This window comes from Paenibacillus humicus NBRC 102415, from assembly GCF_004000905.1.
GTDB classification, from domain to species: Bacteria; Bacillota; Bacilli; order Paenibacillales; family Paenibacillaceae; genus Paenibacillus_O; species Paenibacillus_O humicus.
Genome location: NZ_BIMD01000007.1, coordinates 112,029 through 161,409 on the forward strand (window position 1 = coordinate 112,029; position 49,381 = coordinate 161,409).

Consider the following 49,381-nt stretch of genomic DNA (forward strand, 5'->3'; position numbering starts at 1 on the left):
GACTTTATGATACGTACTGTCGCGCTGTATAATCGGAGGTGAGGGGAAGAAATGCCCAACTATGACAGTCAATTGCTTTCGAAAATTTGCGACGAGAACGACGCCAAGGCGCTGACTCGTTACGGACTGGAGCGCGAAGACTTCGCATCAGAAACGGCCAAGCGCGCCTATGACGCCATCCGTACTTATGCGGAATCGAACGGGGGCCAAGCGCCGTCATACGCGACTCTCGTAGCGGAGGTAGACGGCTTCAATTACGTGCCGGCCGTAACGGATTCGTACGAGTTCTTGGCGCGTAAGATCAAGGATTACTCCGGAAAAGCGCAAGTCGCGCGATTCTTTAACGAAGAACTGCCGGAGTTGTTCGAATCGGGTACCGCCGATTCCGTTATTGACGCTGTACATGACCGGCTCGTTCGTATTAAAATGGGAACAAGCGTTCGTTCCGTTCCCGGTCGTACACTCGACGAAATCGCGCAGGACTTCCGCGCCGAATACGATCGACGTAAAGCCGGCGAATCCTTCCGGCTGTGGAAGACGCCGTTTCCGACGCTCAACGCGGAGATTGGCGGCCTGTACGCGGGCGATATCTACGGCATCATGGCGGAAAGCGGCCGCGGCAAAACGTACCTAGCCGAAGTCATCGTCGACGAACTCCTGCGCCAAGGTGCGAACGTGCTCGTTAAGTCGTACGAGGTCAAGGCGTATCCTTGGGTGGCGCGGCTGCTCAGCGTCATTACGGCGAGGGAAGGCGCGCTAGAAATCGACGATATCGCGGATAAGGTCGGACTGCCGAATAAGGCGATGCTCTCCGGAAGTTTGGAAGGCGACGTCGAAGCGTACTTTTTCGAAATCTGTAGCGCGCTCAGCTCGTACTATCCCGGTCAACTCTACCTGCAGGCGAAGTCGGACGCCGGCCTGACCCGATCCCTTGACGCGCTGGAGCGCGAGCTGGCCGCCAATCCATCGCTCGACTGCGTAGTCATTGACGCGTTCTATAATCTCGAAGATACGTACGGTCGGAACGCGAATAAGACGGCGGGTGGAGCTGCGGAACAGGCTGCGCGGCGACTCGAACGGATTATCGGCGAGAATGACGTGGTCGGCATCTATACGGTGCAGGCGGCGACCGAGCGCCAGGAAACGGACGAGGATACGGGGAGGCGCGAGCTCAAGTTGCCGGACCGCGATCGGATGAAGACGACTAAGGCGCTGCTCGAAATCACAACGAACCTTTTCGCGTTTGATGCGGTTAACGGGCTCGGCCGGATTGGCGTCGAGAAGGGGCGGAATGGCGGCGAGGGGTTTACGCTAGACTTGGTCGCGCTGATGGATTACGGGGTCCTGCGGGAGATGCCGGCGGGGGCGGAGGTGGCGAGTCAGTTCGTTGGAAACTTCTGATTTTCCTCTTAAGATAATTTTCTTTACAAACGATAATTGGTAATGTATAGTAGGATTATCGTAGTAAGAGAATCTTATTTCGGAGTGAAAAAAATCATGAACCAACTAGGCGAGTTTGTTAGGCGTAAACGTAAAGAAATGGGACTTTCACTGCTCGAACTGTCTTCTAGAATGGAGATAAGCGTATCCCAACTCAGTAAAATAGAACGCGGTGATAGCGCTCCTAGAAAAGAAACAATAGAAAAAATAGCTGAAGCGTTGGATACAAAACCGGACGACATTCGAATGCTGGCTGGACTCATGCCAAAAGAGGAAGTAATTTTTACCAAAGAGCAGTACTCAGAAGCGATGAAATTGGTTCGGAAACGCCTTAAAAAGAGAGACGAATTTAGAGAACTCATGTTTTCTTTTCTTTTGAAGGATGACGACCTTTCAGAGGACGAAGCAGTTTTAGTCGCCGAAGAGCTCGCCGCATTTTATGATGTTAGGACAAGTTCAATTACCAACAAGGCTACGAGAGGAGCCATGGATATTGCGCTCTCTATCGATCCAAATCCGCGATGAGCTCGAAGGTTTCGCCTGGCATCGCGCCAAGTGGTACGCTGACCGACTCGTTGCCGCATCGCCATTTCGCTACGACAGCCATCCGTCATTTCGCGTAGAGTTCGAACACGGATACTGGACAGATTCGGGCGCATCAGATCCGGAGTGGCAGCGCGGCGGATTCGTCAAACTACTCGCATACCTCCGGCAAGAGACGATAGGCGAGACGCTCGAATATCTGCGCGAAAAGTATGGCGCCTACGAAACGGACGATGACGAAGCCCCAACGCTGGACATGCCGCTGCTTGGCGTGCCGGCGCCCTACATACCGCTAGAAGACAGCGTCCTCGGACCGTATCAATGGCGTCACCCGTATCTGGCAGGCCGCGGCATTAACGAAGCCGCCCAGCGTTTATGCGGCGTAGGTTACGATCGCGACAGGCAGGCGATTGTGATACCGATAAGAAACGCGAACGGCACGCTCGCTAACGTAAAATTCCGCCGCGTCGATGCTAAGACGTTTTGGTACGCGAAAGGTGGGCGGCCGATCCGCGAATGCCTCTTCGGAATTGACGTAATCCACGCGCGGCAGCTCCGGCGGGTGGCGATCGTAGAGGCGGAAGTAGACGCAATGACGCTCATGTGCGCCGGCATTCCCGCGGTGGCAACGCTGGGAGCGGCGTGGAACGAGATTAAGGCGGAGATGATCCGCAACAGTCCGATAGAAGAACTACTCATTATACGCGACAACGACTCGGCTGGGCGAAAGTGGCAACGCGAAGTAATCCGAACACTGGCGGGCGACGTTAGACTTACGATAGTACCCGTGCCGATCGCGTTTAAGGACGTGAATGAGGCCGGAGCCGAACGTATGACATCGCGCATAGCACGTGGACGGCGGATTCGAACGCTAAAACTATCCGTCAAGGGAGCGTAATGTCGATGTCGTACGTATTGTTTGTGGTGGCGTCAATCGCGGAATATATCGGAACGTTTGCGGTCATGTTTACGCTATTCCGATTCCCATATAACCGAGACTTTCTCGTCAAAATCGCGCTGATTGCGGTCTTGATGAGTCAAGTATCGTACTTCACGCGGCTGGTACCGGAAATCGGCAGCCTCACAACGTTCATTCAGTTTCCGATATTCATCGCGATATTCTGGCTGCTATTCCGCGTTCCGATGTGGCATTCGCTATGGATAAACTTCGCGGGCCTAGCCGTCGCATTCATCGTTCCGATTGCATCAGTGCTCGCGGTCTCTTCTACATCAGGCATTACCCTCACACAGATAAACGAGAGTCCGACCCTCCAGTTCGCCTTCCAGCTACTTTCCGCAGTCCTGCAAATCGCAATTGCAAGAACGATTTACATCCGTAATTGGGGATTCGATTGGGTTCCGAGTGATAGGCGCGTCTATACGCCGTTTACCCGATCAAGCGCAGTAATTACGGCCCTTGTCGCTTTCGGACTCGTGCTGGCGCTCGTGTTAACGGCAATCTTCCGCCATAACTTCGAAGATTACATCGTTCTCGTCGGCTGCGTCTTCTTGGTTACGTTGCCTACGTTCATATTCTTCGCGATACGAAAGGATGAAGAACATGCTGCTGAGAGTAGCGACTAACCTGCACGAGAACATGCGCCGTGCAGGCGTAGACCCGCCGCCGATCGGTGTAATCGCGTACTCGCTCGATATCATCGCAAATACGGTCTCAATAACTGCCGCCACGTTAGCGATCGGATTAATGTCGGGCAATCTCAGCGGTATGATGACGTGCTTAGGCGCGCTGGCTGCTCTGCGCTTCGTTTCGGGCGGCGTTCATCTACCGACAAGTGCCGCATGCATAGCGCTGTCTACCGCTATCATAACGACCATACCGTATCTGCCGCTATCCCCAGGCGTAAATCAAACGATAACCGCGGCCGCGTTTATAATCGTTGCCGTACGCGCTACAACCAACTACGACAAACACGCAAGGATTCCGCGCAAGTATTACCCGTTGATGCGAATCGTGGCGTGTGTAATTGTGGCGTCCAACTTCGTTATCGCGTCGGATATTCTCGCTTTAACATACATAGTCCAGGCGGTAACCTTACTGCCATTTTTGAAGGAGGTGAAAACAAGATGAAAAACAAAGCCTACAAGCTGCTCGCTTTGGTCATGGGTGGAATCGCAGTTATTTTCGCAACGACCGGCTCTTATACGATTTTCTATAAACCAGAGATCCCCGCAGAACTGCGCAAAAAGGAGAACGCCTAATGGAACGAATTAGACCGGTTGTCCGTCGCCAGGGTAAGAAGGATTTCGAGGTCGTCGATATCGTTGCGTCAGATGTTAAATGTACGTTTGTTGAGCGGGGAATCCTCAAATATCGGATGAAAGACGGAGAGGTGCTAAGCCAGATATCGACGGTTGAAGAACAGCTTAAAGACCTTGAGCGTGAAAACTTCAAAAAGTCGGAGCGCGGCTATCTCGTAAATATGGACTTAGCGGAGTGGTTCGATGACGAAATGTCGCAGATACACTTTACTCCGCATCCAGAGCGGGACAAGCATCCAGTACCCGTATCCGAACGCCAGCGATCGACTATACTTCGCGCTGTTACTTACACGAAGAAAGCAATAAGTCAATACGTTTTTAATCGCTAGAGCGCGGAGGAAAACTTTTCCTAATTATGGTTTAATATTCCTATAGTATCTTCCACGCAACTCCCACCGCACCCCGCCATACTCTTGTAATTCACAGAGTGTGACATTCTTAGCCGGGAGGTAAACCGCAGTTTACCATTCACCGCCAGTAACGCTATTCCTCCGTAATCCATTCGAACAGGTCGCGTGGGGAGACATCGAGCGCATCCGCAATAGGTACGGCGATGACGAGCGGCATCTTCTTACGCTTACCTGTTTCGTATTGGGTTAACGTCGTTCTTCCGATCGAGCTACGGTCGGACAAGTCCTTTTGTGTCCAGCCGCGGGCCTTCCGAAGTTCGCGTATCCGGCAGCGCCCGACTAGAATTTTCATCGGCGCAACCTCCGAAAACAATTTTACCATAATTTATCGGAAAGTGTGCGGAAGGGCATGAGGGCGGTGTCATAGTAAGTGTAAGAGACAAAAACAAACGAGGTGAAGCGGTTGAACCTGGTAAAACTTCATAGTCTATATCTTGCTTACCACTATTCGCGATCAAACGGTGATTTTCAATCCTTGTACGACGAGTTGGAGGACGAAAAGCGTAAGCACACATCAATAATGATGCGCAGTGGCCACCGAAATGTATCGGACGCAATCGAGTTATTCGATGAAACCTGTTGGAACGTAGCAAGAGAAGAATGCGGGGATTTCGGACGAGTCTTCACAAAGGCGCTGAAAAACGCCAGGTTGAATTTCTACCGCAAAAGAAAACGAAGTGAAAGATGGTTCGGAGTGTTGGAGCTGGACCAACCGGTCGATCATGGCGAAGATGGGGCGGCAACCCCTACGCTGCTTGACCGAAAAGGGAGCTCCGATAATGTTGCGCAGAAAATGAAAGAAGCCGATCAGCGGCAACTGATCGACTCCTTCGTAAATGACCCGGCTAAGGTCGACCCCGTTACGACGCTAATCGTAACGAAGTTTTCGCAGTATGATTCCGTCACGGCGCTCGCTAAAGCGCTGGGAATCCACCACGAGGTTGTTAAACGGAAGTTAGAGCGCGTTCGTCGCCAATACGACGCTAATCGTTTCGGAGACTACCGCGAATACCTCGCCGTTTAACGTTGGAACGCGTACGATTCTTCAGGCATGAAAAACGTGCGCGCTCCACTTTCATTATAACACGTTACATTATGTATACGCGATATTGGTCTCATTATAACTTTAACCAAATCGAGGATCGATAAACGTCCCGCCCTAATAATAGCACGTTTCCTAAAATCTAACAATCCCCACTGGAGGTATTTAACGCATGCTTAACGCGACTGTAACGAATATACGCGCAACCCGTCCGTCGGTTTCAAATCGCCGCCATCAGGCCGAAAACTACTATCGCGGAGGGTTCGCCGCCTACGAAGATCCGGCCGATTATGTCCGCATTCCAACGCTGAAAGGGGTGCGCCTCGGATGACAACGCTGATCGACCCGAAGGCCGGCGCGCACTTCACGGGCAAGATATTCGTCACTCCGCATGCTTGCGATGAAGCCGCGAAGGACTTCGGTGTCGATCGCAGCAAGGCGCCCATGTACGTAATGGACCAACTCCGCCGCGCATCCTTTATCGCAGACATCGTAAACGAGGACGGCCGCCCATCGCGCCTCTTCGGATATAAGCGCATGGCAATCGTGGTCGCGCCGGACACAGCGACGGTAATCACCGTATATCCGCGTCACCAGGCGAATTCCGGCGTAAGCGAGACGGTCCAGAAGGCGTTGTTGCGCGCTCTCAAATCCGCCAATCGGAAGGAGAAGCTCGCGGAAAAGCGGATTAACGTGGCCATCGCGCAGCTTAACGTAGAACTAGCGAATTGTGAGCTGAAGAAGGCGCGGTCCGAATCGCTTAACGTGATTGGCGCGATGAAGCAGCGGCAGGCGGACGTGAGGCGCGCAATCTCGGAATTGGAACGGGAATTACTCGCCATTAAGCGCGAGAAGACGACGCTTGCGAACGATATCGTCATGTATCTATGAGGTCCGCCGTTCTTGCTCCGGCCTGTGCGCGTTAATCTCCGGATTAATACGTAGAGGCGGGCGCGAGAACAACGCCTATGAAGGAGGTGGACGCCATGTAGCCGCGATACCGTCGTCCTAACGCAAAGTAACGAATCCAATACGAAGGGAACGATCGAATGTCCAGTATGTTCACGAACCGCGGCGCCGCAGCCGTAGCCAACGCGCAAGCCGATAAAGATGCGTCCGATTCCGTCATCCTCCCGTTCACAACCGGCACGACGTATAAGGTGCGCCTGAAATCCGTAGAGGATTCGGTCGAGTATTTTTGCTACGGCATGTACGGAAAGGTGAATAGCTTCGTACCCAAGGCGCCGGCCGAACGTAACGCGAAAGGGTTTATCACTTCGAATCCGACCGTATGGGATAAGGCGGCAACGCTACTTTACGAAGAGGCAAACGCAGCCAAGACGGCCGGCGACGAGGCAGGCGCTGAGGCTTTGCGGAAGGAAGCGTACCTGTTCAAGGGGAAACCGAAGTATCTCGTCGCCTTCGTCAATCTCGAAAATGGCGAATATGGTGTCGTCGACCTGACTCCGAAACAGGCGGCGGGCGTGTTCGCAACAATCCAGAAATACGCGAAGAAACTCGATAAGCTGGCGTTCGAACTCGCCAAGACCGGCAGCTCTACGAATACGGTCGTAAGCCTTTCGCCGCTACTCGACCTCGACGAAGACCTGACGGATGCTGAGCGCGCAAACTTCTCTAAAGCCGGCGAGCTGGAACCGTTCGATTTCGCGCAATTCGAAACGTGCCTCTATGTCGCGGACGAGGCGGAACAAGTCAAAAATCTCGTCATCGCCGGATTTGATATCGCGCGTCTCGGCCTTTCGATCGGAGCCTCCGCGCCTTCTTCCGCCCCAGCCGCGGACGTTACGCCAATCCCCACCGATTCCGACGCGCCTCCGGTTAACTTCTGATGGCGGCGCCAAGCGTAATACCGCGCAAGCTGGCGATTGGGCTGACTGTCGACAATGTGAGCGCTCTGCCGGGCGCGGGTAAAAAGCTCGCGGCCTTCCTGGCGGCCGTTGACCATGCGCACGGAACGTTCGAGCTCGATATCGCGGTCAGTGTCGGAGGGGCGGAGGCGCCGATGGCTCCCGTCATTGTAACGATGATGAAGGCGGCCTCCGGCGGTGATTACGAGGAGGTGACGGAATAATTGGCGCATAGAAGCGAAGTTGTTGGACGCGTATCGGAAATGACCGCAAGACGCGCGCTGCTTAACGCGGGCTATGAAGTCGCGAAGCCGGAGACGGACGAACCGTATGACGTCGTCTTTCGCGATCCGGTAAATGGCGATTGGGCGACCGCGCAAATCAAAACGGTCCGAGTCCGCGAAGACCGCGGCGGGGCTCTCGTAATTTACGCGAAGAAAGGTAACGGGCAGCCGTATACGAAGGCCGACGCTGACTATATCGTTGGCGTCCTGGGAAATCGCGTCTATATTACGGAGAACACGGAGCAGGCCGAGTATTGGTCGAGCTCCGAAACGCGGGCGGCCGAACGTTGGATCGAATTGCCCGCGGAATTGGTCGATGCCGCGCAATGAGACGGTGGATCGACGTCAGGAGAGATCCCGCCGAAGCGCCCGTCGTCGCAACTTGCGCCTGGTGTCGCGCTGAGATATACGCTGGGTCGGAAGTGGCGCGCATCGATGACGGAGGCGGCGTGGTCCATGCGGGATGGCGCGAAAGGTGTGCGGACGAGTACGCGGCGGAACGCGTATATGATGCGGTTGGCGTAATCGACCGAAACGGTAACGTAGAGTAACGCAAATATGACGGGCCAACGCGCCCATAAGGAGACGGTAATTTAATGGCGAAACTTAACGTAACTGTTCCAGCGGTGGATGTAACGATTGACGGCGCGATGTATCGTAAAGTCGACCGTTCGGCGCAAGAAGGCGATGTCGTGCGGATTACGGATGAGGACGCGGGCGGTAGGTTCCTCGTTAATGGCGCGTTTTATACGGTCGATTCCGTGGATGCCAGCGGAGATCCGCACATCACCGACGAGGCCGGCGACGATTTCGACCTCTGCGCGTGGAGTTTCGAAGTTTACGAAAAGGTCGCGGAAGAGGCGAAATACAAAGCCGGAGACATCGTGAAATCGAAACTTCGCGGATTCCAAACAACGCTGAAGGAACGTGTTCCGCATCTGGACGGTGAGCGTCACGGTAAGGCTTGGCGTCATACGCACGATTCCGGATGGCTTGGCGAGAACCAATTCGAAAAGGTCGCGCAGGAAGAGGCGCAGCCCAAACGCCTGACGGTCGGGGACTATGCGCGGGTCGTTAATATGGATGGCGGCGGTCATAACTACAAGATCGGCGAGATTATTAAGCTCACTACGGACGCCGAAGACAGTCATCCGTACAAAGGCGAAAAAGCAAGCGGAGACATCGGTAACTGGTTGTTCGCAAAGGAGATCGAGCCAGCGACCGAAGCCGAATTCCTGGCGCAGAAAGCGCCGAAATACCGCGAGGTCAAACGGCCTGCCGCGGTCGGCGAGCGGATCAGGATCGTTAACAAAAGCGGCGTCGAGACACGTTATAAAAACGGTGACGAAGCGGTCGTTCTTCGCGGATGGGGCGGAAGTGACATCCGGGCTGCCTTCGGTCATACAGGTGCGGAAGACTGCGGAGTTGTCTACGATGAATACGTCGTTCTCGAACCGGTCGATGCCGCCAAGCCTGAGCGCCTGAAAGTCGGCGAATATGCGAAAGTAGTGAACGATAAAACACGCAGCGGCTCCCAGAAAGAAGGCGTCTCCGTCGGTGAGATTCGTAAAATCGTCAAGGATGACCGCAGCTCGCTCCCGTTTTGGGCGGAACTCTTGGACGGCTCCCACTACGAATGGTTCCGCGAGGATGCGCTGGTCCGCGCCACGGACGAAGAAGTCGCGGCAGCACGGCGCTATAAAGTCGGCGATTACGTTCAGGTAACGAAGCCGGGCGGCTCGCATAACTATAAAATCGGCGAATTCGTACAGGTTACGGAAATGTACGGACGCGGTATCGATGCTTTCAAAGGACTGCGTTCGTCCAACGCTACGACCGGAAATTGGCTGCTTCCGAAACAAGTAATCCCCGCGACCGAAGCGCAGTTTACGATGTCGACGCCTAAACCGACATTCAACGTTGGCGATACGGTAAAGCTTACGGTTGCGGACGGAAAAACTCCGCGCTTGGGCTGGGGCGGCGTCAAGAATGGCGAGGTCGGAACGGTAAAACGCGTAGGTTCCAGCACGGTGACGGTTGACTTTCCGTCTCAATCGCGATGGAACGCCGATCCTTCGGAGCTTACGAAGGTGAGCGCGGAAGAGTCGCAGCCGGGGCGCAATCCGAAGTTTGGCGACTTCAGTGACGGCGACTACGCGCTGGTAACGAACGCGAACAGTAGCAATGCGAATACGAGCGCAATTGAAACTAACGGAAAGTACGTCACCGTCGCGCTCGAGCATGCCGGATTCCGCGGACTCAAACTCCGTACGCTCGACGGTAAATTCGCCGGTTTCGCAAACGCGGATGCTCTCCGCAAGGTAACGAAGGAAAAAGCGGAAGCAGGCGAAGTAAAGCGCGCAGAAGAGGCGAAATGGTCCGCGATCGGACGCAAGGTCGGCGAGTATAAAGTCGGCGATATCGTACGCTTCAAAAAGTACGCTGGAATCAACGGACTGAACGAGCACAACGGCGTTATCGTTGAAATCGACGATTTGGACGGCATGAATCCGCATCTCGCGAAACCAGCGTTCGTAAAAACGGGTTACAACACGTACACTCATCCGGACCACTTCGAACTCGTCACGCCGGTAGAGGCGCGCTTTGACCGATAAAGTCCGCCTGGCGTTAAAGGTCCGCACGGAACCAGATGCGTCCGAAAGAGTGGCGGAGGCGGCGAAACGTAAAGCAGCCGCGACAGAAACGATCGACCAGGCGTGGACACGCATTCTAGCGATGAACAATTCGGCGGCCGATCAGGAACGGTTGCTGGCGGTAAGGACGGCAATGGCGGAGGGCGCGACAGGCAGGCGCCCCTCTGACGCGATAGGAACTGGCGGAACGCCCAAGCGGTTTAGCAAGGCGGAGGCATTACGGTTATGGTCGGAGCTCAACGAGCGCAACAGGGCGGCAACCCTGCGCGCTATGGTCGAGAATACGCCGGCACATTACGTACTCGTCCGAGATAGGAAAACGTTAGACTTCGCTAAGTGCGTTATCGCAGCGGCAGATATTATCGCGGTCGACTGCGAGACGTTTGGCAGCGAGGAACATCCGGACGGCGCGCTCGATCCGTGGACCGGACAAATGGCGGGGTTCAGCGTATCAACGCGCAGCCATTCGTTCTATATTCCGCTTAATCACGACGAACAAACGGAATTGACGGAGGAGCAGATTTTCAGCGCGCTAAGACCGGCGCTGGAGTCCGTTCCAAACGTCATGCACAACGCGCCTTTTGACTGCAAATGGTTCTTCGTACGCTACGGAATTAATCTCATCGATACGTTGCGCGCTGATACAAGGATAATGGCGATGGCATTCGATGAGAACCGCAACCACCGCCTCAAGGACTTGTGTACGGATTGGCTGCGGTCGCCTGGCGACAATTTCGACCAATTATTCGGACGGACTCCGTTCAACAAGATTCCGCTAGATGTCGCGCTGGCATATGCGGCCGGCGATACGGAGAAGACGCTGAAACTCTACGACTGGATCCGCGGCTGGTACGATAAGCGCGCTGACCTAGCGGAGATTGAGCGACTCGTATTCCATATCGAAATGCCCGTATGCCGCACGTTCATATGGTCGGATATTCGCGGGATACGGTTTGACTCCGCGATGGCGGCGAAGCTTGACGCTGACTTTGCGCGAGAAGAGGCGGATCTGCAGGCGAAGATATATGCGTTGCTTGGTGAGGAGATCAATCTTAATTCTCCTGCGCAGTTATCGCGCAAGCTTTACGGAGAATTGCGGCTGACTGACGTAGACAATGGATCGACGGGCGTGCGCGCTTTGAAGCGAATCAAGCGGGAACATGCGGTGATTCAGTACATTCTCGACTACCGCGGCGTCGGAAAACTGCGCCAGGCGTTCACGTCAAAACTTCCGAAGAACGTTAAGGCTGACGGAAAGATTCATCCGTGGCACAATTCGTGGGGCGCCGCGACAGGCCGGTTTACGTGTAGCAATCCGAACACGCAGCAGATTCCCGCCAAACGTCCTGAAATACGCCACCTGTTCATGGCGTCCGACTCCGATCGCATCCTCGTTTCAATCGACTACTCGCAAATCGAGCTCCGCGTCCTGGCGCATGTCGCGAATGAAACGGTCCTAATCGAAGCGTTCGAAGCTGGCCGCGATATTCACTCGACGACAGCCGCGCTCATTTCGAAAGGAAAGTATACGTACGAAGACATTGAGCGCTGGAAGGACACGGAGGGCCACGAATGCCAGAAATACCGTAAACAGGCGAAGATCGTTAACTTCGGTATTGTCTACGGCATGGGTGCGGGCAAACTCGCCGACACGCTCGAAATTACGAAGGCCGAAGCGCAGGCGATTATCGACGAATACTTCCGCGGTTATCCGGCCATCAAGCGGTATATGGACGAGCAGCACGCGAAGGTTATGCGTGATGGTTTCGTGACGGATCTGGCCGGACGGAAGCGCCGCTTGCACGAAGAAATTAAGGCGAAGGAAAAGTGGCGGATATTCAGCGCACAGAGGATGGGCGGAAACTTTCCGATTCAGGCCGGTGCCGGCACGATTCTGAAAAAGGCTATCGTCGACCTAGCGGATGTGCTTCCGCTATATGATACGCACATTCTGCTGCAGGTACACGATGAGCTCGTTATGGACTGCCCGCGCGATATAACTCCGCAGGGACTCGACCATATCCGGACGACGATGGAGAACGCGATTAAGTTGCGGTGTCCGGTGCGGTGCGACGTCGAGATCAACCCGGAACGTTGGATGCGGAAGGTTGACGCGGATAAGTGGTTTACGGAGGAGGACGAACAGTGATCGAAGTAGCGACTCTTAAATGCCCGCGATGCGACACAGTGAATCGAATGTTAGCGGACGAAATCGGCGATCATCCGTGCTGGAAATGTGGTCTAGAACCGTGGGGTGAAAACGAAGAGGAGGCGGTTAATTGAGCGCACTATTCCGAAAGGTAGGCGGCATGTCTCGCGGCGACCGCTTGGTTAACGATTTCCTAACGCAGATGGACGCGTATTACGCCTCGCCTGCGTCCGGTTTCTACGACAACGCGATCAGCCGCCGTTACTACGAACAAAAATTGCGCTATCTCAAGTTCACGCCGTACCCGAACGACGGCCTCGTAACATTCGGCGCGTCCGGTACGAACCTCTGCGATCGGCAGCTCGTGTTCAAAAACGATAAGGCTACGCGTCCGGAAAAGTCCGATGACATTCCGTTCAGAGGGCGGCAGCGGCGGCTTGGCACGGCGGTCGTCGATTACATTCAACTCGACATCGTTCATATGCCGAAGCGACTCGGTAAGGGAGCGCTGTTTACGATGGCCGAGCGCAAAAACACGGACATGTTCGGAAACGTGACGTTTGAGTGGGATTTCGAAGAGGCTGCGCAGGAACGCAAGGTATTCGAGTACCCGCATCCAGAAACGGGTGAACTCGTCCAATTCGCAATCACCGCCAAGCCCGACGGTAAGTTCGATTATGCGCCGGACGGCTCGCGCATCATCTTCGAATACAAAACGAAGGCATCCGGCCTACGCGCCATGAACGGTAAGCTCGATTACAAAGGCGCGCAAGACGACCACGTCCGCCAGGTAACGGCCGAAGCGATCATCTTCGGTATCAACGAAGCGCTTATCGTATACGAATCGACGCAAAAGCCGGCGTGGTTTAGCGATGAGGAGCGTACGAGCGTTACGAAGGGACAGAAGACGTGGGCGGACGGCCAACCTCGACCGGATCTGCGCGCTTTCTACGTCGAGATAACGGACGACATGAAGAACGCGCTTCTCTCGGATTTGGCGCGTCAGGCAGCGCTTGTATACGAACAACGGGCAAGCGGCGCGATTCCTGACGTAACGATCGAGATGACCGATAGCTGCGGATTCTGTGCGTTCAGCGGTCATTGCAAGGCGACGTTAACCGCGGAGAACAAGGCGGTGCTCAGACGGCAGGAAAGCGCGATAGCTGCGTCGAGTATGGCGGGCAAGGCGGAACACCGTAATCTTATGACATATCTCGAAGGAGTGAGCGCGTGACGTACGTACTTCATTCCGTAAGAAACCGCGACGGGTCTATCAACGAGCGCGAGTTGCGGCGCAAAGGCCATCGCGTTGAAATCATTAACTGTCGCGAAGGTGAAAAAATGTTGTTTTCTTACCCGGACGATGACGACAAATTCGTACAGACGACTAGGGTTATCGGAACAATGGATTACCCAGATGTACTGAAAGTTTTTACGAATAACAGCATCTATACATTCCGGAAGGAGGCGTCCGAATGAACGCAATTGCCCGTATCATCCGCGGCGCTATCGTAATTGGAGCGTGTATCGCGATCGGCTACGTTTGGTACCTAATCGCGTCGGTCATTCTCGTGGTCAATCCGGTCGCCGCCGGAATCATCGCTGTAGTCGCGGCCGCACTCGTTTGGCTGGCGGGAGGTGGCGGAGACGGCGAAGACGACGAAAAGTAAACCGCAGTTATACGCCGGCCTCGATCTATCGCTTACCTCGCCAGGCTTCGCAATTATATCCGTGGACCAAAATTCCGAAGGACACCGCATCCCCTCGCTAGTCGAAGTCTCCGTCATCAAAACGGATACCTCCGAAACACAACCGCTGCGCTACGAAGTCATCGAAGCACACGCGCTCCTTTTCTTCCGCAAGTATACCGGCCTGACCGCAATCATCCGCGAGGTATGGCCGCCATCCCGTAACTACGCACAGAACGATAAACTCCATGGCGCATGGTCGGCGGTCGATCGCGCGCTATCCCGGCTTGGACTCGCAGTTACCGAAAACTTGACGCCATCGACCGTGAAGAAGACGGTGACCGGAAAGGGAACCGCCGAGAAGCCCGAAGTGGCAGCGGCCGTATCGCGAATACTCCGCCTGGAAGACCGGAAGTGGGCGGCCGGCTACGATGACTCCGATGCGTGTGCGGTTGCCTTGGCGTACCTGATTCGCGAAAAACTAATCGAAGGGGTGAGCGGGATTGAGCGCTAGAAAAACAGTGGAATACCGCACTAATGTGAATGCCGTCGGACTGCTAGGCGTCGTATTCATAACGTTAAAACTGACCGGTGTTATTGACTGGTCTTGGTGGTGGGTAACTCTTCCGTTTTGGGGCGGGCCAGCGATTCTGGCGATTCTGGCTACAATTATCTCGATTGCTTACGTAGCTACCGCCGCCACATCGAAGGCGCGCCGGAGACATCGTTGATCGTCGCCTACCATTCGCTGACCGGTAACGTCCGCCGCTTTGCCGAAAGAACCGCGTTCCCATCCGTCCAGATTACGCCCGGCCTGCGCTTAGACGAACCGTTCGTACTCGTAACGCCGACGATCGGATTCGGACGCGTGCCGGACCAGGTGGCGGCGTTTTTAGCGGGATCGGGCCGCCATATGATCGCGGTCGCGGCGAGTGGCAATCGGAATTTTTCGTCTGCGTACGCGGCGGCGGGCGATCATATTAGCGGCTATTACGGAGTACCGCTACTCCTGCGGTTCGAGCTCGCGGGGACTGACGAAGATGTACGAAAATTTAACGAGGCGGTGACGGCTTTATTCCGAGCTATATCGAATTAAACAACGAAGTTATGAAGCGCGGCGAGGACGGATTCTTCCAACTCGAAAAGGACGCGGAGGCTGTACGCGAGTTTATGGCGGAGGTGGCAGCGAAGACGAAGCGCTTCGATACGCCGATGGAGCGTATTCGATGGCTCGTGGATTACGAGTTCTATTACGGAGAAGTTGAGTCGCAATATGACGTACACCAACTCGTAGGAATCCACGATATATGCGACGCGTACGACTTCCGGTTCGCTTCGTTTATGGCCGCGTCCAAATTCTATAAGGACTACGCGCTGCAGACGAACGATAAGTCGCAGTATCTCGAAACGTATGCGCAACACGTCGCCATAGTCGCGTTATATCTCGGTCAAGGCAATTATGCGCTGGCCGAACGCCTGGCGCGATCGATGATGGAGCAGCGCCTGCAGCCCGCCACTCCAACGTTCCTTAACGCAGGACGAGCGCGCCGCGGCGAGATGGTATCGTGCTTCCTGCTTGAGGCGGACGACTCGCTGAATTCGATCAACTACGTGTTGTCGACGTGTATGCAGTTGTCAAAAATCGGCGGAGGAGTCGCGGTCAACCTTTCGAAGCTGCGCGGTCGGGGCGAGCCGATAAAGGGCGTAGAGGGTGCGGCGAAGGGCATTATGCCGGTGCTAAAGCTGATGGAAGACGCGTTTAGTTACGCGGATCAGATGGGTCAGCGTAAAGGGTCCGGCGCTGCGTACTACAACATCTTCGGATGGGACGTAGTCGAGTTTTTGGACACGAAAAAGATTAACGCCGATGAAAAGGCGCGCCTCAAAACGCTGTCCATCGGCTTGATCGTACCGCGCAAATTCTACGAACTGGCCCGTGATAACCGGCCCCTCCACGTATTCGCACAGCACTCCGTATTTAAGGCGTACGGCGCGCACCTCGACGATATGGACATTACGGAAATGTACGAAGAACTCCTCGCCAATCCAGCGGTCAAGAAGCGCGAGATTATGTCGGCGCGCGACATGCTGACGAAGATTGCGACGACGCAGCTCGAATCCGGCTATCCGTACATTATGAATCGCGATAACGCCAACGAAGGGCATCCGCTGGCTGCAATCGGCACCGTGAAGATGTCAAACCTTTGTACGGAGGTGTATCAGCTACAGGAGTCGTCGACCATCGGTAACTTCGGCGAACCGTCCGTAATCCGCCGCGATATCTCGTGCAATCTCGCGAGTCTAAACATCGTCAACGTAATGGAGTCCGGCAAGGTTCGCGAATCTGTCCACGAAGGTATCGAAGCGCTGACCGTCGTCTCCGATATCTCGCGCATTGAGAACGCGCCTGGCGTGCGTTTGGCGAACGATGAGCTCCATTCCGTAGGACTTGGCGCGATGAACCTGCACGGTTATCTCGCGAAGAATAAGATCGCCTACGATTCCGAAGAGGGACGCGATTTCGCCCGTACATTCTTCGCGATGATGAACTATTACTCGCTGGAGAAATCGGCCGCCATCGCACGCGAGCGCCGGATTACGTTTAAGGACTTCGCCAAGTCTACGTATGCGGATGGAACGTATTTTACGAAATATCTAGCGGAAGACTTCGCTCCACGTACGGACCGAGTCGCGGAGATGTTCGCCGGCATCGATATTCCGTCGCCGAACGATTGGGCAACGCTCAAGGATACCGTAATGGAATACGGACTCTATCACGCGTACCGGCTCGCGATTGCCCCGACGCAGAGTATTTCGTATATCCAGAACGCGACAAGCAGCGTCATGCCGATCGTCGAACTCATCGAGGAGCGTACGTATGCGAATGCGACCACATTCTATCCGATGCCGTTCCTGAGCGCGGAGACGCAATGGTTTTATAAGAGCGCTTATAAGATGGATCAGGCGGCCGTCATCGATATGGTCGCGGAGATCCAGGCGCACGTCGACCAGGGAATCAGCGCGATCCTACACGTCAATAGCGATATCAGTACGCGGGAGTTAGCGCGCCATTACGTATACGCGCAGCATCGTGGCTTGAAGGGGCTGTACTATACGCGGACGAATCTGCTGAGCGTCGAACAATGTACATCTTGCGCGGTCTGATGAAAGGAGAGCGATAGCCAACGATGAAGATTTCGAACTGGAACGCGCATGAAGACGTAACGACGCAGCTATGGGATCAGAACGTTCTCCAATTCTGGACTCCGGACGAATTCCCGATATCCGATGACAAGTCCGTATGGGACGCGCTGACAGAAACGGAGCGCACCGTTTATAAGCGCGTGTTGGCGGGCCTGACCGCGCTCGATACGCTGCAGAATAAAGAGGGGATGCCGCTAATCGCTCGCCATGTCGAAGATCCGCGCGCCGCCGCGGTCCTCTCGTTTATGGGCATGATGGAAGGTATCCACGCGAAATCCTACTCCACGATTTTCACTACGCTCCTCACCGGTGCTGAGGCGGACTATATGCTCGATGTTTGGGCGCCGTCTCAGCCGAACATCCGCTATAAATACGAAACCATCTCCGCCGCCTACCGTGAGGTGCTGCGCGATGAGCCGTCCGATTACGCGCTGTACATGGCGATGGTCGCGTCCGTACTCCTCGAAACGTTCCTGTTTTATTCCGGATTCTACTATCCGCTGTACCTCGCCGGCCAGGGCAAGATGACGGCAAGCGGCGAAGTCATCAGTAAGATTCTGATGGACGAATCCATCCACGGCCTATACGTCGGCTATCTCGCGCAGCAGATTCGCGCCAAGTTGTCCGAGGCCGAACGCGCCAGGGCCGACGCCGAAATGACGCAGCTCCGGGAAGACCTCTACGCGAACGAGGCGGAGTATACCGCACTTATCTACGATGAACTCGGCCTGACCGCCGATGTGCTTCGCTATGTCCGTTATAACGCGAATAAAGCGATGATGAACCTCGGCCTGTCGGCGGTCTACGAAGAGGAAGCGTTCAGCGCGATCGTCCAGAACGGCATAACCGTCAGTACGAAGCAGCACGATTTCTTCTCGAAGAAAGGGAACGGCTATGTGCGAGCGATGAACGTAGAGCCGGTTCGCGACGAAGACTTCATTTTCGAAAAGGGGCGCTAACTATGCCGATGCCGAAAGACACGCTGTTCTTCGGATTCGCACCGAAGCTGACCGGCGAGCAGCGCGTATACGTCGATTCGATATTCGACCGCCAGATTACGTTCGTAAATGCGCGGTCCGGCACCGGTAAGACTACGCTGGCGGTGGCGGCGGCCAAACTGATCGGCAAGCCGCTAGTCTACGTGTTCAGTCCGGTCGAAGAGGGCCGCATGGGATTCCGGCCGGGAACGCAGCGCGAAAAGGAGGCGGCCTACATTACGCCGCTTACCGATGCGCTTTACGAAATCGGCGAGAATCCGGCGAAGGTGATTTACGATCCGGATAACGTAGAGGCGCAAAAACGCGGCGACGTATGGGTGTATCCGATGAGCCACGTATTCGCGCGCGGAATGAATTTGAAGGGTAAAACGGTCATTCTCGATGAGTCGCAGAATATGACGCGCGGTGAACTGAAGAAGATATTGACGCGTATCCATGACGACTGCCGCGTTATTGTAATCGGCCATACGGAGCAATGCGACCTTCCGCAGCCGGGCAAATCCGGATTCGCGCCGTATATCGAACACTTCCGCGGGGAGCCGTACGCATCCGTATGTGAGCTTACGGTCAATTTCCGCGGTCAGCTCGCACAAAAGGCGGACGAATTTGCGTGGTAAGTGTGCGAAACCGGCCGAGCGCGGTGTCATAGTCAGTAGATAGACGTACTACATCCGGTTGGACGGCGTCATAGACGATAAGGAGGCGGTTGGATGACAACGAAAATAATCGCGACGACATCGCGGATGCACTGGGGATACCGGAGGGGTGACGTACTTGTGGTCGACCGCGTTTCTCCAGGCGGTATTGCTTACGTCGCGCAAAACGAATCTCGGCCGGACAATTACGGAAGGGGCTACGCGCTTGTTCACAGAGAAGATTGCCGCTTTGCTGACGAAAAGCCGCGCAAGGTAACGTTCATTAGCGTGCTGGCCGCGTTGCTTGGCGTCTATTGGGCGGCGGTACTCATCGCGTATCTGTGCGGATACGAGCCGCCCGTAACTGCTATCGCTTCCGCATTCGCACTCAGCGCGATCGATATGTTCGTAGTAGCAGCGAAAGGAGCGCGACAATGACCCTCAGCGTTAACATTCGCAAGCTGCATCCGGACGCCGTCGTACCGGTAACCGACAAATTGACACATATTTTCGAAATGCAGAAAACTCTTGACGACCGTATTATTTCGGAACGTGGTGTGGACGGCACGCTCGAAGACTGGGTGATGGGCATTACGATTGCAATGGACTCCGAAATTGATGAAATTCGGCGCGAAGTCAATTGGAAGTGGTGGAAAAATCCGAAGCCAATAGACGTCGATGCGTTAAAGAGCGAAGTAATAGACTTATGGCACTTTCTCGTCAGTCTTTCAGAAAAAGTCGGACTTAGTGCTGAGGAAGTTTACGCGGCTTATTGTACTAAGAACGCCGAAAACCACGCCAGACAAGAAGGACGTAGTGATAAGTCCGGATACGAGGTGGTCAGAAACTGAAAAAACATTTCTTAAACTGCGCTTGGTGTGGTGTTTCATTCGTGGTTAAGCCATCACATGCGGATAAAAGAAAATGCTGTTCACGAAAATGCAGCTCTCGTAGAAAATCGGAGATGTATGCCGGTAACAGGAACCCCAACTACGGAAACAGGCAAGAAAATTGTGCTGTTTGGAAAGGCGGAAGAAAAATATCCAACTATGGGTACGTTCTTCTAAATATGCCCACTCATCCTAACTCCCGGAGAGACGGTTACATCTTAGAACATAGGTTTGTAATGTCTGAACACTTAGGGCGCCCGCTAAAAGACGATGAGCATGTACATCACATTGACGGCAATAAGACGAATAACCACATAACTAACCTTTCAGTTACTACTCGGTCTGACCATACGAGACTCCACAATCTAGATAAAATAATTACGAGGGACTGTGTAGGCAGAATAAACAGAGTGCACGTAAGGAGGACGAGGATTGAACGTTAAACTAATCGCGCATACTGCGTTATCGGACGAGTTTGTGTCCGAGTTAACTTCGATGGAGTGGGACGAAGGCGGGCCGTCTTATTCTGTGCCGTACGATAATGAGCGCGCAGCCGTTGCCTTGACCGCTATCCGAACTTGCTACAGCGCGCTGAAGCCCGCCGATATCCTCGCAACTGAGGGGCGTAAATACTTCGGCCAATCCGCGTCCGACGGCGAAGGAGGCGCCGAGTCCGACCGCCTGTTCCGGCACATTATCCGTAGCAAACACACATCTACGCTGGAGCATATTACGTACACGTTCGCTATTGAAGGCGTATCGCGGTCGCTCCTCGCGCAGTTGACGCGCCACCGCATCGGATTCAGCTTCAGCGTCCAATCGCAGCGTTACGTTAAATTCGGAAGTGGCGATAAGAGCGCCGGCTTCGATTACGTGACGCCGGTTAGCGTCGATGGTCGCGATGTTCCCGGAACAAACCGCTACGACGACGTTGCACTATCCATTCGGCACGATCCGCTCAAAGCATACGAAGTTTACGAAGACGCGATGATTGCCGCACAAAAGGCGTACGACGCGCTACGTGCCGCAGGAGTCCCCGCCGAAGACGCGCGCTATGTCCTTCCGAACGCGGCCGCCTGCAACATCGTCATGACCGCCAATCTGCGCGCCCTGATCGAGTTTTACGATAAGCGGCGGCCGGGCAACGGTGCTCAGGCGGAGATTGCGGAATTAGCGGAAAAGATTCGCGAAGAGGTAACGAAGGTTGACGCATGGGCGGTAGGATTTTTCAACGTAAAGGAGACGGTATAAATGGCGAAAATCGACGGACGCAAGGCGCGCATTACGAACTGGCGGAACTGGTACGATTGTTTCGGGGAATGCGCGCAAAAACTCGGTTATCCGGATGCGGTTAAGTCTCGTCGAACACGTAGGGACCCGGTTAATGACGAAATTGTAACGCTCTTAGCTTGCGATGAGGTGGGCGGATTATCTGGCGCGATATGGGCCGTAGAAGCAACGGATGGCGAGCGTTACCTTATCGGACAGCGCGGCCTTGAAATCCTCCCGCTCACAACCGAGCAGCTAATCGAAGCCAAGCGCAAATCGATCGCGACTCTCAGCGAAGAACTCGCCACCCTGGAAGCGCAACTTGCCGAAGAGAAGCGCGCCAACCAACCGAAGGTCGGCGATTACGCTCGTGTAACGGACATAGGCCACCGCTCGGCAGACGTAAGTTTAGGCGTTGTCGTACGCGTGGATTCGATTGTTAACGGAAGCCGCCCGTATAAAGTGTCGAAATTGTTCGGCTCAATAGATGAATGGGATTACGTCGCAAATGTCGAGCGCCTCACGCCCGACGAAGCACGAGCAGCTCTTATAGCGGAAGTCGATTCGCTGTTTCGGTAAAACAGGCAATTATCGAAACGCGACCGAAAGAAACGCGACCGAAAGAAACGCGCCAGCTCCCGGACGGCAATCCGGAGGGATGCGCGAACTAAAATAACGGAGGCGAACGAATGAGTAACGTAAATGTAACGGTTTTGCGCGATGAGAAGCTGGGCGGAATCGAGCGCGAGTATACGGAGGTTAAGCGGCTGGGGTGCGTCGGTGAGCGCATTAAGATCGTTAACGCGTGGATGACTTACGGAACCTACGACAATGGCGCAGTCTTTACTGTTGATCGTGTAAGTGGCGGGAGTGTTTACGTAAACTTGGCGAAATTCCCAGGTGGTAATAGCGGAGGTTATATCTCTAAGCGTGAATACGTAGTCCTCGATCCGACCGAAATCGTGCGCATCGGCGGCGAGCGCTTCCGCATGGTCGACCGCGAGGCTGCGGTGGGCGAGCGCGTTATTGTTACGAAGTTAACCGAGGGTGGCGGTTCTTGCGACGGCAGATACTTCCGTGTCGGCAACGTAGCTAAACTCGAACGCGGGGATTGGTTCGATTTTAACGGAAACGACTATGTACGCGATGACGGAAAATGGTCGATGGGGTATCCGGGCTATAGCGTACTCGAACCGGTCGCGTCCGCCACACCTTCGCAATCGCACCCGTCCGGTCCCGCCGATCTAACCGAAGTAGTTTCGAACCTGGCGCGCCGAGTTGCCGAGCTTGAGCGCCTGATCGCGCCGTCGCAGCCGACTTACGCAACCGGTCCATCCGGCACCGTACCTAATCGCCGACCATCGTTCCTGAAACCGACGCGTGACGAAATCGTTCAGCGCGCGAAGGATGACGTGGTTGCGCTGGAGACGACGTACCAAAGCGCATGGAGCAGCGGCGGCGCATCGTTCTGGCCGCAAGCCTGCGCGAAAGACGGGTATTCGCCGGTACATTACGTTGAGTACGTTATTAACCGCGAAAAGCGTACCGTTGTAGCGCTCATTCGTAGCCTGCGCGATAAGTCCGTTTACTACAAAGGTATCGCCAAGTGTGCGCCGGACGACGTATTCAACGCGCATATCGGCCGTGCAATCGCGTTAAGAAGAGCGCTGGGCATCGAAGTTCCGGCGGAGTATACAAGCGCGCCACAGCCGACGGAGCCGCGCGTAGGGGATATTATCGTATGGCCTACGTGCCCTTCGCAAGAGTACGAACTATTAGCGTCCCGAGGCGATAACTACGATTTCCGTATTCTCGAAGACGGTACGGTCTATCCCGAAGTACATTACAGTAACCTTTCGAAGGTAACGCGCATCATCGATGATTCTCGCGAGGAAACGGAGGTGAGCGCATGATTATCGCATGGACAGCGTTCGTTATCCTCGCGATCATTGATTTTTTCGCACTAATCGCGGTAGCCGCAACCATAGCGAAGGATATTGAATACGCCGCCAAAGCGACTTGGATCGTATTCTTTATTACGCTGCTCGCCGCCATACCCGCGCAGTACATTTGGGGGTGAGCGTGATAACTACGCTTCCTAACATCGGAATTTGCGGCCATCTCCGCAGCGGCAAAGACCTCGCCGGCGCCTACCTCGCTGAGCGCTACGGCTACACGCGCTTTGCGTTCGGCGACGAAATGAAGCGCCTGGCTCACGAAATATTCGACGATACGCCGGCGTACCCGAAGCCGCGCGAACTCTATCAATGGTTCGGCGAGACGATGCGGCAGCGCGATCCGGACGTATGGGTGCGGAAGTGTCTCGAAGAAATCCGTGCGTATACGGAGGCATTCGGATTAGGCGCGTTTATTCCCGGTTCAGCGCCGCCCGCCGTAATTACGGACCTACGCCTCCCGACCGAATTTTCTACGCTCCGATCCGCCGGCTACGTCATTATCCGCATAGCCGCCCCCGAAGCACTCCGCATTCAGCGCGCTATAACCGCCTCCGACACGTTTAACCTCCGCGACCTTACGCATCAAACCGAAAGCCACATCGATAGCTTCGCGGTCGACTACGAAATAGAAAATAGCGCCACACCTGCGGATTTGTACGCGCAGATTGACGCTATCATTGGAGAGCTGAAATTAACCTAAGCACTTCTGACATGCTTTCATTTTTGCAAAGACGTTAATAGCTTTTTGATAATCATCAGTAAAAAAGTAGTCGCCATTTTTGCCGCCGTTCGTTAATACCTTCTGGATAAAATGGTACTCCTTAACCTCAAAGCATGATGTTTTATGTACGCAATTTTTAGGGAGATTTTTATCTGTTATCGCGACAAAGTCTTTGCCAGCACCTTTAACCGCTTGAAATTGTTCTAGCGAAGTGATTTTCTCCATCGGGTTCACTCCTTCTCAGGTAGAAAAATAAGCCAACCGTCCTCTTCCGTTTCAAAGTGATATTTCCGCGCTTTTCTCGCTATCTTCGTCTTCTCGTAAAATTTCCGCGCACTCGTATATAGCCGCGCGTCAAACTTATTCGCTGTTTCAGGCGCCATTCCAACTTTGTTAGGCTGGGCAAGCGCGATTGCTCCGGTCGTTGCGTCGTAGCCGAGAACCAGCCGAACGCCTTCGCGCCATCCCTGCATTTCCGCGAGATCAGCCGAAAGTCTTATGCGGCGCTGCTTGTCCGTTGTTATGTACGGATTAAATCTCGATACGGGTTCGATGTTAAATCGCTTAGGCTTTTGCACATTCAGCGTTATCACGTCCTCAGACGATATGTTAACGCTATTTTATCGCAGAAACCTGCGTGTTACAAACATTTACATTTTCGAAGGAGGCCGTCTAATGGGCGCTACTAACGTTGACCTAACGAAAGACACACGTAAATATTCCGTAACCTACGCACTCAACTCGGCCGATGGCGTAAAGAAACTGCTGCGCGACCGCCATAAGATCGGCCAGCGGCGTTTTACGGGCGATACGGCAGCCAGCGACATTCTTATCGACCTCCACTCCGCAATCGAATCCGCCGCCCTTACCGATCGCCAGGCGGAAGCAATCGCACTCGTATACGGACTCGACGTTACGCAGGCGACGGCGGCGCGCGTAATGGGGATCACGCAGCAAAACGTTGCGGTAAACGTTGATGCGGGCGTTGACAAGATCGCCGCCGTCTTTAGGCGCTGGGAATACGGCGAGGTTACGGTCGAAGTAGAAACGGAGGACACCGATGGGGGAGTCGTATAAAGAGGCGTTCGTTGACGCCGTTAGGGATATTATCGCGCAGGGTATCGAAGATCGGCCGGAGAGAATCGCAGCCATTAACGGCCTAACGGAGGCTTACGTTGAGGATATCGGAGAACGCCCGGACGCCGCGCAGCTCGAGCGCCTGGCCGATTATATTCTACGCGAAGAACTGGCCGATCCTAACCCGTACAAAATGACGCACGAAGAATATCCGTTTATGAGCGAGTGGCAATTCGAACTTAGGCGCGATAGAGAGACGGGCATGAAGGCGGCTGAGTACGCGGGAACAGACGGACGCGACCACCGCAAGCCTACGAAGCGCCGGCGCACGAATTACGAGAATTGGCGAGTCGATAAAGACGCTCATGGGCGTAACAAGGCGCGCCAAGACCAGTACAAGCGCGACACTTCGCCCGGCCCGCTTATTACGTATTCCTTGCGCGATACAGGCGGCGAGTTCAAGCCGGAGTTTACCGAGGCTCGGACGCAGGCGGGGCGCTGGCATCGTCTACTAGCGCAAGGATAGCGCCGGGTTCCACGTCAAAGTAAACGCATAGCTTTGCGATAAGGTCGCGCGGATAACGCTCCATTTCGTCATTGTACAGTTGGCGTACACTTTCGAAACGGTAGTCGATGTCACGCGCGATTTCTCGTATGGAGACGCCGCGGGCTTCGGCCAGGGCGCGTAGATTGGAACGTAATTGCAACGGAAACACCTCCGGTATGATACGAGTTTACCTTGACGCGAAAAAAGAGTCAATAAAGTATTGACACGATAAACGAGTCGTGATAACTTTAAGACACGGAAAACGAGTCAATAAACGGAGGCGAATGATGTGCTGAAGCCCGCAACGCGTAAGCTATGCTCGGCTGTAAGTAAAGAACTCACCCAGTCAGGCATCAAATTCGAACGTGAAGGAGTAACAACCTTTTTGACCGAGAACTGCACGATTGAAGTTAACAATGGAAAACTTTATTTCAATGATATTGAAACAGAACTGGCGGATTTGGTTTGGAACATCATTCAAATCGAAGGTAACCCGGCTGAGGAGGAAATGGAGCGCGACCGTAAGGAAATGGATGCGAGCAGTTTTAAAATGAAATACGGCTTATAAATTAGCGGAGGCGAGCGAAATGATTCTAGTGTTGGCGTGGATTGGCGCAACTATTACGGTAATAACGATGATTGTGCGGGCGCCGGAGATGAACGATCATGTATAAGCGAAACGTCCGGCGCATCGTTTACTATACGCGAAAAGTCCGCCAGGCAACGGAAAAGAAGGCGCTCATACCGGCTGGACGACTAAAACGGCTACTCGCGTATAAGGCCGCGTTGAACAAGCGCCTGGAGGCGGAAAGGAGGCGGCCGCTGTGGTAGCGAAATATACGCATGGGAAACGAATCGGGCGGGCTCTTTACGTACGGACGCGCGGCGGGAATTGGGTGGAGCTGCGGCTGGCTTGCGCGGTAAATTAACGAAGGAGTGACAGCGGATGAAAACGATTAACGATTATTTTCGCATGCTTACGGATGCCCAACTTAATTGCGCATTCCTTGAAAGCGAAGAATGGCGGAAAACAGGCGTTCTTAAAGACGGTGTGCTACGTGATCTCTACGAATCCTTTTGTGCGGAAACAGGAGCGAAGCATCTCATCCACCTATTGACCGAGCCGCTGCTATACGAAGTGGTACGGCGGCAGCAGGACGAAAAGCAGCGCTTATCCGATTGGCTTACGCACTTTGCCGCAGGTGCCCAACGCGAAGCAGAAACGCAATCTGACCGCGATCGAGCGATGTACGCCGACGGCGGGGCGCATGTCGCTCGCGAACTAGTTCGGATGATTCAAAGCGGAAGATTCACGAAGGCCGGTGTTTCTTAACCGGTCATTTTTTCCGCTTGCACACCGAACATACATTCGTTATATAATGGCGATATACGATCATACGTTCGGAGGTAACGCGCACAATGAGCAAATTGGACGGAAACGAGCGCTGGAAATCGAAGATGCTGCTGACGGAGCACGTCGAAGGATATACGGAGAGACATACGACAGAGACGCCGACTACACGCGCCAAAGCGGTCCCGTCTTCAGAAGAGCTCGCCATGATACGCGATCACATCATGCTTCCGTTTATGATGACGATGGTCCAGAAGAGTGTCGACGATATCGAGCGGTCCACGAACGTACTCCGCCGTCTATATGCGCAGGCCGGACGCGCCATTCTCGATCAGATCAGCGCGGATCATTTCGTCATCCGGCGGGATCTAAAGCAGCGGAACATACGCGTCATTCCGTACGAAACGGACAGCGCGGCTGCCGTCATCAACTACGAATATTATTGCCGCGGCTATCGGGGCGAGTTCGGTATGATTCGCGAGCACTTGCGGTCGCAAATTGCCGTGCGGCTGGCGAAGTATACGGCGGATTTGGGCGCGGCTATGAGGGGCGGACAGTGACGTTCGCGCTCTGTTCCCATTTACATGTGTATATGTTTGTGTTATATTTAAATCACAGCAAGGGACGACGCGGAAACCACTCGAAGGGGCCGAGAACAATGAATTACCTCGAAATCGCTAAAGAAATCCTTGAGAATAACTGGTTCGTCGGCGTTCGCACCCTTTGCGACGATGAGCATTACGAAGTTGGCGATGACTGTCGCCCATCTTACGAATGGGATATCGAGAATGACTGCTCGACCTACCACACAACCGGCGAAACGGCGGTCGGTACTTGCGCGACACACATAGATACAGGGTATTTCAAGACCGAAGATGAGGCTGCTGAGTTGGCAGTTCGAATCGCGGAGGCTGTAGCCAAAAACCAAATCTACGGCAAAGCGCAGCAGGTCATCATCGGCGGGCACTCTGTCAATAACGACGGATACTTTGACGAGGGCGAAATTCGCATCGTCGAGGCATTTGTAGTGGCGGTGGTCATATAATGCCCCGCCAATTGCTCGACCTAACAGGCGAGAAGCATGGACGCTTAACTGTCATTAAAGAGGCCCCGCGATCTGGCTATACAAGACGCTGGGAGTGTATGTGTGATTGCGGCAATCCTAATGCTGTAATTGTAACGCAACCAAACTTGCGTAACGGCCACACTCTTTCCTGTGGTTGCTTCCAACGAGAAATGGCCTCAGAGTCAAACGGAGTCGAATTAACGGGGAGACGCTTCGGTCGTTGGACCGTTCTGAAACGCGCGGGCAAAAGCAACAACCGCAAAATTATGTGGCTATGCCAATGCGTCTGCGGCGAAGAGCGCCCTGTCTTGTCCAATCGCCTCCGATCTGGCGAGTCAACCTCATGCGGGTGCTCTCGAACCGACTCAATTGCTCATGCTCGCAAGGTGTTAAGGGAGCAATTCACGGTCAATGGTGTACCCCTACCCAAACTGGAGCAAAAGGTTCGATCGGACAACAAATCCGGATTAAAGGGAATATCCTTGCGAAAGACATCCGACGGACAAAAGAGATACATGGTGCGCATTACCGTCAAGGGGAAACACGTTCATCTCGGAACTTATAAGACTGTAGACCTGGCGCGTAAAGCTCGGAAAGTAGGCGAACAACTGTACCATTACCCCTATCTCCGGCTAAAGAAACGCCCTAAAAGACGTCAGTCTGTAGAAAGAGAATGCACATTATGCGGAACAGACTTTATGGGTGGGCACCGGGCGAAATTCTGTCCTAAATGCAAATCACTCATGAATGCAGAATATGTACGTCAACATTTGAATCGGGCAGCAAAAGGACTTGCAAGGAGAATCGGAATGACATATTCCTGCGACCGTTGCGATGCCGATTTTATCTTGAAGACAGCAAACCAAAAATTTTGTGAAAATTGTCATGACCATCTTTACCAAAATGGCAGGCGAGCATATTCACACGAGTTTTATGAGCTAAACAAATCCCGGATTCTTATAAATCACAGACGAAGGGAGCAGAAAAAAAGAAAGAAGGATGACCATGGTGAATGAATGGATCGGCTCCGGCCCTTGGCAAGGTTGGAGACTCACAACGGAGCACGCCGCCAGCAGCTTTGGGCAACCTGTGCTTGTCGACCCGGACGGCCGCGCCTATACCCCCGTTGATATTCGCGCGAAAGTGTACCAATCCGACCTAGCGCGCCAAATTGGCAGTACCCGCGCGGCAATAACAGGCCGCATCAATCGCGGAACCTTACCGCCATTTGACGGAGTTGATTCCGTCGGCCGTTCGTATTGGTTCGAGTCTACGATTAAGGACGTCACATAACTTACCAGCGCGATTCCAGCCGCCATAATGTTATACTCGCCTTATTTACGAAAAAGGCGGGTGTACACGATGTTTATAGCGCCAATGCTGCTGGAGAAGCGCGAGGAACCGTTTGACGACGATCGCTACGTATTTGAACCGAAAATAGACGGACATCGTCTCGTTATCTCGCTATCCGGCGGCCGCTTGAACATGTATACTTGCCACGGCAACGAAGTCACGCGCCAGTATCCGGAGCTGCATGACGTTCCGACGCGCTCCGATATCGTCCTGGACGGCGAAGTCGCCTGCGTCAATTCGGTGACCGGCGCAATCGAATTCGAGTCGGTCATGGAGCGCTTCAAACTCGCCAAGGAAGCGCGTATAACTGAGGCTGCCCGTACGAGGCCGGTCCATTTCTTCGCGTTCGACGTGCTGAGCGTGGCCGGCCGCGATGTTCGCAATTTGCCGCTGACCGAGCGTAAGGCGATCCTAAACGAGAGCATAACGAATAACCCGTATTTCAGCCGCGTATTAAGCGTTGAAGGAACGGGTAGGTCGTTATTTGACGTTGTGCAGGCGCGCCGCTTAGAGGGCATCGTAGCCAAGCGAAAAGATAGCGCGTATGTATCCCGCCGGTCGGCCGCGTGGCTCAAAGTTATCAATTACGAGTATGCCGACGTCTATATCGCCGGCTGGCGGAAGGAAGAATTCGGCTGGCTCGCGCAGGACGAGTCGGGGCGCGGCGTCGGTATCGTAGAGCTCGCGGTGCCGGTCGCGCATCGGAAGGCGTTTTATAGCGTCGCGCGGGCGCTCGTGACCGGTGAGGATCGCGCCTTCGTCTACGTGGAGCCGCGCGTTAAGGTGCGGGTGCGGTTTCGGAATTGGACGAGTGGAGGGCGGTTAAGGACGCCGGAATTCGTTAAGTTTATCGTTTAATGGTGATTTGAGAACGGAACGTCTATCATTATCCTTTCGACTTCCTCTACGCTAATTCCAAAATGCTCACTCGTTTTCTTGTCCACAATTGGATCGTGAATTTCAGGATCGTAATTTTCCCCGTAGTTCGTAAGCGAGTTAAACTCATTCATAGCAAACTCATAAATCTCAATGTCTTTATCGCTTTGTCTGCTGCTTAGGTTATTTGTTGGTTTTCCAGTATCATAACTCCCGCTGTAATTAATTGAAGCTTCACTACTTCTTTGAATATACTCTGAGTTCATGTACAGATCGAAAATGGTTCTATCCATAGGTTCTTTTGTAGAAAAGGTGTATTCAAATACTCCGGCGGGTCTGGAGATTACGACATCCGAAGCATATATAAAGCCATCCTTTAAAATAGCCTCTCCTTCAGATTCATAATCGCCCTGTTTTAGGGAGTAAATGTATTTACCTTCCGGAGGGAGATTCTTTTCTTGAACTCTGAAGGTGTAAAACCCATTGTCGAGAGGCGTGAACTCTGGGTTTGAGAATTCTAAATTCTTTAGTAATGGTTCATCGACAGCTTGACTTGACGAGCATCCTGAAATACCAACCAAAATTATAAGCCATAAAATTGCTACCCGCATCTACAAGTCCTCACGTAATTTATCTCGCAAGAATGCGCGTTTTTCTTCCGCATCAATCTCTTCGAAATTCTCGTCTAACTGCAGCGTGTGGTGATAGCGGCCGCCATCGTATGTATGAAGGACCGTCGGCTTCAAATCGCCATGACCGACGTCCATTTCCGTTACATAATCGATTTCCTCCGGACTCAGCTCGCGCCAGTTGCCGGAGACTACCGGGGATGTGCCGACCGGAAACGCGATAAATATCATAATAAACGCCTCCTCGTTAAATACGCTGAGTCCGCGGCTGCTGATTTACACCGCTTATTAGCGCTTGATAATGTCTCGCGCATTTTTCACACGTTAAGTACGCTTCCTTCCAGTTGTGCGCGCGCCTTGTATTCCGTTCATCGCAATAGTAATTTCCGTCAACAAATCCGGGAGTGTCGCGATCAATTCCGCGCTCAAATTCGAAGATATGCGTTACTCTTTGTCCGGGCAGCACCGAGTATTTAAGCGGCAACTTTTCGTAGTCGACTCTTATCAAAGCGGGATCGCCTCCGCGATTTCAAACGTACAATGTTCGCGAACATACGTCTCGCCGCGCACCGTTACGATTCCGTACGTTAGATCGTCGTGAGTGACCGCCGGCTCGAACGCTTCAATACGGCCGGTTCCGATCAGCTCGCGGTCCTGGAATACGAGTACGAGCGCGTTTTCCATCTGCGCGGTATAAAAGTGGATAGGATGCGTTAATTGGCGGGCTTTCACGAGTATATGCGCTCCTTTTTACGTAATATTTTCCATTGTAAACGGCATTAATTACGCTGACAACCGTGTATTTTGCGTCATCTCAAACCTATAGAGTATACGAAGGTTTTAAGGCGCTGTCTCTTCGCAGAGATGGCGTCTTCTTTGCGTTTGGTTACGAAAGAGCCGGGCATACTCCGGCCACCTTACGCTCAAAAACGAATAGGAGGCGTTATGAATGGCCCAATTTGGCGAATTGAACGCGAAAGTAACCGTAGATGTATCGGAGGCAATCAGCGCGCTTAAAGCGATTCAGCGCGAAGCAAAGCGGGCGACTGCGGACTTGCGTGAAATGGAGGCGGGTATCGGCGCAATTAATCCGGTCTATTATTGCTCCGGGCTTCGCGACTACTCTACGCTTGATCTCGAAAGAGAGATTGCACACCGCAAGATTGCTGAAGAGCCTGCGGAGGTTACGCCTTGAGTAACGTATCACGACGAGTAAAACGCCTTACCAGCGGCGCCCCGATCGGCAACCTTACGAGAATCGGCAACGGTTATGTTCGCGATGAAGTCGGCCGGCCATTCCGCCTAATAGACGCCGAGCAGGACGCAGCCAACCAAAAGAGGCGCGCCAGATTTCGCGATAAGCGCGGCTTTGCATTTGGGCACATGCGCAACATGACGGACATTACCGATAACCTTTCGAATAAATATTGCGGTTATATATTGCTTCTGCAGCCGCACATTGCGTTCCAGACGAACGTACTCGTTACGGAAGGCCGCGAATCCACTCCGCTTAACCTTGCGGACCTGGCGCGCATATGGGCGGTCAGTATACGTACGGCACGCGTTGTGGTCAGCGAGCTTGAAGCGCGCAGCATCCTATTCGAGACGGCCGGCACATTTACGTTGAACGAACGCTACCACTTCCGGAAGAAAGCGACTGAAGACGTCGACGCGCTGATTAAAACGTATTTCACCGCGCTGAAATCGTTCGATATGAAGGCGGCCGACCTCGGCTTCGTCTACAAACTGCTTCCGTATATCCATTACGATACTAACCTCGTTTGCGCAGACCCGTTCGCTGCAGCCGAGGATATTCGTTTTCTTACGGATGGTGAGATGGGCGAAATCGTCGGGCTGGATGAACGTCAAGTTAAAGCGGTACTGACGCGGCTTCGTAAATCGCGCATACTCGACGAATGGATTAACGCAGGAGACAAGCGCGAGAAATTTACGGTGATAAATCCGTACGTGTTCAGCCGTAAACGCGGTGAGCCTGACGGTGCCATTGCGGCACTCTTCGCCAAGTGGAAACAAAATTAGGTGCACTTTTTTGCACGAAATCGGGCAGATAGGTGCACTTTTTTGCACGCGAATAAAAACGCTGGAAGCCGCGTCCCGCTTGGGATTGCGGGCTTTTTTGCGTTGAAATAGCGGAGATTGATTCTTAATCTTACGGTAGAAGTTAACGTGACAATTCGTAGCAAACGGAGGATTAGCGCTTATTGTGCGAGTAGGTTGCGCTGGGGAGCGCTACTGGTTGTAATACTGCATAGTTAGCGCTAGTCCTCGTCCGGTTTCTAAACCGAGCGCGAACATAAGGTCAAAACCGTTCGACGCCGGCCAAAAGCGGGCCGACATCGGCTTATTGGATTAGAGACGCGTTGCTCTTAAACGTAGTGATAATCGCGCCAAAGGATATAGATAGTCCGACGCAAGGCGAAGCCGCCGCGGAGGGACAAGGAGCGTAGCGACGCGTCAGTTCCCTTTAGCTTACGCCGAGTCTCAAGACTCAACGAAAGCAAACGTAATAAGATCGGAGGCTAACGTATGCTAACGTTCTTTATCGTATGGGGCATCGTTCATTTAGCGCTAGTAATTGGCGCGTATACTGCGGTATTGTTAACGCCTTTTAGAGCGTACTGGTTCAGCCATATACGATGTTTAGCGTTAATGACCGTATTGCCAGCGTACGTTTTATTTATCGCGTATATAGCCAAGCGCGGAGGGTTTATCTAACAAACGGAGGTGTCCGCTATGAAAGCGACAATTAACGGTATCCAAGTCGAAGGCACACCGCAGGAGATCGCGGAGTATAAGCGGTTGGTGGGCGAGACGAATACGTATAGACCGAACATTACGATTACTCCCGTTAAGCCAGCGCCATTTACTCCGTCTTGGCCGCCTAATACGGTTTATTGCGGAGGTGAATGTTGACATGGCGAAGACGTTAAACGCTGACCAATACGTCGCTATCGAATGGTTATCGCGTCCGAATAAAGGCGGTAAGACATACGAAGAGATTGCGGACATATGCGGTGTCCACTTTAATACAATCGGTAATTGGCGCAAAGATCCCGTCTTCGATGCGGAGCTTAAGCGCGCTATCGTTCGGAATAACAGCGACCGGCTACCGGAGCTTATCGAGTCACTCGCGGAAATAGCTATGCGCGACGGCAACGCTGCAATGGCGAAGTTAGCGCTGCAGGTTAACGGTATGCTTACGGATAAGGTCGAGGTTGAGACGAAGGATAGCGGGACGGTCGATGTAGACGCGTTGAGAGCACGTATACTGGCGGCAAAAGGCGCAGAGTCACAAGATAGCGTCCACTGAGCGCCTTATAATGAAGCGGCGCGCGTATGGGCGTTGTGATTACGTATGGGATGGCGCAAATATCCTGCACGGGGCTCCTGACGCGCGCCCTCTTCGAAACTTTTCGGAGTTCATGCGCCGATCGCCTTTATAACGCCTATTTACGCAGCACATTCGTACAAATAACGCGTACAAATTCGCGGACGTGTTCGTATCCGTAACGGAAGAATGGCGTAATGGCGCGGTTTGGCGGCGGTGGGGATGCGAACATAGATACGAATAAAATCCGTATTTTGCGCACATGTACTACGCTGTAATGCGTTAAAGCGTGACAAATCAATTCAATAATTTAGCGCGGTGAAGCGTTACCCCCAAGCGGGGTGGCGTATGGGGGCGGTCTAGGCCCGAAAACAATCCGCGTATCAAAAATAACGTTTGACCTTTCGTTGTCCCACCGTACGCATAACGTTTTGACCTATTTAATCGCGGTAAATTAGCGCGCCTAGCACTTCCGGAGGGTATTCGTACCCTAACGATGCTACGGCGCTTATTTCACGTCGAAAACGAAGGGAGGCGGTCGATATCGCATGGATAGACGGTAAATGGCTGAAGCGTCCGGAGCGCGACGCAAGACTCGCAGAATTGGCGCCGGTCGTTAACGCGGTCGATCTTGACGATATCGACGCGCTCCCTGACGATGTGAAGCGCGAGCTCGACATTGTGACGGAAGAATACGAACGGCTGGCGCGAATCAACGCCGGCGAAGACGACCTGATCGCGTTTTCGTTCGAATACTTCTCGGAGGCGCGCAATCCGGGCAACGCCGGCAACTGGGACGGCTTCGACATCGAGCGCTTGGACGATGCGCCTGCGTTTCACCGCGATATCGCCGTCATAATGGACGATGTCAGCAACGTGAATACAAACGATAAGGTAGCGGTGGCGGCGCCTCGTTCGCACGCAAAATCTACGTATTTGTCGAAGGCGTTCCCGTTGCGCGAGATCCTGTATCGCAAGCGTAAATACGAGATCATCATATCCGAGACGCCTGCGGTGTCCAGCGGCAACCTCGACTGGATCGCGATGCAGCTCAAGCATAACGAAAAACTCCGCCGCGACTTCGGACCGCTGATGTCGCCGAAACAGCAGGAGAATCCGAAGGACAACTCGTCTGAATTTATCGCATGGGAACCGCAGGATAACGGAATACCGCGGCTGCTTACGAAAGTGGAGGCGGCTTCGACCGGACAGGCGCTGCGGGGGCGGAATTGGAACGGCGTGCGGCCGGACCTTATCGTATGCGACGATTTGGAAGATGTTAAATCAAACGCGGCGACGGCGGAATTACGCGAGAAGATGCGGAACTGGTTCGCGCAAACCGTAGTTCCGCTCGGAGATCCGAAAGGGAAGCGCACGGCCTTCGTATACATGGGAACAACGGTTCATCACGAAGCACTTCTCGTTCACGTACTGCATAAGCGGTCAGACTTTCGCAGCCGCGTTTATCGAGCGATTATCGACTGGCCCGAACGGATGGACTTATGGGAAGCGTGCCGGCTCGTCTACGTTGACCGCGACAATCCGAATCGGGCGAAGGACGCACGCGAGCTATACGAGCTGAATCGCGCTGAAATGGACCGCGGCTGTCACGTGTTGTGGCCGGAAGCGCAGCCGATATGGAAGCTGATGACGTGGAAATGGGATAACGGCAGCAAGGCGTTTAATACGGAGTATATGAACAATCCGGTCGACGAGGAATCGATGGTCTTCAATCCGGAGCGCTTTACGTATTACGACGGCAGCGAGCGCGATTTTAAAGGCGCCGATTATGACGTCTACATGGGCATCGACTTCGCCATGGGTAAGCAACGCGGTGACTATTCAGCCATCGTAACGATCGCGAAACACAAGCAGAGCGGCGCGGCATACGTAGTCGATACGTACGGCGAGCGCGTCCATCCTGACGTGTTTCTGCGCGTCATCACCGCGAAGGTAACGGAATGGCAGCCGGTTGGAATCGCGGCCGAGGCGCAGGCGGCGCAGGAGTTCTTCGTACACAAGCTGAAGCAGGCGCTGCAGGCTACGGGCTATCCCGTTAATCGGCGCGTGAAAGAAATATACCAGCGGAGTCGTAAAGAACTCCGGATAGAGGCGCTACTCCCGGACATCGAGAGTGGCGCTATTCAGTTTTCGCGGAAACATGCGCTGCTTCTCGAACAATTCGAGATGTACGGAACGGGGAGCCACGATGATTTGCCAGATGCGCTCGAAATGGCGGTAAGCATCGCGAAGAAATCGGTACGGAAAGTAATTGACAAGCCGCTATGGCTATGAGGGGAGGTTAGCGATTGGGGAAGTTGTTTACGACGGGCGCCGCTTATCCGCCGGCAGCCGATATACAGCGCATTGCGACGTACAAGCGTGCTAGAACGATATTTGACGGACGCCAGTACGAGATTTACGAAAGGGCTGCGGAACTGTTGAAAGACACGCCGCATGCCGCGCAGCTTCGAACGCTTTACCTCGCGGTGAATGTCGTTGATATTCTCGTCACGAAGCCGGCCGATTTACTAGTTGGCGAGCCTCCGACATATATCAGCGGCCACCCGGACGATGCGATTGAGCAGCAGCGACTTGCGTCTATCGTCGAAGAGAACGACATGAACACGCTCATTCACGAAGTCGTAACCGGAGCCGGCATCCGCGGTGACGCGTTCCTCAAAACGTATTATGCGCCGCGTTACGATGTGAGCGAAACGGTGAGCGCTCAGTTTGAAGCGCCGGAAATCGCAAATGAACCGATTATCGAAGCGGTGGACGCGACAATCGTATTCCCGGAGCTGTCGCGCGGATCACGTAAGCGGTTCAAGGCGATCAATATCGCGTATGTCGAATGGGTAGCGACTGAAATGCGGCCCGGCCTCGAAAAGTATCTGACGCGTAAAAGTGAGCGTTACGTGGAGGTTCCGTTTCTCGTAGTCGAGCGCCATATCCCCGGCTATATCACGTATGAACGCTACCGGCTCGAAGAAAACGGCGTTGACACATCATACGGCGTAACTATTCCGCTGTTTAAGATTGGTGAACAAGCCGAGACCGGACGCGATGAAGACGTTGTAGAGACGGGTATTCCGGAACTTCTCGTTCATCATATTCCGTATAAGACGGTGGACGACCGCTGGAACGGTATCGGCGGCATCGAGAAGTTAGAGAGCGTCTTAGCCGCGATTAATGATCGGATGACGATGATTGATTACGTGCTGCACCGGCACGGCGACCCTACCGCTTACGGACCGGAGCTGCCTACGGAGGCTGACGGGGGAATTCGGTTTGGTGGGAAATACATTCCGACTACTAAAGAAGATATCGCGCCAGGCTATATGGAGTGGAACTCGCAGCTTGACGGCTGCTTCAAAGAGCTCGACATTCTGCTCGGCCTCGTCTACCAAATGTCCGAAACCCCGCAATGGTTGTTCGGTACGACGCTCGCAGAGGATAAAGGCGGTTCCGGTACGTCTCACAGCGATGGCTCCGCGATACAAATGCGGATGATGCCGATTCTAACGAAAGTCAAACGCATTCGTAACTACGTCGACCGCGCCGTCCGAGACGCGCTATGGATCGCGATGAAGCTCGAAAACTTCGCAAACGACGGAATGGACGACTTTATCGCGTATGATCCGATTTACCCAGCGATCAACTGGAAGGACGGTCTGCCGAAGGATTTGAAGGCCGAAGCCGAAGCGTATTCAATCCGCACAGGCGGTAAGGCAACGCTCGACGTTGAGAGCGCGATAAAACGCATGGACGGCATCACCGACGATAAGGTGCGCGACATCACCGCCAAGATTGCGGAGGATGAAAAAGCTACAGTTGGAACCGTGGACGCATCGGTATTTAACGTATAAACAAAGAGACCGCGGCCTTATGGCTTTGCGGTTTCTTTCGCGTTAGGAGGAAGCCGCGATTAAGCTGACGTTGGAAATTGTTAGACAGTTTTTTGAGAGCCGCGGATTCGTCTTGCTTGAAGATGCTTACAAGAATTCGGAGCACCCCATGCGATATATCTGCTCTTGTGGAAATGAAAGCCACATGAGTTATAAGAACGCTAAAAAGGGAAGAAATTGCGCTGATTGCGGGCGAAAAAAGCTTTCGCTTGCAAAGGTAATTTATACGCATGATTACGTGTCGCAATTCTTTGCGGATGCTGGATGCGTGCTACTTGATGAGTATCGCGCGAATCCTAACGAGAAACTGCGCTATGTCTGTAAATGCGGAACTGACTCTTCCATTCGGTGGTCGCACTTCATGCGCGGGCATCGCTGCCAATATTGTCGCGCTCAAGGAAATAAGAAGCCGCACATTACGGACGATGAGCGAATTACTCGAAGACATTACCAGGCATACAGAGAATGGCGAACAGAGGTATTTGAGCGAGACGGGTATCGATGTCGTTGCTGCGGTGAGTCTCGACGGTACCTTAACGCTCATCACATTTTGAATTACGCAGAACATCGCGACAGGCGCGTTGATGTTACGAATGGGGTCACGCTTTGTAAAACGTGTCACGACGACTTCCATCGTCTGTACGGACGTAGAAATAACAACGAAGTACAGCTATCGGAGTTCATACGGGGGGTAGCGGTATGATCACGCCAACACCGAACTACGACCGTTCCATCGCGCGCCTAACCTCTGCGTACAAGGACGCCGTCACCGCTATCCTTTCGGAGTTGGAGCGCATGGATATTACGAATATGGATCGCGCCATGACAACGGCTGCCCTTTCCGAAGTATCACGCATCCTAACGAGTCTCAACGCAGAGTCGGCGGCTTGGGTCGCGCAAAATGTACCAATCGCGGCGCGTGACGGCGTTGCTCGTGCGGTATTGGCGCTAGGCGTGGTCGAATCGCTTGAGGACGCGCAGAAACTCGTACGGATGACGCGCACGAATAGCGCGATGGTGGCGGCAGCAATCGCGGACACGCAGGCGGACCTGCTCGCGGTGACGCAGAATATCGATCGGCGCGTTAAGGCGGCGGTACGGAAGGCGGCTGCTGATTCGATGCGCGCGAACATGGCGGCGGGAATTAACGGGCGGCGGACCATCAATCGCGATACGCTCGCTAGCATGCGGAAGACGCTCGGCGACAGCGTAAATACCGGCATTATAGATGCGGCCGGGCGGCGCTGGAAACCGGAAGTGTACGTCGATATGCTGACGCGTACGAAGATGATGCAGGCGCATAATGACGCGACAATTAACGAAGCACTCGCGAGAGATGTGCAATACGGTCTGATATCGCGGCACGGTGCTACGGATAAATGCCGCCTATACGAAGGAAAAGTCGTGAAATTAACGCCGGACGCTCCGGGAGCTTATCCGTATGTTGGCGCGCTGCCACGGAATGAGATATTTCACCCGAATTGCCGGCATCTCGTGAGTCCGGTTAGGCGTCCGGAAACTATCGAAGGAGGTACGTAATGCCAGCGAATACAGCGCCGCTTAACGAGGCGGTAGGAAAGAACGCGACATATAAAACGGTGCCGGGCCAATATTACAATCCGCAGACTGACGCGTACGAGGTAACGCAGGGAAGCGGAGGAGCGCCGAACGTACAGATTTCTGGCTCTCTCCCCATTCCCTCGTTAGTAAACTTGAAAACTTCGGATCTTCTGACAGGCTCCTTGGTAATTGCATCGGGTCAGTATCTCGAAACCGGTTGGTTTAACGCTGCGGGTCGGCAGGTGTACAACGGTCAACTATCCTTTCAAAGTGCAGCAGCTTACAACAACACTATTATTACAACTGCTGAGTATGGGGATGCATCCGCCCTTGTTGATACAGTCGCTTCGGCTAGTCAGTATCCTCAACTTGCGGATAAATCAGTTAAAGGAGCAAACCGTTTGAAGTGGCGTGTAACTAATACTGCAGCTAATACACTCACTATATCTCAATGGGGGATGACCATAAGATGACAGAGGCGTGGATTAAAGAACATTTTACAACCCGCGATGAAGCAGTAAGCATTGCGGTTATTCTGGAAGAAGCAACTGAGGGTAGGGGTGAGCGCGGCACATCCCTGGACTTTATGCTCGCGGCATTCGGTGACGTAGAGCCGGTAACCTACGAAGGGTTGTCAGCAACTCCTTATGCAGAGGCAGGCTGGCAGCTAGACTTTGACATCTGGAAAGTTCGAGGAATAATCTCTTAATTTTCTGTCCTACGTTATGACGTTAAACTAACGGTCTGAATATCCGATAGCCGACGGGCTCTAAACGGCGGAGGTAACGAGAATGATTAACGACGTAAAACGCGATTTGCGATATAAACTCAACCTGCAGACTTTCGCGGAAGATCCGGACACGACGCCCGAACCGGAGCCAGCGAAGAAACTTGAAATGACGCAGGAGGAGTTTGACCGCATCATCGCGGACCGAATCGGACGCGAGCGCAAGAAATTCGCTGACTACGACGACGTCAAAACGAAGCTGACCGCGTTTGAACAAGCGGAAGCAGAACGCAAGAAGGCGGAGCTGACCGATAAGGAACGCGCCGATGCCGACAAAGCCGCCGCAATGAAACGCGCAGAAGATGCCGAAGCTGAGCGCGATAAGGCGCTGACGGCGGCTAATCAACGCCTGATCAAAGCGGAGTTTAAGACGCTCGCCAAAGACGCCGGTATCCGTTCCGACGCGCTGGAAGATGCGTTTAAGCTCGCAGATGTGTCGGGAATTACGGTCGATGACGAGGGCAACGTAGTCGGCGCAAAGGACGTTCTCGACGCGTTGGTGGCTGCGAAACCGTATCTCGTTGAGGTAACGAAAAAGGAACCGCGTCAAATTGGTGGCGCTAGTAACCCGGACCCGACAGACGAGGTAAAAACACTGGAAGCTCAACTGGACGAAGCGCGCAAGAGACGCGATTTCAACAAAGTCGTTGAGCTTTCGAACAAGATCAAACAACTTGCGAAATAAGAAGGCGGCCGAATTCATCGGTCGTCTTTTTATATTCCCTAAATCCAAGGAGGAACAAGCAGAATGCCACAATTGACTTATGATTTTAAAGACCAGGTTCGCGAACTCGAAGCCGGTATTTCCCTTATTATCAACGACGCCCCTACGCTGCTCGGCCTGGTCGGTATGAACGGCGCGCCCCTGTCCCAAACGAAATATGAGTGGATGAGCGATAACCTGAACTCCAACCGCGCCAACCTGAAAGTGGCCGCGGCTGTTGGCGATACGTCCCTTACGGTTAACGACGGCGACGGCGCGAAATTCCGCGTTAATGCAATCGTCGTAGCTGGCGAAGAGTACATCAAAGTGACCGCCATTGCCGGCGACGTCCTGACGGTTGTTCGCGGATTCGACGGTACGACCGCAGCCGCGATCGCAATTGGCGCTGAGCTCCGTATCGTTGCGCGTCCACAGCTTCAAGGCGCAGGAATCGGTCAAGACGAAGGTCACGATCGTTACACGGACTACAACTACACGCAAATCATTGAGCGTTACGCGTCCGTATCCAATACGCAAATGGCCGTCAACACGTACAACGTTTCGGACGAATTGAACTACCAAGTTCGACTCCGCCTGAAAGAAGCCGCGCGCGAGCTCAATGACTGGCTGATCTACGGCCGCCGTATTCAAGGCGCCAAAGGTACGCCGTCAACTTCCGGCGGTCTGCTGTACTTCGCGAACGCTAACGGCGCGAAAAAGGCTAACCTGGCCGGCGCTGAAATCTCCGCCAAGGCGCTTAACGACGTCATGGAAGAGGTTTACCAACGCGGCGGCAACGTCAATACGATTCTGACGAATACGGCCGGCGCGCGTCAAATTTCGAAACTGGCCGGCGGAACGATCCGCACCGAGCGTAGCGACGAAACGACCGGCTACCGTATCTCAACGTTCGTATCTGACATCGTCGGTGGTAATGAAGCGACTATCGTAGTCGATCCGAACTTCCCGAAAAATAAAGTCGCGTTGCTCGACCGCAGTATCCTGTCGCTGAGTGCTCTGCGCGGCATGTACGACGTCGATGCGTCCGTTCCCGGCGCCGACTACGTTGCTCGTCAGATTCGCGGCGAGTACGGCATCAAAGTTAAGAACGCGAAAGAGAAAATCGCGGTCCTCGAAAACGTCAGCACTTCGGTATCCTAATCATTCGGGTGCTCTTAACGGGGCGCCTTTTCTTTACGGGAGGTAAACGATGGCTAAGTACGAAGCACATCCGCTTTACGGCGTTGTATCCGGCGCTGTCGACGTAAAGTTTGACCACGCAGGCGCCTACGAAACGGAAGATGAGGCGGAAATCGCCGTACTCGACGCGCTATGCCCGCTATGGGTGGCGCGAGTTGCCGAACCACAACCGGAGGAACTCGCGAAAAAGGCGCCAGCCCCGCGCAAACCCTCCGCTAAATAATAAACGGAGGAGGCGGCGGTCTTATGGCGCTCAGCACTACGGACGCGGACGCTTATATTGCACTCAACTGTATCGATATCGATGACTGGACGACGGCTGACGAAGCGAAAAAACAACGAATCGTTAACGTCGCATCTCGCACGCTTACGACAAAGTATCCGCGATATACAATACCGGACGGCGCGGTCTACGAGTTCGCAAACGTTCTCGCGACGGTGTTTAACGATACGAATCGCTTGGCACAGGCGGGACTGACCGGCTTTACCGTTGACGGCGTTGGCTCTTTCGATTTTAAGGACGGGATGGTCAGCGCGCCAGGATCGGACTTATCGCGTTACATCCCGCAGGCGGCGCTCGACCTGATTGGTGCGGAGAACGGCGGAATTAAGCTTTCGAAGCGACGCGTTTATTGGACGGTGCTGTAAATGGCGCTCATTCCGCTGAAACAAACGATTACGGTAACGAAGGCCGGCGAATCGGACGGCTGGGGCGGCGTCGAAAATGGCGCTGTCCTAACGCTGCCGGCTCGCGTGGTTAACGAAACGAAAACGGTCAAGACGCCAACCGGCGAAGAGGCCGTCACCAGCCTGCGCATTACGCTCCATAAACTAGCGGACATTTCATACGACGACACAATAACGTTCACGGATGAACTCGGTGCGACGATCGAACGAAAACCGCTATCTATCGCGCCTAAGCGGATGCTGAGCGGTCGGGCGATTCTTACGGAGGTATACGTCTGATGGCGGCCGAGTTTGAGTTCAATATGTCGCGTTTCTTGCACGCGATTGAAGGCGCGGCCGATACGATCGCAGCCGGAGCCAAGCGCGGCATGCACGACGCCCTCGACGATTGGAAGCGGGAAGCGGTGGACGTCGCGCCAATCGATAAGGGTACGCTGCGGCGGTCAATTTCCGTTCAGGAAATCGAAGGAGCCGGCGCAAACTTGACCGGTGGTATTTCGGCTAACGCAGTCGAGCGGACGAAAGGCGGTCGGCGCTTTAATTACGCTTATTACATCCACGAAGTTAAGGGCGACGAGTTTAGCGGTAAGACGCCGGGCACGGTCGGTCGCTTTCTCGACGTACCTGCGGAAAAGAACGGCGAAAAGTGGATGCGCGGCATTGAGGCGGAGATCGCCGATGAACTAAAACGGAAAGGGTGGTAGCGTGACGCTGATTAACGAATTGGTCGCGATCGAAGCGTTTATCAAGCGCACGTTTCCGACCGCCATAACCGAAAAGCAGACGGTGCCGAAAGTACCGAAAGTGAACACGTTCGTTATCCGACTCCAAAACGATGAACGCACGCTTGAGACGCCGGCCCATTACCGGATTGAACGCGAATACCAAATCGTATACTTTGGCGCGAAATCTCCGGATGTTCTGGCGGCAATGGACGCGCTCAGTACGGCAGTATACCAATCGAATACAATTCCGATGAATGACGGCTCCCTGCGCTACGTGCGGACGGAGTCGTTTTCATTTTCGATGCCGTTCGAGACTGACGGCGGGCTTTACGCGGCGATCGGCGTTCTAAGCGCGGAAACGCGAGAGGCGCGGACTCAGGCGGTGTACGACAAGATAATGAAAATCAATACGCGCTATCAGTAAGGGGCGAGCCCAATCGGTTCGGCTCTTTTTTGTTGCGCGATTTTACGAAGAGAGGTGCTTCTATGGCAGGCGGTCAATGGGACCCGACATCAATTCCGACGCGCCCCGGTCTTTATATCAACTTCGTCACCGCAGCGGCCGCGCAAATTAAAGGCGGCGCACGCGGTACGGTCGCAATTCCGCTTAAAGCGTGCGCCGGCGGAACGGCAGCGGCGAAGCAGTTTTATACGGTAACGACGGAGGCTGACGCAACAACACTGTTCGGCGCGGCTAATATCGCATCGATCAAATACGCGCTCCAAGGTGGCGCGAAGGAAGTTCTCGTCTATACGCTGCCGGCGTCTGCGGTTACGGCGGATTACGCTGACATGCGCATAGCTTTCGACACGCGTCCGTTTAACGTGTTTGCGTTTGACGGCGAGGTTGCGGCTGCCGAACAAGACGCTGTGAAAACGTGGGTCGCCGCCAATCGCGCAGACGGTAAGCATTTCATGGCGGTATTTGGCGCGTCCGTTGCGGCAGACGACGCTACACCGGCGACCGGCGATGCGCGCTCCGTACGTGTGTCCGATGACTACATCGTTAACCTCACGGTCGGCGGCGTAATCAACGGGACGGCGGTCAGCTCCGGCAAGTACGCGGCATGGGTGGCGGGCCTTATCGCAGGCACAGCGATTAACGCGTCAATTACCTACGCGCTGGCACCGGTTGACGACGTTAACAAGCGACTGACTAACGCCGAAATCAAGACGGCGCTCGGCAAGGGATCGCTGGTCCTCGTAAACGACGGCGAGAAAATCAAAGTCGAGCAGGGCGTCGTAACCAGCGGAAAGAAAATCCGCCAGATCCGCGCACGGCAGGCGGTAGCGACGGATATTACGAAGACGGCGGCCGACGCCTATATCGGCAAGATCAACAATAACGAGGACGGCCAGGCGGCGCTTATCGTGGCGATTAAGGCGTATCTCGAAACGCTGGAGACTTCGAATGTGCTCGCGAATCCGACGGTCCAACTCGATCCGCAGCGGTCTAGCGTCGGCGACACGGTGTACCTGCTGATTGGCTACGTCGAGGTTGACAGCATGGAGCGAATCCTGATTACGGTCAATATCTAACGGAGGTGTAACGAATAATGGCAGAGGCTTATAGCGGCAATCACGGTAAACTGTTCGATGCGGACGGTAATTGGCTTACGAATGTTTTCCAAGTTGAAGTAAATATCGATGTTGATATAGAGGAAATTAAACGTGCTGGCTCCCGCTGGAAAGGGCATAAAGTTACCGGACTTAAAGGTACTGGAAGTTACACTAGCTACCTCCTTACGACAAACTTTAAAGATAAACTGCTCAAAGTTACTAACGACACTAGCGCACCTTTTGTAACGGAGTTGATAGTTAAACTGGCTGATCCGGAGGCTTCTGGTGCTTACCGTGTTCGTGTTAAAAACGTGATGTTTGATAAGATCCCTGTTATCAAATTCGCTGTCGGAGAAGTCGTCGAAGAGGAACACAGTTTCGTTTTTTCAGAAGTTGAACTTCTCGATCGAATCGTAGTCTAACGCGCGGGCCTTCGGGTCCGCTTTTTAATTTCGAAAATAACCGGAGGTTGATTATAGATGGCAACGGCAACGAAGTTTAACGCGCTTCAAGCGCTTCTCGGCGCGACATTGAAACAGGAATTGACGGTCTACATCCCGCGTTTGGGCGGAAATTTTACTGTGAGATCCCTAACAAGCGATGAACTTTCGGAAGCGACCGTACAAGCAACGATTCCTGGCCCTAAAGGTACGAAGTCTCTCGATGATAGGCAGTTTCAAGCGGCTGTCATCGTTAAGGCATCCGTTGACCCGGACTTTAACGATAAAGCGTTGCAGGATCATTACAAAGCATCGGACGCGCTCGACTGCGTAGGCAAGGCGCTGCTGCCCGGAGAGATCGCGAAAGTTCTGCAGGCGGTCATGGACGCGTCCGGTTTCGGTGACGATGAGGAGCTCCTGGAAGAAGCAAAAAACTAATTCGGGCGGGCGGTGAGGCGTGGTACATACACGTTATTTTCCAGCGCCATCATATCCCGCCGGATGAATTTTACGCGAAGGATAAACGGCATCGGATGTTCATGTACGCGTCAATGATCGTCGCCCTTGAGGACGAGGATAAGGCGCGCAAAGATGCGGAAAGGAGAGCAAAGAGTGGCGTATGATCTCGTAGCCAGGCTGAAACTGGTAGACGGTATGACCGGTCCACTACGAAAAGTTAAGCGTCAGATAGACGACGTAACGAAGACTACCGCGTCAGTCACGAAAGCAACCGCGACATACACCAGCGCAACGACGAAGATGACGGCGGCTGGCGGTCGTTACGTATCAACGGGCGGAAAAGTCAGGCGCGAGCTAACGTTAACCGAAAAGGCGTTAAAAAGCGCAGGCAACGCGTTTACGTCGCTTGAGCGCAAAGTCGGTCGCGGCATTAAATGGGGAGCGATCGGACTCGGCGCGGCAGCGGTAGGAGCAGCGGGTTTCGCCGTAGGGTCATCCGTTAAAAAAGCGATGGATTTCGAAAGCCAACTCGCTTCTATCCAAGCGCTAACCGGAATAAACAACGCCGGCCTAGCGAAAATGCAGTCGCTTGCCTTGGTGGAAGGTGCGCGTACCCAATATAGCGCATTAGAAGCGGGGCAGGCGATCGAGGCGCTTATTAAGGCGGGTATGGAGACAGCCGACGTTATGGGTGGCGGACTTCGCGCGGCGCTCGACTTGGCGACGGCTGGTGGCCTGGACTTAACGGAAGCCGCCGAAACCATGTCAACGAGTATGAACGCGTTTCGGAAAGACGGGCTGAGTGCGGCCGAAATCGCGAATGTGCTTGCGGGTACGGCGAACGCAGCGGCGACGGATGTACACGGCCTCGGCTATGCGCTGGCTTCGGCGGGCGGGATCGCGGATCAGTTCGGGGTATCGTTCAAAGACTTCAATACCGTTATCGGCTTGATGAGTAACGACGGCCTTAAAAACGGCTCGGACGCGGGAACATCGTTTAAGTCGATGCTCATGTATCTGCAGCCACAAACGAAGAAAGCTACGCAAATGTTCAAAGCGCTCGGCCTTGGCGTAGGAAAAACGAACAAATTCTTCGAGAACGGAAAAATTAAAGATGTCGCCGGGATCGCGGAACAACTTTACAAGACGTTTTCAAAATTTAACGATCAAACTCGCGGCGCGCTTTTTCTCGATATTTTCGGTACGGACGGCGTAAAAGCGGCAGCATCGCTGTACAAGGCCGGCGCAAAAGGCGTAGAGCAGTTCCGTGAAGAAATGTCGAAAGTTACCGCGCTTGACGTCGCCAAACGAAAAATGAATACGGCTGCCGGAGCAGTCGAGCAATTCCGCGGCGCACTTGAAACGCTGCAAATAAGCGCGCTTCTTCCGACAATGCCGCTGATCAAGGACTTCGCGAATTGGGCGGCTGAAGGCATTGAGAAATACTCGCCTCAGATTACGAAGTCTGCGCAGGCTATCGTCGCGCAATTCCGCAGCTTTTTGGATTCCGCTTACCTCAAAAATCCGGAGTTCCTGAAGCTTGACGGGTTAAAAGCGAAGGTTTCGTTTGTATTTGACGATATCATGACCCGCTTTAACGATTGGTACGGCGGCGGTGGAAGTACGAAGATTGCCGCGATGGGAACGAAGATTACCGATATGTTGGCGCAATCGCTCAAAGCCTCCGAACCGCTTATCGAAGCTGCGACAAAGATCGGCGTATCGATCGGCGCGGGAATTCTTCAGGGAATACTCAGTGACCCGACGATGATGGCGCTACTTGGCGGGTACCTCGGCGCTAAAGGAATATCGACAACTCCTGGAAAAGGCGGAGGCCCGACTTCGTCGAGTACGACGCCTAAAACCGGCGGAGGCAAATCGCAAGTACCGACTGGCGGAGCAATCATTCCATACGTTGGGCAAGCGATGGCGCTCGGATCAATAGCGGATGCTCTTGCAAAGTATCCGAAAGAATGGGGCGTCGAACTTGCGAAGGCACTGGGATACCGGGAACAAGTCGTTACAAACGCGCCGCTTAACAAAGACGTCGTCGATAACCTGTTGAAACAGCCGGAGTTTATCTTATCGAATGGCTATCTCGCGCATCTTCCGAAGGTTGATGAACGGCTCCAAACGCTCGGTACACAAATCGCCAACCAAAAACCGGCGCAAGTAACCGTTACAGGAAACACGTTCCAGGTCCGCAAGGAATCGGACATTGACGCTATTGCGCACAGCATCGCGAAACAAATCGCGTGGTAAAGGAGGACGCTAATTGGAAATATACCTGAAATTCAATAATGGCGCGGAGTCTCTATGGCTCCCGGTAAATCCCGAACGAATCGGGGCAACGTCGGCAGGCGCGTTCGAAGATGTTCCAATACTCAATTTCGGCGAGTATACCGTACCTTCCGCGCCAAAGAGAACCACATATACACTATCGTCCTTCTTTCCGCGCGATTACAACGCGAGCTATTGCAATTATATCGATTTACAGCGGCCGTGGGATATCGTAAAGACGCTCCTGCGCTGGCAGGCGTCGGGCAAGCCGTGCCGCTTTATTGTTACGGGAACGCCGATTAACGTAGCGGTGACGATTCGAACGTTTGAGTACGAGGAGCGCGCAGGCGAGCCGGGCGATGTCTACTATACGCTCGAACTAAAGGAATACGCGTTTATCTCGCTACCGAAGAAGTCCGACGCTCCAGCAACGAAGGCGGCCGCTATAACAACGTCAGCAGCGCGCCCAAGCACGAAGACGGCGCCCGCAACGTATACCGTTAAGTCCGGCGACACACTGTCCAAAATCGCAGCCCGGACGCTCGGTAGCGCGGATAAATGGCGAGCGATCTACGATAAAAATAAGGCGGTAATCGGCGCCAACCCTAACGCGCTCAAGCCGGGTATGAAACTGGTGCTGCCGTCATGATACGCGTGCTTTACGATGGCAAAACGTATATCGATGCGCTAGTGACATCGGTAGAATGGTCGGGAGATATCGCGAAGCCTTACCGGACGCTAACGGTGCAGCTCTCCAATACGCTTGATGGTGATGAACAGGCGATTAATAT

Annotated in this window: 67 protein-coding genes; 60 read left to right on the forward strand and 7 right to left on the reverse strand. The window is 53.8% G+C overall.

Translation table 11 applies throughout. From position 1 onward, the window contains the following. Nucleotides 1-51 precede the first annotated feature (51 nt). From PHU01S_RS07260 to PHU01S_RS07290, 7 genes are all read left to right on the forward strand, one after another. The gene (locus PHU01S_RS07260; RefSeq protein ID WP_127506841.1) at nucleotides 52-1,401 is read left to right on the forward strand and encodes a DnaB-like helicase C-terminal domain-containing protein; all 1,350 of its coding nucleotides are present in this window, start codon (nucleotides 52-54) and stop codon (nucleotides 1,399-1,401) included. Between the two features lie 96 nt (nucleotides 1,402-1,497). Then, nucleotides 1,498-1,965 carry a helix-turn-helix domain-containing protein gene (locus PHU01S_RS07265; protein ID WP_164763003.1) on the forward strand — a complete coding sequence of 156 codons (468 nt, stop codon included), beginning with the start codon at nucleotides 1,498-1,500 and terminating at the stop codon, nucleotides 1,963-1,965. Beyond that, nucleotides 1,934-2,881 (forward strand): toprim domain-containing protein, encoded by a 948-nt coding sequence (locus PHU01S_RS07270; protein WP_164763004.1) that lies wholly within the window; start codon nucleotides 1,934-1,936, stop codon nucleotides 2,879-2,881. The genes PHU01S_RS07265 and PHU01S_RS07270 overlap by 32 nt, the downstream gene beginning before the upstream one ends. Nucleotides 2,882-2,886: 5 nt before the next feature. After that, a complete protein-coding gene (locus PHU01S_RS07275) occupies nucleotides 2,887-3,567 on the forward strand; it encodes a membrane protein insertase YidC (protein WP_127506847.1) in 681 nt (226 codons plus the stop codon). Continuing rightward, entirely contained in the window at nucleotides 3,545-4,072 is a 528-nt protein-coding gene (locus PHU01S_RS07280) for an accessory gene regulator B family protein (protein WP_164763005.1), read from the forward strand. Before PHU01S_RS07275 ends, PHU01S_RS07280 begins: the two co-directional genes overlap by 23 nt. Next, nucleotides 4,069-4,203 carry a cyclic lactone autoinducer peptide gene (locus tag PHU01S_RS07285; protein WP_127506851.1) on the forward strand — a complete coding sequence of 45 codons (135 nt, stop codon included), beginning with the start codon at nucleotides 4,069-4,071 and terminating at the stop codon, nucleotides 4,201-4,203. Before PHU01S_RS07280 ends, PHU01S_RS07285 begins: the two co-directional genes overlap by 4 nt. Beyond that, the gene (locus tag PHU01S_RS07290) at nucleotides 4,203-4,592 is read left to right on the forward strand and encodes a hypothetical protein (RefSeq protein ID WP_127506853.1); all 390 of its coding nucleotides are present in this window, start codon (nucleotides 4,203-4,205) and stop codon (nucleotides 4,590-4,592) included. The genes PHU01S_RS07285 and PHU01S_RS07290 overlap by 1 nt, the downstream gene beginning before the upstream one ends. Before the next feature lie 154 nt (nucleotides 4,593-4,746). Here the strand turns inward: PHU01S_RS07290 and PHU01S_RS07295 are convergent, their stop codons facing one another. Continuing rightward, complete coding sequence (locus tag PHU01S_RS07295) at nucleotides 4,747-4,965, reverse strand: helix-turn-helix domain-containing protein (RefSeq protein ID WP_164763006.1); 219 nt, start codon at nucleotides 4,963-4,965, stop codon at nucleotides 4,747-4,749. A gap of 111 nt (nucleotides 4,966-5,076) precedes the next feature. Here PHU01S_RS07295 and PHU01S_RS07300 point away from each other — a divergent pair, with 111 nt between their 5' ends. The 24 genes from PHU01S_RS07300 (at nucleotide 5,077) to PHU01S_RS07405 (ending at nucleotide 24,012) form a co-directional block, all read left to right on the forward strand. Continuing rightward, nucleotides 5,077-5,697 carry a hypothetical protein gene (locus PHU01S_RS07300; protein ID WP_127506857.1) on the forward strand — a complete coding sequence of 207 codons (621 nt, stop codon included), beginning with the start codon at nucleotides 5,077-5,079 and terminating at the stop codon, nucleotides 5,695-5,697. A 190-nt stretch (nucleotides 5,698-5,887) separates the two neighbouring features. Next, on the forward strand, nucleotides 5,888-6,046 hold the full coding sequence (locus PHU01S_RS25670) for a hypothetical protein (RefSeq protein WP_164763007.1): 159 nt from the start codon (nucleotides 5,888-5,890) through the stop codon (nucleotides 6,044-6,046). Next, nucleotides 6,043-6,606 (forward strand): hypothetical protein, encoded by a 564-nt coding sequence (locus PHU01S_RS07305; protein WP_127506859.1) that lies wholly within the window; start codon nucleotides 6,043-6,045, stop codon nucleotides 6,604-6,606. Before PHU01S_RS25670 ends, PHU01S_RS07305 begins: the two co-directional genes overlap by 4 nt. 158 nt (nucleotides 6,607-6,764) lie before the next feature. Further along, complete coding sequence (locus PHU01S_RS07310; protein WP_174806343.1) at nucleotides 6,765-7,565, forward strand: hypothetical protein; 801 nt, start codon at nucleotides 6,765-6,767, stop codon at nucleotides 7,563-7,565. Beyond that, nucleotides 7,565-7,807: a hypothetical protein gene (locus tag PHU01S_RS07315; protein WP_048744889.1), complete on the forward strand. Its 243-nt coding sequence runs from the start codon at nucleotides 7,565-7,567 to the stop codon at nucleotides 7,805-7,807. Before PHU01S_RS07310 ends, PHU01S_RS07315 begins: the two co-directional genes overlap by 1 nt. Beyond that, nucleotides 7,808-8,197 (forward strand): hypothetical protein, encoded by a 390-nt coding sequence (locus PHU01S_RS07320; protein WP_127506861.1) that lies wholly within the window; start codon nucleotides 7,808-7,810, stop codon nucleotides 8,195-8,197. A 266-nt stretch (nucleotides 8,198-8,463) separates the two neighbouring features. Beyond that, the gene (locus PHU01S_RS07325) at nucleotides 8,464-10,482 is read left to right on the forward strand and encodes a hypothetical protein (protein ID WP_127506863.1); all 2,019 of its coding nucleotides are present in this window, start codon (nucleotides 8,464-8,466) and stop codon (nucleotides 10,480-10,482) included. After that, complete coding sequence (locus PHU01S_RS07330) at nucleotides 10,472-12,670, forward strand: DNA polymerase (protein ID WP_127506865.1); 2,199 nt, start codon at nucleotides 10,472-10,474, stop codon at nucleotides 12,668-12,670. The genes PHU01S_RS07325 and PHU01S_RS07330 overlap by 11 nt, the downstream gene beginning before the upstream one ends. A gap of 130 nt (nucleotides 12,671-12,800) precedes the next feature. Then, nucleotides 12,801-13,904 carry a hypothetical protein gene (locus PHU01S_RS07335; RefSeq protein ID WP_246029163.1) on the forward strand — a complete coding sequence of 368 codons (1,104 nt, stop codon included), beginning with the start codon at nucleotides 12,801-12,803 and terminating at the stop codon, nucleotides 13,902-13,904. A 241-nt stretch (nucleotides 13,905-14,145) separates the two neighbouring features. Continuing rightward, entirely contained in the window at nucleotides 14,146-14,340 is a 195-nt protein-coding gene (locus PHU01S_RS07340) for a hypothetical protein (RefSeq protein ID WP_127506867.1), read from the forward strand. Continuing rightward, entirely contained in the window at nucleotides 14,309-14,872 is a 564-nt protein-coding gene (locus PHU01S_RS07345) for a crossover junction endodeoxyribonuclease RuvC (protein WP_127506869.1), read from the forward strand. Before PHU01S_RS07340 ends, PHU01S_RS07345 begins: the two co-directional genes overlap by 32 nt. Nucleotides 14,873-14,897: 25 nt before the next feature. Continuing rightward, nucleotides 14,898-15,089 (forward strand): hypothetical protein, encoded by a 192-nt coding sequence (locus PHU01S_RS07350; protein WP_218032425.1) that lies wholly within the window; start codon nucleotides 14,898-14,900, stop codon nucleotides 15,087-15,089. Then, nucleotides 15,086-15,454: a class Ib ribonucleoside-diphosphate reductase assembly flavoprotein NrdI gene (gene nrdI, locus PHU01S_RS07355; RefSeq protein WP_127506873.1), complete on the forward strand. Its 369-nt coding sequence runs from the start codon at nucleotides 15,086-15,088 to the stop codon at nucleotides 15,452-15,454. The genes PHU01S_RS07350 and nrdI overlap by 4 nt, the downstream gene beginning before the upstream one ends. Nucleotides 15,455-15,465: 11 nt before the next feature. Continuing rightward, a complete protein-coding gene (gene nrdE / locus PHU01S_RS07360; RefSeq protein ID WP_127506875.1) occupies nucleotides 15,466-17,523 on the forward strand; it encodes a class 1b ribonucleoside-diphosphate reductase subunit alpha in 2,058 nt (685 codons plus the stop codon). 23 nt (nucleotides 17,524-17,546) lie between these two features. Further along, complete coding sequence (nrdF, locus tag PHU01S_RS07365) at nucleotides 17,547-18,521, forward strand: class 1b ribonucleoside-diphosphate reductase subunit beta (protein ID WP_127506876.1); 975 nt, start codon at nucleotides 17,547-17,549, stop codon at nucleotides 18,519-18,521. Between the two features lie 2 nt (nucleotides 18,522-18,523). Next, nucleotides 18,524-19,177 carry a PhoH family protein gene (locus tag PHU01S_RS07370; RefSeq protein WP_021877095.1) on the forward strand — a complete coding sequence of 218 codons (654 nt, stop codon included), beginning with the start codon at nucleotides 18,524-18,526 and terminating at the stop codon, nucleotides 19,175-19,177. 93 nt (nucleotides 19,178-19,270) lie between these two features. After that, the gene (locus PHU01S_RS07375) at nucleotides 19,271-19,633 is read left to right on the forward strand and encodes a hypothetical protein (RefSeq protein WP_048744893.1); all 363 of its coding nucleotides are present in this window, start codon (nucleotides 19,271-19,273) and stop codon (nucleotides 19,631-19,633) included. After that, nucleotides 19,630-20,046 carry a dUTPase gene (locus PHU01S_RS07380; protein ID WP_048744894.1) on the forward strand — a complete coding sequence of 139 codons (417 nt, stop codon included), beginning with the start codon at nucleotides 19,630-19,632 and terminating at the stop codon, nucleotides 20,044-20,046. The genes PHU01S_RS07375 and PHU01S_RS07380 overlap by 4 nt, the downstream gene beginning before the upstream one ends. Before the next feature lie 275 nt (nucleotides 20,047-20,321). Then, the gene (locus PHU01S_RS27110) at nucleotides 20,322-20,528 is read left to right on the forward strand and encodes an HNH endonuclease (protein WP_373864526.1); all 207 of its coding nucleotides are present in this window, start codon (nucleotides 20,322-20,324) and stop codon (nucleotides 20,526-20,528) included. Between the two features lie 52 nt (nucleotides 20,529-20,580). Further along, on the forward strand, nucleotides 20,581-21,336 hold the full coding sequence (gene thyX / locus PHU01S_RS07390) for an FAD-dependent thymidylate synthase (protein WP_373864527.1): 756 nt from the start codon (nucleotides 20,581-20,583) through the stop codon (nucleotides 21,334-21,336). Then, nucleotides 21,337-21,933 (forward strand): hypothetical protein, encoded by a 597-nt coding sequence (locus PHU01S_RS07395; RefSeq protein WP_021877099.1) that lies wholly within the window; start codon nucleotides 21,337-21,339, stop codon nucleotides 21,931-21,933. 110 nt (nucleotides 21,934-22,043) lie between these two features. Continuing rightward, a complete protein-coding gene (locus tag PHU01S_RS07400) occupies nucleotides 22,044-23,267 on the forward strand; it encodes a hypothetical protein (RefSeq protein ID WP_127506878.1) in 1,224 nt (407 codons plus the stop codon). Further along, nucleotides 23,264-23,434 carry a hypothetical protein gene (locus PHU01S_RS25675; RefSeq protein ID WP_164763008.1) on the forward strand — a complete coding sequence of 57 codons (171 nt, stop codon included), beginning with the start codon at nucleotides 23,264-23,266 and terminating at the stop codon, nucleotides 23,432-23,434. Before PHU01S_RS07400 ends, PHU01S_RS25675 begins: the two co-directional genes overlap by 4 nt. Beyond that, complete coding sequence (locus PHU01S_RS07405; RefSeq protein ID WP_246029164.1) at nucleotides 23,431-24,012, forward strand: nucleoside/nucleotide kinase family protein; 582 nt, start codon at nucleotides 23,431-23,433, stop codon at nucleotides 24,010-24,012. Before PHU01S_RS25675 ends, PHU01S_RS07405 begins: the two co-directional genes overlap by 4 nt. On the opposite strand, the gene PHU01S_RS07410 is transcribed toward PHU01S_RS07405, so the two are convergent. Continuing rightward, nucleotides 24,004-24,258 (reverse strand): hypothetical protein, encoded by a 255-nt coding sequence (locus PHU01S_RS07410; protein ID WP_127506880.1) that lies wholly within the window; start codon nucleotides 24,256-24,258, stop codon nucleotides 24,004-24,006. The two genes, PHU01S_RS07405 and PHU01S_RS07410, sit on opposite strands and share 9 nt — an antisense overlap. A gap of 5 nt (nucleotides 24,259-24,263) precedes the next feature. After that, nucleotides 24,264-24,626 carry a hypothetical protein gene (locus PHU01S_RS26245; protein ID WP_127506882.1) on the reverse strand — a complete coding sequence of 121 codons (363 nt, stop codon included), beginning with the start codon at nucleotides 24,624-24,626 and terminating at the stop codon, nucleotides 24,264-24,266. A gap of 82 nt (nucleotides 24,627-24,708) precedes the next feature. Here PHU01S_RS26245 and PHU01S_RS07420 point away from each other — a divergent pair, with 82 nt between their 5' ends. Both PHU01S_RS07420 and PHU01S_RS07425 read left to right on the forward strand, forming a co-directional pair. Continuing rightward, a complete protein-coding gene (locus tag PHU01S_RS07420) occupies nucleotides 24,709-25,110 on the forward strand; it encodes a helix-turn-helix domain-containing protein (RefSeq protein WP_127506884.1) in 402 nt (133 codons plus the stop codon). After that, a complete protein-coding gene (locus PHU01S_RS07425) occupies nucleotides 25,094-25,636 on the forward strand; it encodes a hypothetical protein (protein ID WP_127506886.1) in 543 nt (180 codons plus the stop codon). The genes PHU01S_RS07420 and PHU01S_RS07425 overlap by 17 nt, the downstream gene beginning before the upstream one ends. On the opposite strand, the gene PHU01S_RS07430 is transcribed toward PHU01S_RS07425, so the two are convergent. Further along, a complete protein-coding gene (locus PHU01S_RS07430; RefSeq protein ID WP_127506888.1) occupies nucleotides 25,581-25,817 on the reverse strand; it encodes a helix-turn-helix domain-containing protein in 237 nt (78 codons plus the stop codon). The two genes, PHU01S_RS07425 and PHU01S_RS07430, sit on opposite strands and share 56 nt — an antisense overlap. 129 nt (nucleotides 25,818-25,946) lie before the next feature. On the opposite strand from PHU01S_RS07430, the gene PHU01S_RS07435 reads away from it, so the two are divergent. The 5 genes from PHU01S_RS07435 (at nucleotide 25,947) to PHU01S_RS07460 (ending at nucleotide 30,285) form a co-directional block, all read left to right on the forward strand. Next, nucleotides 25,947-26,225 carry a hypothetical protein gene (locus PHU01S_RS07435; RefSeq protein WP_127506890.1) on the forward strand — a complete coding sequence of 93 codons (279 nt, stop codon included), beginning with the start codon at nucleotides 25,947-25,949 and terminating at the stop codon, nucleotides 26,223-26,225. Between the two features lie 378 nt (nucleotides 26,226-26,603). Next, complete coding sequence (locus PHU01S_RS07440) at nucleotides 26,604-26,990, forward strand: hypothetical protein (RefSeq protein ID WP_127506892.1); 387 nt, start codon at nucleotides 26,604-26,606, stop codon at nucleotides 26,988-26,990. Nucleotides 26,991-27,076: 86 nt separating this feature from the next. After that, nucleotides 27,077-27,568: a YhjD family protein gene (locus PHU01S_RS07445; RefSeq protein WP_127506894.1), complete on the forward strand. Its 492-nt coding sequence runs from the start codon at nucleotides 27,077-27,079 to the stop codon at nucleotides 27,566-27,568. 98 nt (nucleotides 27,569-27,666) lie between these two features. Further along, nucleotides 27,667-28,053: a hypothetical protein gene (locus PHU01S_RS07450; protein WP_127506896.1), complete on the forward strand. Its 387-nt coding sequence runs from the start codon at nucleotides 27,667-27,669 to the stop codon at nucleotides 28,051-28,053. A gap of 1,383 nt (nucleotides 28,054-29,436) precedes the next feature. Further along, nucleotides 29,437-30,285: an ATP-dependent DNA ligase gene (locus PHU01S_RS07460; RefSeq protein ID WP_127506900.1), complete on the forward strand. Its 849-nt coding sequence runs from the start codon at nucleotides 29,437-29,439 to the stop codon at nucleotides 30,283-30,285. Here PHU01S_RS07460 and PHU01S_RS07465 read toward each other — a convergent pair. The 3 genes from PHU01S_RS07465 to PHU01S_RS07475 all read right to left on the reverse strand — a co-directional run bounded on the left by PHU01S_RS07465 (nucleotide 30,282) and on the right by PHU01S_RS07475 (nucleotide 31,664). Then, nucleotides 30,282-30,914, reverse strand: a complete 633-nt coding sequence (locus tag PHU01S_RS07465; protein ID WP_021877113.1) for a hypothetical protein — start codon at nucleotides 30,912-30,914, stop codon at nucleotides 30,282-30,284. The genes PHU01S_RS07460 and PHU01S_RS07465 overlap by 4 nt on opposite strands. Continuing rightward, nucleotides 30,915-31,163 carry a hypothetical protein gene (locus tag PHU01S_RS07470; protein ID WP_021877114.1) on the reverse strand — a complete coding sequence of 83 codons (249 nt, stop codon included), beginning with the start codon at nucleotides 31,161-31,163 and terminating at the stop codon, nucleotides 30,915-30,917. 273 nt (nucleotides 31,164-31,436) lie between these two features. Continuing rightward, a complete protein-coding gene (locus PHU01S_RS07475; protein ID WP_127506902.1) occupies nucleotides 31,437-31,664 on the reverse strand; it encodes a hypothetical protein in 228 nt (75 codons plus the stop codon). A 217-nt stretch (nucleotides 31,665-31,881) separates the two neighbouring features. Between PHU01S_RS07475 and PHU01S_RS07480 the strand changes: the two genes are divergently transcribed. The 22 genes from PHU01S_RS07480 to PHU01S_RS07580 all read left to right on the forward strand — a co-directional run bounded on the left by PHU01S_RS07480 (nucleotide 31,882) and on the right by PHU01S_RS07580 (nucleotide 49,239). Beyond that, nucleotides 31,882-32,127: a hypothetical protein gene (locus PHU01S_RS07480; protein WP_127506904.1), complete on the forward strand. Its 246-nt coding sequence runs from the start codon at nucleotides 31,882-31,884 to the stop codon at nucleotides 32,125-32,127. After that, nucleotides 32,124-32,972 (forward strand): hypothetical protein, encoded by an 849-nt coding sequence (locus PHU01S_RS07485; protein WP_127506906.1) that lies wholly within the window; start codon nucleotides 32,124-32,126, stop codon nucleotides 32,970-32,972. Before PHU01S_RS07480 ends, PHU01S_RS07485 begins: the two co-directional genes overlap by 4 nt. An 895-nt stretch (nucleotides 32,973-33,867) precedes the next feature. After that, on the forward strand, nucleotides 33,868-34,263 hold the full coding sequence (locus tag PHU01S_RS07490) for a phBC6A51 family helix-turn-helix protein (RefSeq protein ID WP_127506907.1): 396 nt from the start codon (nucleotides 33,868-33,870) through the stop codon (nucleotides 34,261-34,263). A 621-nt stretch (nucleotides 34,264-34,884) separates the two neighbouring features. Then, complete coding sequence (gene terL, locus PHU01S_RS07495) at nucleotides 34,885-36,576, forward strand: phage terminase large subunit (RefSeq protein WP_246029165.1); 1,692 nt, start codon at nucleotides 34,885-34,887, stop codon at nucleotides 36,574-36,576. A gap of 14 nt (nucleotides 36,577-36,590) precedes the next feature. After that, a complete protein-coding gene (locus PHU01S_RS07500) occupies nucleotides 36,591-38,150 on the forward strand; it encodes a phage portal protein (RefSeq protein ID WP_127506909.1) in 1,560 nt (519 codons plus the stop codon). Nucleotides 38,151-38,503: 353 nt separating this feature from the next. After that, a complete protein-coding gene (locus PHU01S_RS07505) occupies nucleotides 38,504-38,743 on the forward strand; it encodes a hypothetical protein (protein WP_127506911.1) in 240 nt (79 codons plus the stop codon). Beyond that, complete coding sequence (locus tag PHU01S_RS27115; protein WP_373864528.1) at nucleotides 38,740-38,892, forward strand: hypothetical protein; 153 nt, start codon at nucleotides 38,740-38,742, stop codon at nucleotides 38,890-38,892. The genes PHU01S_RS07505 and PHU01S_RS27115 overlap by 4 nt, the downstream gene beginning before the upstream one ends. Continuing rightward, nucleotides 38,889-39,728, forward strand: a complete 840-nt coding sequence (locus PHU01S_RS07510) for a phage minor capsid protein (protein WP_127506913.1) — start codon at nucleotides 38,889-38,891, stop codon at nucleotides 39,726-39,728. Before PHU01S_RS27115 ends, PHU01S_RS07510 begins: the two co-directional genes overlap by 4 nt. Then, nucleotides 39,728-40,222: a hypothetical protein gene (locus PHU01S_RS07515; RefSeq protein WP_127506915.1), complete on the forward strand. Its 495-nt coding sequence runs from the start codon at nucleotides 39,728-39,730 to the stop codon at nucleotides 40,220-40,222. Before PHU01S_RS07510 ends, PHU01S_RS07515 begins: the two co-directional genes overlap by 1 nt. Continuing rightward, entirely contained in the window at nucleotides 40,219-40,458 is a 240-nt protein-coding gene (locus PHU01S_RS07520) for a hypothetical protein (RefSeq protein ID WP_127506917.1), read from the forward strand. Before PHU01S_RS07515 ends, PHU01S_RS07520 begins: the two co-directional genes overlap by 4 nt. 82 nt (nucleotides 40,459-40,540) lie before the next feature. After that, nucleotides 40,541-41,221, forward strand: a complete 681-nt coding sequence (locus PHU01S_RS07525) for a phage scaffolding protein (RefSeq protein ID WP_164763009.1) — start codon at nucleotides 40,541-40,543, stop codon at nucleotides 41,219-41,221. Nucleotides 41,222-41,284: 63 nt separating this feature from the next. Beyond that, entirely contained in the window at nucleotides 41,285-42,400 is a 1,116-nt protein-coding gene (locus PHU01S_RS07530; protein WP_127506919.1) for an SU10 major capsid protein, read from the forward strand. Between the two features lie 49 nt (nucleotides 42,401-42,449). After that, the gene (locus PHU01S_RS07535) at nucleotides 42,450-42,662 is read left to right on the forward strand and encodes a hypothetical protein (RefSeq protein WP_127506921.1); all 213 of its coding nucleotides are present in this window, start codon (nucleotides 42,450-42,452) and stop codon (nucleotides 42,660-42,662) included. Nucleotides 42,663-42,685: 23 nt separating this feature from the next. Beyond that, entirely contained in the window at nucleotides 42,686-43,087 is a 402-nt protein-coding gene (locus PHU01S_RS07540) for a hypothetical protein (protein ID WP_127506923.1), read from the forward strand. Further along, a complete protein-coding gene (locus PHU01S_RS07545; protein ID WP_127506925.1) occupies nucleotides 43,088-43,405 on the forward strand; it encodes a hypothetical protein in 318 nt (105 codons plus the stop codon). Beyond that, nucleotides 43,405-43,830 carry an HK97 gp10 family phage protein gene (locus PHU01S_RS07550; protein ID WP_127506927.1) on the forward strand — a complete coding sequence of 142 codons (426 nt, stop codon included), beginning with the start codon at nucleotides 43,405-43,407 and terminating at the stop codon, nucleotides 43,828-43,830. The genes PHU01S_RS07545 and PHU01S_RS07550 overlap by 1 nt, the downstream gene beginning before the upstream one ends. A 19-nt stretch (nucleotides 43,831-43,849) precedes the next feature. Further along, the gene (locus tag PHU01S_RS07555; protein WP_218032424.1) at nucleotides 43,850-44,275 is read left to right on the forward strand and encodes a hypothetical protein; all 426 of its coding nucleotides are present in this window, start codon (nucleotides 43,850-43,852) and stop codon (nucleotides 44,273-44,275) included. 62 nt (nucleotides 44,276-44,337) lie between these two features. After that, nucleotides 44,338-45,390: a phage tail sheath subtilisin-like domain-containing protein gene (locus PHU01S_RS07560; RefSeq protein WP_127506931.1), complete on the forward strand. Its 1,053-nt coding sequence runs from the start codon at nucleotides 44,338-44,340 to the stop codon at nucleotides 45,388-45,390. A 17-nt stretch (nucleotides 45,391-45,407) separates the two neighbouring features. Next, a complete protein-coding gene (locus tag PHU01S_RS07565; protein WP_127506933.1) occupies nucleotides 45,408-45,833 on the forward strand; it encodes a phage tail tube protein in 426 nt (141 codons plus the stop codon). A 57-nt stretch (nucleotides 45,834-45,890) separates the two neighbouring features. After that, nucleotides 45,891-46,289 carry a phage tail assembly chaperone gene (locus tag PHU01S_RS07570; protein ID WP_127506935.1) on the forward strand — a complete coding sequence of 133 codons (399 nt, stop codon included), beginning with the start codon at nucleotides 45,891-45,893 and terminating at the stop codon, nucleotides 46,287-46,289. Between the two features lie 174 nt (nucleotides 46,290-46,463). Continuing rightward, entirely contained in the window at nucleotides 46,464-48,572 is a 2,109-nt protein-coding gene (locus tag PHU01S_RS07575; RefSeq protein ID WP_164763010.1) for a phage tail tape measure protein, read from the forward strand. A gap of 13 nt (nucleotides 48,573-48,585) precedes the next feature. Then, nucleotides 48,586-49,239, forward strand: coding sequence for a LysM peptidoglycan-binding domain-containing protein (locus PHU01S_RS07580; protein ID WP_127506939.1), 654 nt, complete (start codon nucleotides 48,586-48,588; stop codon nucleotides 49,237-49,239). The last annotated feature ends 142 nt before the right edge of the window (nucleotides 49,240-49,381 follow it).

Excerpts from the sequence above, each read along its gene's own strand:
- PHU01S_RS07375 (WP_048744893.1), top strand. The coding sequence starts at position 19,271 with ATGACAACGAAAATAATCGCGACGACATCGCGGATGCACTGGGGATAC.
- PHU01S_RS07410 (WP_127506880.1), bottom strand. The coding sequence starts at position 24,258 with ATGGAGAAAATCACTTCGCTAGAACAATTTCAAGCGGTTAAAGGTGCT.
- PHU01S_RS07525 (WP_164763009.1), top strand. The coding sequence starts at position 40,541 with ATGATTAACGACGTAAAACGCGATTTGCGATATAAACTCAACCTGCAG.
- PHU01S_RS07325 (WP_127506863.1), top strand. The coding sequence starts at position 8,464 with ATGGCGAAACTTAACGTAACTGTTCCAGCGGTGGATGTAACGATTGAC.
- nrdE (WP_127506875.1), top strand. The coding sequence starts at position 15,466 with ATGAAGCGCGGCGAGGACGGATTCTTCCAACTCGAAAAGGACGCGGAG.
- PHU01S_RS07395 (WP_021877099.1), top strand. The coding sequence starts at position 21,337 with ATGGCGAAAATCGACGGACGCAAGGCGCGCATTACGAACTGGCGGAAC.
- PHU01S_RS07480 (WP_127506904.1), top strand. The coding sequence starts at position 31,882 with ATGGCCCAATTTGGCGAATTGAACGCGAAAGTAACCGTAGATGTATCG.
- PHU01S_RS07470 (WP_021877114.1), bottom strand. The coding sequence starts at position 31,163 with ATGATATTTATCGCGTTTCCGGTCGGCACATCCCCGGTAGTCTCCGGC.
- PHU01S_RS07400 (WP_127506878.1), top strand. The coding sequence starts at position 22,044 with ATGAGTAACGTAAATGTAACGGTTTTGCGCGATGAGAAGCTGGGCGGA.
- PHU01S_RS27110 (WP_373864526.1), top strand. The coding sequence starts at position 20,322 with ATGTCTGAACACTTAGGGCGCCCGCTAAAAGACGATGAGCATGTACAT.
- PHU01S_RS07545 (WP_127506925.1), top strand. The coding sequence starts at position 43,088 with ATGGCGCTCATTCCGCTGAAACAAACGATTACGGTAACGAAGGCCGGC.
- PHU01S_RS07520 (WP_127506917.1), top strand. The coding sequence starts at position 40,219 with ATGACAGAGGCGTGGATTAAAGAACATTTTACAACCCGCGATGAAGCA.
- PHU01S_RS07565 (WP_127506933.1), top strand. The coding sequence starts at position 45,408 with ATGGCAGAGGCTTATAGCGGCAATCACGGTAAACTGTTCGATGCGGAC.
- thyX (WP_373864527.1), top strand. The coding sequence starts at position 20,581 with ATGGAGTGGGACGAAGGCGGGCCGTCTTATTCTGTGCCGTACGATAAT.
- PHU01S_RS07440 (WP_127506892.1), top strand. The coding sequence starts at position 26,604 with ATGAAAACGATTAACGATTATTTTCGCATGCTTACGGATGCCCAACTT.
- PHU01S_RS07420 (WP_127506884.1), top strand. The coding sequence starts at position 24,709 with ATGGGCGCTACTAACGTTGACCTAACGAAAGACACACGTAAATATTCC.
- PHU01S_RS07510 (WP_127506913.1), top strand. The coding sequence starts at position 38,889 with ATGATCACGCCAACACCGAACTACGACCGTTCCATCGCGCGCCTAACC.
- PHU01S_RS07265 (WP_164763003.1), top strand. The coding sequence starts at position 1,498 with ATGAACCAACTAGGCGAGTTTGTTAGGCGTAAACGTAAAGAAATGGGA.
- PHU01S_RS25670 (WP_164763007.1), top strand. The coding sequence starts at position 5,888 with ATGCTTAACGCGACTGTAACGAATATACGCGCAACCCGTCCGTCGGTT.
- PHU01S_RS07550 (WP_127506927.1), top strand. The coding sequence starts at position 43,405 with ATGGCGGCCGAGTTTGAGTTCAATATGTCGCGTTTCTTGCACGCGATT.
- PHU01S_RS07540 (WP_127506923.1), top strand. The coding sequence starts at position 42,686 with ATGGCGCTCAGCACTACGGACGCGGACGCTTATATTGCACTCAACTGT.
- PHU01S_RS07515 (WP_127506915.1), top strand. The coding sequence starts at position 39,728 with ATGCCAGCGAATACAGCGCCGCTTAACGAGGCGGTAGGAAAGAACGCG.
- nrdF (WP_127506876.1), top strand. The coding sequence starts at position 17,547 with ATGAAGATTTCGAACTGGAACGCGCATGAAGACGTAACGACGCAGCTA.
- PHU01S_RS07530 (WP_127506919.1), top strand. The coding sequence starts at position 41,285 with ATGCCACAATTGACTTATGATTTTAAAGACCAGGTTCGCGAACTCGAA.
- PHU01S_RS07380 (WP_048744894.1), top strand. The coding sequence starts at position 19,630 with ATGACCCTCAGCGTTAACATTCGCAAGCTGCATCCGGACGCCGTCGTA.
- PHU01S_RS07310 (WP_174806343.1), top strand. The coding sequence starts at position 6,765 with ATGTCCAGTATGTTCACGAACCGCGGCGCCGCAGCCGTAGCCAACGCG.
- PHU01S_RS07460 (WP_127506900.1), top strand. The coding sequence starts at position 29,437 with ATGTTTATAGCGCCAATGCTGCTGGAGAAGCGCGAGGAACCGTTTGAC.
- PHU01S_RS07285 (WP_127506851.1), top strand. The coding sequence starts at position 4,069 with ATGAAAAACAAAGCCTACAAGCTGCTCGCTTTGGTCATGGGTGGAATC.
- PHU01S_RS07290 (WP_127506853.1), top strand. The coding sequence starts at position 4,203 with ATGGAACGAATTAGACCGGTTGTCCGTCGCCAGGGTAAGAAGGATTTC.
- PHU01S_RS07275 (WP_127506847.1), top strand. The coding sequence starts at position 2,887 with ATGTCGTACGTATTGTTTGTGGTGGCGTCAATCGCGGAATATATCGGA.
- PHU01S_RS07425 (WP_127506886.1), top strand. The coding sequence starts at position 25,094 with ATGGGGGAGTCGTATAAAGAGGCGTTCGTTGACGCCGTTAGGGATATT.
- PHU01S_RS07295 (WP_164763006.1), bottom strand. The coding sequence starts at position 4,965 with ATGAAAATTCTAGTCGGGCGCTGCCGGATACGCGAACTTCGGAAGGCC.
- PHU01S_RS07450 (WP_127506896.1), top strand. The coding sequence starts at position 27,667 with ATGAATTACCTCGAAATCGCTAAAGAAATCCTTGAGAATAACTGGTTC.
- PHU01S_RS07535 (WP_127506921.1), top strand. The coding sequence starts at position 42,450 with ATGGCTAAGTACGAAGCACATCCGCTTTACGGCGTTGTATCCGGCGCT.
- PHU01S_RS25675 (WP_164763008.1), top strand. The coding sequence starts at position 23,264 with ATGATTATCGCATGGACAGCGTTCGTTATCCTCGCGATCATTGATTTT.
- PHU01S_RS07445 (WP_127506894.1), top strand. The coding sequence starts at position 27,077 with ATGAGCAAATTGGACGGAAACGAGCGCTGGAAATCGAAGATGCTGCTG.
- PHU01S_RS07560 (WP_127506931.1), top strand. The coding sequence starts at position 44,338 with ATGGCAGGCGGTCAATGGGACCCGACATCAATTCCGACGCGCCCCGGT.
- PHU01S_RS07465 (WP_021877113.1), bottom strand. The coding sequence starts at position 30,914 with ATGCGGGTAGCAATTTTATGGCTTATAATTTTGGTTGGTATTTCAGGA.
- PHU01S_RS07260 (WP_127506841.1), top strand. The coding sequence starts at position 52 with ATGCCCAACTATGACAGTCAATTGCTTTCGAAAATTTGCGACGAGAAC.
- PHU01S_RS07305 (WP_127506859.1), top strand. The coding sequence starts at position 6,043 with ATGACAACGCTGATCGACCCGAAGGCCGGCGCGCACTTCACGGGCAAG.
- PHU01S_RS07280 (WP_164763005.1), top strand. The coding sequence starts at position 3,545 with ATGCTGCTGAGAGTAGCGACTAACCTGCACGAGAACATGCGCCGTGCA.
- PHU01S_RS07315 (WP_048744889.1), top strand. The coding sequence starts at position 7,565 with ATGGCGGCGCCAAGCGTAATACCGCGCAAGCTGGCGATTGGGCTGACT.
- PHU01S_RS07570 (WP_127506935.1), top strand. The coding sequence starts at position 45,891 with ATGGCAACGGCAACGAAGTTTAACGCGCTTCAAGCGCTTCTCGGCGCG.
- PHU01S_RS07490 (WP_127506907.1), top strand. The coding sequence starts at position 33,868 with ATGGCGAAGACGTTAAACGCTGACCAATACGTCGCTATCGAATGGTTA.
- PHU01S_RS07505 (WP_127506911.1), top strand. The coding sequence starts at position 38,504 with ATGTCTGTAAATGCGGAACTGACTCTTCCATTCGGTGGTCGCACTTCA.
- PHU01S_RS07340 (WP_127506867.1), top strand. The coding sequence starts at position 14,146 with ATGAACGCAATTGCCCGTATCATCCGCGGCGCTATCGTAATTGGAGCG.
- PHU01S_RS07370 (WP_021877095.1), top strand. The coding sequence starts at position 18,524 with ATGCCGATGCCGAAAGACACGCTGTTCTTCGGATTCGCACCGAAGCTG.